The sequence below is a fragment of the Sphingomonas montanisoli genome (genome assembly GCF_008274695.1).
Classification (GTDB): domain Bacteria; phylum Pseudomonadota; class Alphaproteobacteria; order Sphingomonadales; family Sphingomonadaceae; genus Rhizorhabdus; species Rhizorhabdus montanisoli.
This window is the reverse complement of sequence record NZ_VTOU01000005.1, coordinates 1-56,031: the sequence shown is the minus strand read 5'-3', so window position 1 is coordinate 56,031 and position 56,031 is coordinate 1. Positions and strand designations below refer to the sequence as shown.

The 56,031-nt window shown below is 63.7% G+C and carries 53 protein-coding genes, 1 tRNA gene and 1 pseudogene (1 of these 55 only partly in view); 29 read left to right on the top strand and 26 right to left on the bottom strand.

Annotated features, from left to right (window positions below):
- The 7 genes from FYJ91_RS18565 to FYJ91_RS18535 form a co-directional block, all read left to right on the top strand.
- On the top strand, positions 1-155 hold the end of the coding sequence (locus FYJ91_RS18565; RefSeq protein WP_149523827.1) for a thioredoxin domain-containing protein. Its footprint begins 598 nt before the window's first position; only the last 155 of its 753 coding nucleotides appear in the window; its start codon lies off the left edge, out of view; the stop codon is at positions 153-155.
- A gap of 21 nt (positions 156-176) precedes the next feature.
- Complete coding sequence (smc, locus tag FYJ91_RS18560; protein ID WP_149523826.1) at positions 177-3,599, top strand: chromosome segregation protein SMC; 3,423 nt, start codon at positions 177-179, stop codon at positions 3,597-3,599.
- Between the two features lie 136 nt (positions 3,600-3,735).
- Positions 3,736-4,563 carry a GDSL-type esterase/lipase family protein gene (locus tag FYJ91_RS18555; protein WP_246152735.1) on the top strand — a complete coding sequence of 276 codons (828 nt, stop codon included), beginning with the start codon at positions 3,736-3,738 and terminating at the stop codon, positions 4,561-4,563.
- A gap of 57 nt (positions 4,564-4,620) precedes the next feature.
- On the top strand, positions 4,621-5,361 hold the full coding sequence (locus FYJ91_RS18550; protein WP_149523825.1) for an SDR family NAD(P)-dependent oxidoreductase: 741 nt from the start codon (positions 4,621-4,623) through the stop codon (positions 5,359-5,361).
- Between the two features lie 48 nt (positions 5,362-5,409).
- The gene (gene fsa, locus FYJ91_RS18545; RefSeq protein WP_149523824.1) at positions 5,410-6,063 is read left to right on the top strand and encodes a fructose-6-phosphate aldolase; all 654 of its coding nucleotides are present in this window, start codon (positions 5,410-5,412) and stop codon (positions 6,061-6,063) included.
- 298 nt (positions 6,064-6,361) lie between these two features.
- Positions 6,362-6,922, top strand: coding sequence for a DUF484 family protein (locus tag FYJ91_RS18540; protein WP_127743825.1), 561 nt, complete (start codon positions 6,362-6,364; stop codon positions 6,920-6,922).
- Positions 6,923-6,962: 40 nt separating this feature from the next.
- Positions 6,963-7,892: a tyrosine recombinase XerC gene (locus FYJ91_RS18535; RefSeq protein ID WP_246152734.1), complete on the top strand. Its 930-nt coding sequence runs from the start codon at positions 6,963-6,965 to the stop codon at positions 7,890-7,892.
- Here FYJ91_RS18535 and FYJ91_RS18530 read toward each other — a convergent pair whose 3' ends face one another.
- The 11 genes from FYJ91_RS18530 to FYJ91_RS18480 all read right to left on the bottom strand — a co-directional run bounded on the left by FYJ91_RS18530 (position 7,893) and on the right by FYJ91_RS18480 (position 27,412).
- A complete protein-coding gene (locus FYJ91_RS18530) occupies positions 7,893-8,405 on the bottom strand; it encodes a hypothetical protein (RefSeq protein ID WP_149523823.1) in 513 nt (170 codons plus the stop codon).
- Between the two features lie 29 nt (positions 8,406-8,434).
- A complete protein-coding gene (locus FYJ91_RS18525; protein WP_149523822.1) occupies positions 8,435-12,646 on the bottom strand; it encodes a multiheme c-type cytochrome in 4,212 nt (1,403 codons plus the stop codon).
- 8 nt (positions 12,647-12,654) lie between these two features.
- Positions 12,655-14,526: a hypothetical protein gene (locus tag FYJ91_RS18520; RefSeq protein ID WP_425474074.1), complete on the bottom strand. Its 1,872-nt coding sequence runs from the start codon at positions 14,524-14,526 to the stop codon at positions 12,655-12,657.
- Between the two features lie 9 nt (positions 14,527-14,535).
- Positions 14,536-16,641 carry a heme-binding protein gene (locus tag FYJ91_RS18515; RefSeq protein WP_149523820.1) on the bottom strand — a complete coding sequence of 702 codons (2,106 nt, stop codon included), beginning with the start codon at positions 16,639-16,641 and terminating at the stop codon, positions 14,536-14,538.
- A complete protein-coding gene (locus tag FYJ91_RS18510) occupies positions 16,638-18,032 on the bottom strand; it encodes a cytochrome c family protein (RefSeq protein ID WP_246152733.1) in 1,395 nt (464 codons plus the stop codon). The genes FYJ91_RS18515 and FYJ91_RS18510 overlap by 4 nt, the downstream gene beginning before the upstream one ends.
- Positions 18,033-18,155: 123 nt before the next feature.
- Positions 18,156-19,592: an aldehyde dehydrogenase family protein gene (locus FYJ91_RS18505; RefSeq protein WP_181008585.1), complete on the bottom strand. Its 1,437-nt coding sequence runs from the start codon at positions 19,590-19,592 to the stop codon at positions 18,156-18,158.
- 171 nt (positions 19,593-19,763) lie between these two features.
- Positions 19,764-21,419, bottom strand: a complete 1,656-nt coding sequence (locus FYJ91_RS18500) for an acetolactate synthase large subunit (protein WP_149523817.1) — start codon at positions 21,417-21,419, stop codon at positions 19,764-19,766.
- A 230-nt stretch (positions 21,420-21,649) separates the two neighbouring features.
- Positions 21,650-23,176, bottom strand: a complete 1,527-nt coding sequence (gene cysS, locus FYJ91_RS18495) for a cysteine--tRNA ligase (RefSeq protein ID WP_149523945.1) — start codon at positions 23,174-23,176, stop codon at positions 21,650-21,652.
- 90 nt (positions 23,177-23,266) lie between these two features.
- Positions 23,267-24,424, bottom strand: coding sequence for an amidohydrolase family protein (locus FYJ91_RS18490; RefSeq protein ID WP_181008584.1), 1,158 nt, complete (start codon positions 24,422-24,424; stop codon positions 23,267-23,269).
- Between the two features lie 206 nt (positions 24,425-24,630).
- Positions 24,631-25,371, bottom strand: coding sequence for a hypothetical protein (locus tag FYJ91_RS18485; RefSeq protein WP_149523815.1), 741 nt, complete (start codon positions 25,369-25,371; stop codon positions 24,631-24,633).
- Positions 25,355-27,412: an adenylate/guanylate cyclase domain-containing protein gene (locus FYJ91_RS18480; protein ID WP_149523814.1), complete on the bottom strand. Its 2,058-nt coding sequence runs from the start codon at positions 27,410-27,412 to the stop codon at positions 25,355-25,357. The genes FYJ91_RS18485 and FYJ91_RS18480 overlap by 17 nt, the downstream gene beginning before the upstream one ends.
- Positions 27,413-27,571: 159 nt before the next feature.
- Between FYJ91_RS18480 and FYJ91_RS18475 the strand changes: the two genes are divergently transcribed.
- The 4 genes from FYJ91_RS18475 (at position 27,572) to FYJ91_RS18460 (ending at position 31,503) form a co-directional block, all read left to right on the top strand.
- A complete protein-coding gene (locus FYJ91_RS18475; protein ID WP_149523813.1) occupies positions 27,572-28,981 on the top strand; it encodes a DNA recombination protein RmuC in 1,410 nt (469 codons plus the stop codon).
- Between the two features lie 43 nt (positions 28,982-29,024).
- Entirely contained in the window at positions 29,025-29,570 is a 546-nt protein-coding gene (locus tag FYJ91_RS18470) for a cysteine hydrolase family protein (RefSeq protein WP_149523812.1), read from the top strand.
- A gap of 272 nt (positions 29,571-29,842) precedes the next feature.
- The gene (locus FYJ91_RS18465) at positions 29,843-31,060 is read left to right on the top strand and encodes an FAD-dependent oxidoreductase (protein WP_219822619.1); all 1,218 of its coding nucleotides are present in this window, start codon (positions 29,843-29,845) and stop codon (positions 31,058-31,060) included.
- A 2-nt stretch (positions 31,061-31,062) separates the two neighbouring features.
- On the top strand, positions 31,063-31,503 hold the full coding sequence (locus tag FYJ91_RS18460; protein WP_181008583.1) for a c-type cytochrome: 441 nt from the start codon (positions 31,063-31,065) through the stop codon (positions 31,501-31,503).
- On the opposite strand, the gene FYJ91_RS18455 is transcribed toward FYJ91_RS18460, so the two are convergent.
- Complete coding sequence (locus tag FYJ91_RS18455) at positions 31,500-32,258, bottom strand: SDR family oxidoreductase (protein ID WP_219822618.1); 759 nt, start codon at positions 32,256-32,258, stop codon at positions 31,500-31,502. The genes FYJ91_RS18460 and FYJ91_RS18455 overlap by 4 nt on opposite strands.
- Before the next feature lie 92 nt (positions 32,259-32,350).
- On the opposite strand from FYJ91_RS18455, the gene FYJ91_RS18450 reads away from it, so the two are divergent.
- Positions 32,351-32,842, top strand: coding sequence for a methylated-DNA--[protein]-cysteine S-methyltransferase (locus tag FYJ91_RS18450; RefSeq protein WP_149523808.1), 492 nt, complete (start codon positions 32,351-32,353; stop codon positions 32,840-32,842).
- 1 nt (position 32,843) lies between these two features.
- On the opposite strand, the gene FYJ91_RS18445 is transcribed toward FYJ91_RS18450, so the two are convergent.
- Positions 32,844-33,041, bottom strand: a complete 198-nt coding sequence (locus FYJ91_RS18445; protein WP_149523807.1) for a hypothetical protein — start codon at positions 33,039-33,041, stop codon at positions 32,844-32,846.
- Positions 33,042-33,139: 98 nt separating this feature from the next.
- Here FYJ91_RS18445 and FYJ91_RS18440 point away from each other — a divergent pair, with 98 nt between their 5' ends.
- Complete coding sequence (locus FYJ91_RS18440; protein WP_149523806.1) at positions 33,140-34,369, top strand: amidohydrolase family protein; 1,230 nt, start codon at positions 33,140-33,142, stop codon at positions 34,367-34,369.
- 39 nt (positions 34,370-34,408) lie between these two features.
- Here FYJ91_RS18440 and FYJ91_RS18435 read toward each other — a convergent pair whose 3' ends face one another.
- Together FYJ91_RS18435 and FYJ91_RS18430 are read right to left on the bottom strand one after the other, a co-directional pair.
- Positions 34,409-36,589 carry a tetratricopeptide repeat protein gene (locus tag FYJ91_RS18435; RefSeq protein ID WP_149523805.1) on the bottom strand — a complete coding sequence of 727 codons (2,181 nt, stop codon included), beginning with the start codon at positions 36,587-36,589 and terminating at the stop codon, positions 34,409-34,411.
- A gap of 22 nt (positions 36,590-36,611) precedes the next feature.
- On the bottom strand, positions 36,612-37,979 hold the full coding sequence (locus FYJ91_RS18430) for a glycosyltransferase (protein WP_149523804.1): 1,368 nt from the start codon (positions 37,977-37,979) through the stop codon (positions 36,612-36,614).
- A 246-nt stretch (positions 37,980-38,225) separates the two neighbouring features.
- On the opposite strand from FYJ91_RS18430, the gene FYJ91_RS21040 reads away from it, so the two are divergent.
- Positions 38,226-38,360 carry a hypothetical protein gene (locus FYJ91_RS21040; RefSeq protein ID WP_281290632.1) on the top strand — a complete coding sequence of 45 codons (135 nt, stop codon included), beginning with the start codon at positions 38,226-38,228 and terminating at the stop codon, positions 38,358-38,360.
- Positions 38,361-38,415: 55 nt separating this feature from the next.
- Here the strand turns inward: FYJ91_RS21040 and FYJ91_RS18425 are convergent, their stop codons facing one another.
- From FYJ91_RS18425 to FYJ91_RS18415, 3 genes are all read right to left on the bottom strand, one after another.
- Positions 38,416-38,793, bottom strand: coding sequence for an Hpt domain-containing protein (locus tag FYJ91_RS18425; RefSeq protein WP_149523803.1), 378 nt, complete (start codon positions 38,791-38,793; stop codon positions 38,416-38,418).
- Positions 38,780-39,187, bottom strand: a complete 408-nt coding sequence (locus FYJ91_RS18420) for a hypothetical protein (protein ID WP_149523802.1) — start codon at positions 39,185-39,187, stop codon at positions 38,780-38,782. Before FYJ91_RS18420 ends, FYJ91_RS18425 begins: the two co-directional genes overlap by 14 nt.
- Positions 39,188-39,299: 112 nt before the next feature.
- Positions 39,300-39,638 (bottom strand): hypothetical protein, encoded by a 339-nt coding sequence (locus FYJ91_RS18415; protein WP_149523801.1) that lies wholly within the window; start codon positions 39,636-39,638, stop codon positions 39,300-39,302.
- 107 nt (positions 39,639-39,745) lie between these two features.
- Between FYJ91_RS18415 and FYJ91_RS18410 the strand changes: the two genes are divergently transcribed.
- The 6 genes and pseudogenes from FYJ91_RS18410 (at position 39,746) to FYJ91_RS20730 (ending at position 42,080) form a co-directional block, all read left to right on the top strand.
- The gene (locus FYJ91_RS18410) at positions 39,746-40,105 is read left to right on the top strand and encodes a hypothetical protein (protein WP_149523800.1); all 360 of its coding nucleotides are present in this window, start codon (positions 39,746-39,748) and stop codon (positions 40,103-40,105) included.
- A 40-nt stretch (positions 40,106-40,145) separates the two neighbouring features.
- The gene (locus FYJ91_RS18405) at positions 40,146-40,466 is read left to right on the top strand and encodes a hypothetical protein (protein ID WP_149523799.1); all 321 of its coding nucleotides are present in this window, start codon (positions 40,146-40,148) and stop codon (positions 40,464-40,466) included.
- A gap of 172 nt (positions 40,467-40,638) precedes the next feature.
- Entirely contained in the window at positions 40,639-40,794 is a 156-nt protein-coding gene (locus FYJ91_RS20735) for a hypothetical protein (protein WP_181008582.1), read from the top strand.
- A 184-nt stretch (positions 40,795-40,978) separates the two neighbouring features.
- Positions 40,979-41,525: pseudogene (locus FYJ91_RS18400) on the top strand (IS5 family transposase); the annotation flags it as partial.
- A gap of 79 nt (positions 41,526-41,604) precedes the next feature.
- A complete protein-coding gene (locus tag FYJ91_RS18395; protein ID WP_149523798.1) occupies positions 41,605-41,817 on the top strand; it encodes a hypothetical protein in 213 nt (70 codons plus the stop codon).
- A gap of 125 nt (positions 41,818-41,942) precedes the next feature.
- Positions 41,943-42,080: a hypothetical protein gene (locus FYJ91_RS20730; protein ID WP_181008581.1), complete on the top strand. Its 138-nt coding sequence runs from the start codon at positions 41,943-41,945 to the stop codon at positions 42,078-42,080.
- Positions 42,081-42,320: 240 nt separating this feature from the next.
- Here the strand turns inward: FYJ91_RS20730 and FYJ91_RS18390 are convergent.
- The 3 genes from FYJ91_RS18390 to FYJ91_RS20725 all read right to left on the bottom strand — a co-directional run bounded on the left by FYJ91_RS18390 (position 42,321) and on the right by FYJ91_RS20725 (position 45,488).
- Positions 42,321-42,396: transfer RNA gene (locus tag FYJ91_RS18390), tRNA-Glu, on the bottom strand.
- 59 nt (positions 42,397-42,455) lie between these two features.
- Positions 42,456-45,212, bottom strand: coding sequence for a DNA gyrase subunit A (gyrA, locus tag FYJ91_RS18385; protein ID WP_149523797.1), 2,757 nt, complete (start codon positions 45,210-45,212; stop codon positions 42,456-42,458).
- A 105-nt stretch (positions 45,213-45,317) separates the two neighbouring features.
- Positions 45,318-45,488: a hypothetical protein gene (locus FYJ91_RS20725; protein WP_181008580.1), complete on the bottom strand. Its 171-nt coding sequence runs from the start codon at positions 45,486-45,488 to the stop codon at positions 45,318-45,320.
- Between the two features lie 136 nt (positions 45,489-45,624).
- Between FYJ91_RS20725 and FYJ91_RS18380 the strand changes: the two genes are divergently transcribed.
- Both FYJ91_RS18380 and FYJ91_RS18375 read left to right on the top strand, forming a co-directional pair.
- Positions 45,625-46,683, top strand: coding sequence for an AI-2E family transporter (locus FYJ91_RS18380; RefSeq protein WP_149523796.1), 1,059 nt, complete (start codon positions 45,625-45,627; stop codon positions 46,681-46,683).
- Between the two features lie 10 nt (positions 46,684-46,693).
- Positions 46,694-47,551: an alpha/beta fold hydrolase gene (locus FYJ91_RS18375; protein WP_149523795.1), complete on the top strand. Its 858-nt coding sequence runs from the start codon at positions 46,694-46,696 to the stop codon at positions 47,549-47,551.
- A 4-nt stretch (positions 47,552-47,555) separates the two neighbouring features.
- On the opposite strand, the gene yaaA is transcribed toward FYJ91_RS18375, so the two are convergent.
- A complete protein-coding gene (gene yaaA, locus FYJ91_RS18370; RefSeq protein WP_149523794.1) occupies positions 47,556-48,314 on the bottom strand; it encodes a peroxide stress protein YaaA in 759 nt (252 codons plus the stop codon).
- A 187-nt stretch (positions 48,315-48,501) separates the two neighbouring features.
- Between yaaA and FYJ91_RS18365 the strand changes: the two genes are divergently transcribed.
- Complete coding sequence (locus tag FYJ91_RS18365) at positions 48,502-49,752, top strand: tetratricopeptide repeat protein (RefSeq protein ID WP_149523793.1); 1,251 nt, start codon at positions 48,502-48,504, stop codon at positions 49,750-49,752.
- 78 nt (positions 49,753-49,830) lie between these two features.
- Here FYJ91_RS18365 and FYJ91_RS18360 read toward each other — a convergent pair whose 3' ends face one another.
- Positions 49,831-50,310 carry an Lrp/AsnC family transcriptional regulator gene (locus FYJ91_RS18360; protein ID WP_149523792.1) on the bottom strand — a complete coding sequence of 160 codons (480 nt, stop codon included), beginning with the start codon at positions 50,308-50,310 and terminating at the stop codon, positions 49,831-49,833.
- 170 nt (positions 50,311-50,480) lie between these two features.
- Here FYJ91_RS18360 and FYJ91_RS18355 point away from each other — a divergent pair, with 170 nt between their 5' ends.
- Complete coding sequence (locus FYJ91_RS18355; RefSeq protein WP_246152732.1) at positions 50,481-52,256, top strand: sensor histidine kinase; 1,776 nt, start codon at positions 50,481-50,483, stop codon at positions 52,254-52,256.
- Positions 52,257-52,471: 215 nt separating this feature from the next.
- On the opposite strand, the gene FYJ91_RS18350 is transcribed toward FYJ91_RS18355, so the two are convergent.
- The gene (locus tag FYJ91_RS18350) at positions 52,472-53,245 is read right to left on the bottom strand and encodes a Crp/Fnr family transcriptional regulator (protein WP_181008579.1); all 774 of its coding nucleotides are present in this window, start codon (positions 53,243-53,245) and stop codon (positions 52,472-52,474) included.
- A gap of 121 nt (positions 53,246-53,366) precedes the next feature.
- Here FYJ91_RS18350 and FYJ91_RS21125 point away from each other — a divergent pair, with 121 nt between their 5' ends.
- On the top strand, positions 53,367-53,609 hold the full coding sequence (locus tag FYJ91_RS21125; RefSeq protein ID WP_425474073.1) for a DUF6894 family protein: 243 nt from the start codon (positions 53,367-53,369) through the stop codon (positions 53,607-53,609).
- A 15-nt stretch (positions 53,610-53,624) separates the two neighbouring features.
- Here FYJ91_RS21125 and FYJ91_RS18345 read toward each other — a convergent pair whose 3' ends face one another.
- Positions 53,625-54,023 (bottom strand): HIRAN domain-containing protein, encoded by a 399-nt coding sequence (locus FYJ91_RS18345; RefSeq protein ID WP_149523789.1) that lies wholly within the window; start codon positions 54,021-54,023, stop codon positions 53,625-53,627.
- A 77-nt stretch (positions 54,024-54,100) separates the two neighbouring features.
- Here FYJ91_RS18345 and FYJ91_RS18340 point away from each other — a divergent pair, with 77 nt between their 5' ends.
- From FYJ91_RS18340 to FYJ91_RS18320, 4 genes are all read left to right on the top strand, one after another.
- Complete coding sequence (locus FYJ91_RS18340; RefSeq protein WP_149523788.1) at positions 54,101-54,322, top strand: hypothetical protein; 222 nt, start codon at positions 54,101-54,103, stop codon at positions 54,320-54,322.
- A 250-nt stretch (positions 54,323-54,572) separates the two neighbouring features.
- Positions 54,573-54,770: a hypothetical protein gene (locus FYJ91_RS18330; protein WP_149523787.1), complete on the top strand. Its 198-nt coding sequence runs from the start codon at positions 54,573-54,575 to the stop codon at positions 54,768-54,770.
- Positions 54,763-55,002, top strand: a complete 240-nt coding sequence (locus FYJ91_RS18325; RefSeq protein ID WP_149523786.1) for a hypothetical protein — start codon at positions 54,763-54,765, stop codon at positions 55,000-55,002. Before FYJ91_RS18330 ends, FYJ91_RS18325 begins: the two co-directional genes overlap by 8 nt.
- 5 nt (positions 55,003-55,007) lie before the next feature.
- Positions 55,008-55,241: a hypothetical protein gene (locus FYJ91_RS18320; protein ID WP_149523785.1), complete on the top strand. Its 234-nt coding sequence runs from the start codon at positions 55,008-55,010 to the stop codon at positions 55,239-55,241.
- A 115-nt stretch (positions 55,242-55,356) separates the two neighbouring features.
- Here FYJ91_RS18320 and FYJ91_RS20720 read toward each other — a convergent pair.
- On the bottom strand, positions 55,357-56,031 hold a 675-nt coding region (locus FYJ91_RS20720; RefSeq protein ID WP_181008578.1), incomplete at its 5' end, for a hypothetical protein.

The window sequence follows — 56,031 nt, the reverse complement described above, 5'->3', positions numbered from 1 at the left end:
AGAAGGCGCTCGATGAACTGCTCAAGATCCGCGATTATGGCGTGAACACCGACAAGGTCGATGGCACGCCCAGCTTCTTCATCAACGGGGTGAAGCAGGACCAGGTCTATGACTGGCCCGGCCTTGAACCCAAGCTGCGCGCAGCGGCCCGCTAAGGAGACGCCAGACCGGCCGCGATGAGGATCAGGAAGCTTCGCCTTTCGGGTTTCAAGAGCTTCGTCGAGCCGGCCGAGCTGATCATCGAACGCGGGCTGACGGGTATCGTCGGCCCCAATGGCTGCGGCAAATCCAACCTGCTCGAAGCCATTCGGTGGGTGATGGGGGAGGCGAGCCCCAAGTCGCTGCGCGGCGGCGGCATGGAAGATGTGATCTTCGCGGGCACGGCGACCCGCCCGTCGCGCGATTTTGCCGAAGTCACGATCTTCACAGAACGCCCCGACGCGACCGACGACCAGGATCGCGAGGTCGAGGTCACCCGCCGGATCGAGCGTGGCGCGGGTTCCGCCTATCGCATGAACGGGCGCGACGTGCGCGCGAAGGATGTCGGCCTGATGTTCGCCGACGCCGCGACCGGCGCGCATTCGCCAGCTCTCGTCAGTCAGGGGCGCATTGCCGCCGTCATCGCCGCCAAGCCGCATGAGCGGCGCCAGATGCTTGAGGAGGCGGCAGGCATCGCCGGCCTTCACGTCCGCCGCAAGGATGCCGAGCAGAAATTGCGCGCGACCGAGACGAACCTCGCGCGGCTCGACGAAATATTGTCCGACATGGAGGCGCGGACGTCCACCCTGCGGCGGCAGGCGCGGCAGGCGGAACGCTATCGCGCGTTGAGTGAGCAAATCCGGCTCGCCGAAGGGCGGCTCATCTTCTCGCGGTGGCGCGACGCGGCGGCGGCGGCTGAGGCGGCGAAGAAGGAAGCGCAGGCAGCCGAGGCCAAAGTCACCGAGGCTGCGGAGGCCCAGCGCGATACTGCCGCAAAGCAGGCGTTGGCCGTGACCGCAGTTGCCGATGCGCGGGCGGCGGCACAGGCGGCGCGCGATCGGTCGACCGAACTCGCGCATCGGCTCGCTTCACTGTCAGGCGAGCGCGACGGCGTGGTGCGGCGGATCGCCGAGATCGGGCAGCAGCGCGAAACGCTGGCGCGCGATCGGGCGCGTGAGGACCGGCTCGCGATCGATGCGGCCGCCGCGCTCTCGGCGCTCGCCGAGGAGGACAAGACGCTGACCCAGCGGCTCGCCGAATCGCACGCGCGGCAGGCATCGGTCGATGCGCAGGTCCGTGATGCCGAGGCGATGGCGCGTGAGGCCGAGCTCGCGGTCGCCAAGGCGCAGGCCGCGCACGCCGCCGAACAGGCCGATCTGCGCGTCGCCCAGGCAAATGTCGCCGCGATGCGCGCGCGTCACGATCGCGCGCAGGCCGAACTGAACCGGGTGTTGCGTGAGATCGAAGGGCTTGGTGGCGAAGCGCCGCTCATCGCGCGCCGTGACGCCGCGATCGAAGCGCGCCAGTCGTCCGAACGCGCCATCGCTGCCGCCCTCGCGGCCGTGGCACAGGGCGAGGAAGCCCGCGCCACGGCCGCTGCCGAGCGCGATACAGCCGAGGAAGTTGGCGGCGCCGCGCGAGCGGGCCTCGCAACGCTCGAATCCGAAGCGCGCTCTTTGGAGAAAGCATTGGGTTCGGGCGGCGGCGGGCATCGCGTTCTCGATCGCCTGCGCGTTGATCCGGGCTACGAACATGCGCTCGCGGCCGCGCTGGGCGACGACCTCGAAGCACCTGTCGGGGGGGAAGGGGCTTTGCGCTGGATCGGTGCAGATGCTGCCGATGATCCGGCGCTGCCTGCCGGTGTCGATCCGCTTGCCACGCACGTTGCGGCACCGGCCGAACTGGCGCGCCGGCTCTCGCAGATCGGCGTCGTCGATACAGATGACGGCGCGATGTCTCTCGCGACCGGCCAGCGGCTCGTCACGCGCGACGGGAAGATGCGCCGATGGGACGGTTTTGTCGCGCTGGAGGCGGGCGCGGCGGCGGCCGAGAGGCTGCTGCGGATCAACCGTCTCGATGAACTCAACGCCGCGCTTCCGGCCGCGCGCGAGGCGCTGGAATCCGCGCAGGCTGCGCTGGCTGCGGCGGGCGGGAAGATCGGCGCAGCAAAGACCGCAATCGATGCAGGCCGCGCCGATCTGTCGCGCGCCGAAAATGCCCAGCGCGGTGCGATCCGTGACGAGGATCAGGCGACGGCCGCGATCGAGCGCCTCGCCGCCCAACGTTCGGCGCTTGGTGACCGAGAGGGGCGTGCGAAGGCGGAAGCCAGCGAGGCAGGGCAGGCGGTCGAGGCCGCGATGGCCGCGATGCTGGCGCTGCCGGACGGCGAAAAGTCGCGCGCCGAGGCGGAGCGTTTGCGTGCCGGTGCGGAGGCTGCGCGGTCGACTCTGTTCGAAGCGCGGGGCGCATCGATGACGATCGCGCAGGCGGCGTCGGCCGACGCCCAGCGCCAGCAGGCGGCGCGCGCCGAGGCGAAAAGCTGGAAGGCGCGCGCGGGCGATGCCGCCGGCCGGATTGCCGAAATGGACGCCCGCGCCACCGCGATCGAGACCGAGAGCAGGAGCCTGGAAGGACGACCCGAAGCGTTGAACGGCCTGATCGAAAAGCTTCGATCGGATTCGAGCAACGCCGAGCAAGCCTATAAAAATACTGCCGAAGCGGAGCGTGCGGCGGATGCGCAGCTGCGCACGTCCGAAGCCGCGGCCGCGCAGGCGGGCGAACGCCTTGCCGAAGCGCGCGAACAGCGCGCGGGCGCGCAGGCACGCGCCGAAAATCAGGAGCTGCGCCGGGTCGAGATGGGCCGCATTTCGGGCGAGCGCTTCGAATGCCCCGCGCCTGTCCTCCCCGAAAAGCTGGGCTTTGCGAGCTCCGATGTCGCCGACGGCCCAACCGAATCCGCGCGACTCGACCGGCTGACGCTCGACCGCGAGCGGATCGGCCCGGTCAATCTCGTCGCCGAAACCGAACTCGCCGAACTCGAAGCCACTCAGGCCACGAGCGCGGTCGAGCGCGACGAATTGCAGGAAGCCATCCATCGCCTGCGCGGATCGATTGGCAGCCTCAACCGCGAGGGCCGCACCCGCCTGCTTGCCGCGTTCGAAGCGGTCGACCAGCATTTTCGTCGCCTGTTCACGACTCTGTTCGCGGGCGGCGAGGCGCATCTGGCTTTGATCGACAGCGATGATCCACTTGAGGCCGGCCTCGAGATCATGGCGCAGCCGCCAGGCAAGAAGCTCGGCTCGCTGACCTTGCTGTCGGGCGGTGAGCAGGCGCTGACCGCGGTTGCCTTGATCTTCGCCCTGTTCCTCACCAATCCCGCGCCGATCTGCGTCCTTGACGAGGTCGATGCGCCGCTCGACGACGCCAATATTGAGCGCTTCTGTGACCTGCTGATCGCGATGACGCAGGAAACCGACACCCGCTACCTGATCGTCACCCACAATGCGGTGACGATGAGCCGCATGCACCGCCTGTTCGGGGTGACGATGGTCGAACGCGGGGTTAGTCGCCTCGTGTCGGTCGATTTGGGCGGCGCCGAGCAACTGCTGGCGGCGGAGTAGCCACGCAATCCTCCCCCGCCAGGGGAGGTGTCAGCTTTAGCTGACGGAGGGGGAGGGCGAAGACCAACTAGCGTTTCGTGTCCTCCCCCTCCGTCGCCTTCGGCGCCACCTCCTCTGGCCGGGGGAGGATTGAGGGTTGGGAAGTGTTCACGACGATACTGTTTCAACCTTCGAAACCCGCTATAAGCCCAACATCCAACAGGGTGAGGCGATGATCGAGCGGCTTCTTGCAGGGCTGGCGATTGCAGGACTGATGACGGTGGCTGCGCAGGCCGCCGCTCCCGATGTGCCGCCCGCGCCTGGCATCACGATTTCGCCGCCTGCCGATCCCTTCGCGCGTTTTGCGACCGAGATCAAAGCGTTCGAGCGCGCCGATGCCCAGTTCGATGCGATGGCCGACGAGACGATGTTCGTCGGTAGTTCGAGCATCCGCCTGTGGGATATCTCGCACAGCTTCCCCAGCCATACCGCGCTCAACCGCGGCTTCGGCGGCGCGACGACGCCCGACGTACTCCATTATTACGAACAGGTGGTGGGGGATCACGATCCGGCCACCGTCGTCGTTTATGTCGGTGAGAATGACATCGCCGCCGGCGCCGAACCCGTGCAGGTCATCCGTGATGTCAGCAAGCTGCTGGCCCGTATTCGCGCGGACGAGCCCAATGCTCGCATCGTCTATCTGTCGATGAAGCCCAGCCCGAGCCGCTGGGAGCTTTGGGACGAGATGGTCGAGGTCAACCGCGCGATGGCCGCGCGGGCAGGGCAGGCCGCGGGCTTCGACTATCTTGATGTCGCGAGCGCGATGCTGACCAAGGAAGGCAAGCCTGACGCGGGCCTGTTCGGCCTCGACGGCCTCCACATGAACGCGCGTGGTTATGCCGTCTGGACCGGCGCCGTCGAGGCGTGGCTCAAGGCGCCGCGAAACGCCCGCCCGATCGAAAGCGCGACGCGCACCACCTCCTGATCTTGCCGTTCGGCAGAAAAACGATGATGTCTCGGTTATAAAGGCCGAGGAGGGGTGATGCGATATTCGGGCAAGACCGTGATGATCACGGGTGGCGCGCAGGGCATTGGCGAGGCGGCGGCGCGCGGCTTCGTTCAGGAAGGGGCGGCGGCGGTGATCGCCGATCTCGATATCGACCGGGCGACGGCGCTGGCCGCCGATCTGGGGCGTGCGATCGCGGTGCGGGTGGACGTGCGCGATCGTGAGGCGATCGATGCGTGCGTCGCGGCGGCGGATGCGGCGTTCGGCGGGGTCGATGTCCTGATCAACTGCGCGGCGCTCCACAATTTTACTTATGGGCAGCCGACGCTGAAGCTCGATATCGCGAAGTGGCGCGACATGCTCGACGTCAATGTCGTCGGCATCGTCAATGCGGTCGCGGCGGCGCAACCGTCCATGCAGCGGCGGGGCGGGGGCGTGGTCGTCAATCTCGCCAGCATCAATGCCTATATCGGGCTGAGCGCCTATGGCGTGTCGAAACTGGCGGTGCGTGGCCTGACTTCGGCGATGGCGGGGGAACTGGCGCCCGACAATATCCGCGTCGTCGGCATCGCACCGGGCATGGTGGATTCGGAATCTGTGATGGCCGAACTGCCCCAGCATCATCGCGACGCGCTGATCAACCAGATGCAGCTGATCAAGCGGCAGGGGCGGCGCGAGGATATCGTCAACGCCTTCCTGTTCTTCTGCTCCGATCAGGCGAGCTTCATCACCGGGGAGACGATCATCATCGGCGGCGGCTACCCCGCTTTGCCGTAAGGCCGTGCTGCCCTATAGCGCGCGCAGATTCGCATCCTGGAGGCATATATGAAGTTCTTCGTCGACACGGCCGACACCACAGACATCGCCGAAATGGCAGCCACCGGGCTGCTTGATGGCGTGACCACCAATCCTTCGCTGATCGCCAAGTCGGGCCGCAAGTTCGTCGAAGTCATTGCCGAGATCTGCGATCTCACCGACGGGCCCGTTTCGGCCGAGGTGGTCGCGCTCGATCACGCGACGATGATGAAGGAAGCCGAAGTTCTCCGGAAGATCGCCGACAATGTCTGCATCAAGGTGCCGCTGACGATCGACGGGCTCAAGACCTGCAAGGCGCTGTCGGATGACGGCACGATGGTCAACGTCACGCTCTGCTTCTCGGCGAACCAGGCGCTGCTGGCCGGCAAGGCGGGCGCGGCCTTCATCTCGCCCTTCGTCGGTCGTCACGATGATATCGGTTTCGACGGCATGGATCTGATCGCCGACATCCGCCAGATCTACGATAATTACGATTTCGGCACCGAAATCCTGGTCGCGAGCGTCCGCCACCCCGTTCATATCCTGCAGGCGGCCAAGATCGGCGCCGACGTGATGACCGCGCCGCCCTCCGTCATCAAGGCGCTGTTCAACCATCCGCTGACCGAGAAGGGCATTGCCGGCTTCATGGCCGATTGGGCCAAGACCGGTCAGTCGATTCTTTGATTTAGCCCTCAGACGCCGGGCGGCGGGCATCCGCCCGCCTTGGCTTCGCGCCAATAAGGCGCGGCGGCCGTTCGGCCTTGCGGAGCCTGCGGCTCCGTTGGTTCTCTTCGTCATTGCGAGGAGCCGGAGGCGACGCGGCAATCCATTCCGCAGTTCGGAGTGGATTGCTTCGCTACGCTACGCTCGCAATGACGAAGGGTGTAGCGAGCGTTGCACCTTCGCCACGCGATCCCCCCTATCAATCGACGTCACCGTTAAGCCATTGCCTGTTAACCATTCCGGCGTAGAATCCGCCCTCATGGGAAGCGTGATCGATTTCGAGGGCGGGGCGGTGGCCTCGATGCGGCGCAGGGTCGCGGAGGTGGAGGAGGCGAATCAGGATCTGATCGCCTTTGCGCGCGGCCATTCGGGTGCGGTCTCGTCTATCCATCAGGCGGTGATCGCCGCGACCGACGCCAACGGCCTCGATCATCTCATCCACATCGTGACGCAGTTGTGGCCCGACATTCTCGGACTCGATGCCGTGTCGGTCGCTTTGTTCGCTGGCGACAAGGGGCTGCGCGCCGATGCTTCGGGGATGCAGTTCGTCGAACGTCGCATCGTCGAGAAGTCGGTGGCCGATATCGAAGGCGTGGTGATGCGCGGAGTCGAGCGCGGTCATCCGTTGTTCGGCCCGGCTTCCGAACTGATCCGCGCCGAGGCTTTGATCCGCCTGACCGCCGAAGCGCCGCTGCCCGGTGGCGTCCTCGCGCTCGGCCAGCGTCGTCCGCAGGGTTTCGATACGCGCGCGGGTTCCGAATTGCTGGGCTTCCTCGGCGCGATGCTTTCGCGCATGATCGGGCGGTGGCTGCTTCCCTGAAGCATTTTCCTCGGAAAATGCGACCAACAAAGGACAAGGCATGATGGGCGATTTGAAAAAATCGTCCAGAGGGCCGACATTAGACGTTCATCCGGCGCGCCTCGTGGCCGCCGAATGGGCCGATCATTTGCGCCGCGACCGGCGGCGTTCCGAACACACCGTCCGCGCTTATGCGGCGACCGCGCATCGGCTGATCGCATTCCTCGGCCGGCATCGTGGACAGATCATCGATGGCGATCTGATCGCGGGGCTCGATAAGGGCGATCTGCGTGCCTTCCTGGCCGAGCGGCGTGGGGAGGGGCTTGCGAACGTCTCCGCCGCGCGGGAGCTTTCCGCCGTGCGCGCCTTCCTCGACTTTGCGGGCGGCAAGGCGCGCGTGAAGGGACCGCGCATCAAGAAGGGCGTGCCGCGCCCCGTCACCCCCGCGGATATCGCCGCGATCGCCGAGGATGCGGCCGAAAGCGCCGCCGAACCTTGGATCGCCGCACGCGATGAGGCGGTGCTGCTGCTGCTCTACGGCGCGGGCCTGCGCATCGGCGAGGCGGTGGGCCTGACCGGCGACGCGCTGCCGCTGGGCGATCGTCTGTCGGTGACGGGCAAGCGCGGCAAGACGCGGATCGTGCCTTTGCTCCCGCCGGTGCGCGAGGCGGTCGAGCGTTATGCCGCGCTCTGCCCCTATGGCTATGCCGATAACGAAATCCTGTTCCGCGGCGCCAAGGGCGGCCCGCTCGCCCCCGACCTCATCCGCCGTGCCGTCCGCGCCGCGCGTGTTCGGTTAGGTCTGGACGGCCGCACCACCCCCCACGCTCTCCGCCACAGCTTCGCGACGCACCTGTTGGGGCGGGGGGCTGATCTGCGTTCGCTCCAGGAACTGCTCGGCCATGCGAGCCTGTCCTCGACGCAGGTCTATACGGGCGTCGATGCGGCGCATCTGATGGACGTGTATCGCAACGCGCACCCGCGGGCGTGATTACGACGCCGCGCTAGGATCGATCGCCGCGCTGACAAAGTTGTCATCGAGATTGTCGCTTGGGTGTGTTTCCAGCCGAGCTTCGCCGCCGAACTCGAAGATAACGATACCTGCTCGACTTGTAACAATACGCTGACCAGCGCAGCCAGAGCAGGCCAACTTGTAAGACGCCGGCGGAGCGAGACGTATGCCGATCTTCGCTACGGCGCTTAAGGGTATGGTTGCCAAGACATAGGTATCGATCTTTGTCGGCGACTGGATCACCGCAACTACCCGCGCGCTCTGCTCGCGGGCATTCACCAGGATGCGGGCTTCGTCGATAACGCCGTCAACGTTGAAATCTGCCGACACCTGCAAGAAACCGCCGGGATCGAGCCGCCTGCTTTCGAAGTTAGGTGTACCTTCTAGAGTATCGATCGATACTTCAGAATAGCCCATCGCTGTGAACGCAATGGGAGGAAACGGGCCTGCCAACGCGCCATTACCGGCAATACAGGCCCATGCGACGGCCATACATCGGGCTATCATCGCCAGCGACTTCGTCACCGCCGCCGCGCGGTCGCCGATCCGCTAGCCTTCGCCGGGAGCCAGTCCGCGAAGGTCGGCGTGTCGCTGACCTTCCACGGGACGCCGCGGCTGTCGAGGAACAGCTTTTCCATCTCGCTGCGGTGGAACGGGCGTGAACCCAAGCGGCCGAAGATCGCGATCTGGTTGCCGCTTTCGTCGACGCCGCGATCGCGATCGAGACCCTTCGACAAAGCGAGTGCGGGGGAGGTGGTCTTGACCCAGGCGATCAGTTCGGGCTTGGGCGCGGGCGAGAAGCCGTAGAAATTGGGCTGGCTGTCCGGGCTGGTCAGCTGGATCACCTTCAGGCCGTTCCGCCCGTCCGCGACATAAGCGAAGAGCGAGGCGTTGGTGGTGCCGACGATCACGTCCTCGGCATCGTTCAGCTTACCGTCGAAGCCGACCTTCATGTACAGCTGCGGCGCCAGCGGCTTGCGGATGTCGACGATGACGAGGCCGTCATTCTTCGCCGCGACATAGGCATAGGTGCGCGCCAGATAGACGCGGCGCGCATCGGCCAGCGGGAAGACCGCCGGGGTCAGCACCGGCTTGTCGAGATGCGTCACGTCGATGAGTTGCAGCCCCTCGGCGGTCGTCACCCACAGATAGCGGAACTGGAGCGCCGAGGCGCGGGCGTCGCGCAGCGGCACCGTCGCGGCCAGCTTCGGCCGGATCGGATCGCTGATGTCGACCACGACCATGCCCGCATCCGCCGCGATATAGGCATAGTTGCCGCCGATCGTGATGTGGCGCGCACCCTTGAGCACGTTGCCATCGTTCCAGGTCGCCGAACGCTTCAGGAAGTTGTTGCGCGGATCGCCATCGGCCAGCGTTTCGACATTGACGACGATCAGCCCTTCTTCCGAGTCCGTGACGAAGGCGTAGCGATACAGCTCCGCCATCTTCTGTTCCTGGTTCTCGGGGTAGAACTTCGTGATCTGATCGTTGCGCTGGGTGCTGATCGCCTGGCCGGTGGGCAGCGCCATGCAGGTCGCGTTCTTCGACTTGACCGTGGTGTTGTGGCCGAGCGGGGAGAAGGGCGCGGTCAGGATGCGCTGCGACGTGCCCTTGTTGGCGATCGACGCGACGTCATAGACCTCGAACCCGCCACGCCCCTGCGCGGTGAAGATATATTCGCCGCGCAGCTGCAGGCAGCGTGCTGCATCGGGGGTCGGATGCGTGGTGTTGGCGAACTCCTCGATCGAGTCATCCTCGCCCGAGAATTTGTCGCCGAAGCGGGTGCCGCGCTTCCACTCGATCAGCTCGCGATTATGGTCCTGATGCGCCTTATACCAGTCGGGATAGGCGTACTTATGCAGGTAGCTGCCGATCACGGCCTGCGGCTCGCTCCATTCGGTCACGCGCACCGCCTCGATGCCATGTTCCAGCCCGGTCCAGGCGTTCATGCCGACGAAGTTCACGAAGTTGGTGCCCAGCACCATCAGCTGCGCCATGACGGCATTGTTGTCGTCATTCGCGCTGAGATGGCAGTCGGTGCAGGTCTTCGTCTCGGTCTTGCGCACGGTATGCGGGAAGTGCGGGGCGAAGGCCTGGCTCGAATAGCCCGCCGACGAGATGGGCGGCTGCTGGATATAGATGCGCTCGCGGTTGATGTTGGTCGACGAGAGGACCAGCGCCGAGGTGGAGCGGATCGGGGCGACGATATTGCCCTTCGTGGTCTGATGCCGGCCGATCTGGAACATCTCATCGCGCGCGACCTGCGGGTTGTAGGTCGCGAAGTTGCGGCTTTCGATGCCGTCATATTTGTGGCCGGTCGTCTTCCAGTTCGCCTCGATCGGCAGGTGGCAGCCGCCGCACGACGTGGTCCACGACAGGTGGCAGGTGAAGCAGGCCATATTGTCTTCGGTATGCGCGCGCTCCGACTTGGGAACGCCCGGACCCCAATCGAATTTGCCGGTCTGCGCGCCGAGCTTCGACACCAGCTTGGCGCGGGCGGCGAGCGGATTGAAGTGGCTGCTGCCGCGATCGACCGACTGGGCGACCAGCGAAACCTTCCACTCGATCTTGGGATCGACCAGCGAACGCTGGATCAGGGTGCGTTCGCCACCCGCCTCGGTCACCCACTCGAAGCGGCGCTTGCCGTCGGGGTTGCGCAGGAGGGCGAGGTTGGTGCCGCCCGGACGCGCAGCCGGACCCGAGGTCAGCAGGGTGGGCAACGCGTCGGCGGTGCCGTGGCAGTCCTTACACCCGATCTCGATCGCGTTGGCGACTTCGCCATACATGAAGCCGCTTCCGTGGCTGTCCTGCGCGAAGTGGCAATCGGCGCACTGCATGCCCTTTTCGGCATGGATGTCCATCATGTGGACCGCCTTGCCCTTCTGCTCGCCGACGGGGGCGAATTCGCCCATGCCGTGCTTGCGGAATTTCTCCGGATCGTTCGGATCAATGATGTGGGCCGTCTCGGTCCCGTTCGTCGACATCTTGCCCCAGGCATCGAGCAGATTGCCATCGCGATCGCGCTTGTAGATCGCGCGGAAGTTCCAGCCGTGGCCGTGATAGTCGGCGAACTGCGTATCCTTGGCCTTCGGATTCACGTCGTCATAGACGCGGCGCAGGAAATCGACGTCGGACCATTTGCCGATCGCGGCCGCGGCCTCCGGGTTGCGATCGATCACCGCGAAACGCTCGGCCGCGGTCGGATATTTCTGCTTGGCCGGCCACATCAACGGCGCGTCGGACTCATAGTCCCACATCGTGTAGCCGAGATAGCTGTTCAGGAAGATGTTGGGCTGGTGCATGTGGCAATTCATGCACTGCGCGGTTGGGATGGCGCGCGTGAAGGCGTGCTGGATCGGGTGACCCTTCTCCTTCACCGCGCCGACCGGGTGTGCGGGCGTCGCGTGATCGCCGTGCGCCGTGACGTTGCCGTGGCCCTTCTCGGCCGGCTCATGGCCTTTGGCCGACGCATGGGCATCGTCTTCATGACCACCTTTGGCGCCATGCTCGGCAGCGCCGCCATGGCCACCGCCCTCGTGATGATCGAGTTCGGGGCGCTCGACGAGGTCGCGGATCGTCGGATCGACCGTCGCGGTCTGTCCGTCGCGGCCATATTTGGCGTAGATCAGGCTGTGGGTCGGCTCGCGATCGTTCGCATAGACGACGTGGCAGCCCGCGCAGCCCGAATGGCGATAATCGCCGGGCTGGTCGTTGGTGCCCAAGAACCACATGAACGGATCGTTGAGACGCGTCTTGTGGATGTTGAGCACGGGGATTGCAGTGCGCAGGCCGGTGCCGGGGCCGCGGTTCGACTGTTTCAGGTCGGGCCGGCCGGGCTCCTCGAGGCGCTGGATGCTGCCCGACGGATTGGGCAGGCCGATTTCGGAGAACTGGCTGCTGATCACGCGGCCGCCGCGTTCGAACACCCGGAAGATGTCGGCCGGCGGAATGACGTGCCAGGTCGGCAGCGGATAGAAGATGGGCAGGGCGCCGCGCGCCTTCTGTTCGGGCGTGACGGTTCCGATCGCGGTGCCGACGCCCGGCGACTTCAGGATCGCGGGTTCGCCACGCGCGGTGTACGCCTCACCGAAGCTGTAATTCTTATACGGCAAAATACCGTTATTATAGGCCGCACCGCCCCACAGCATCGCGCCTGTCGCCATTAGCGATCGTTCGGCTGCCGTGATGATCTCCATATGGCACGCGCCGCACGCATCGCGCGCCACCCGATAGTCGGACGGGTTCACGAAGCGGATATATTCAGCCGATTCCTTGTTCAGCAGCGTGTAGCTGCGTTTCGGATTGGCCGACGAGGGCCAGCGCCACGCGATCGGATAACGCGGCAGGACGTGCGCCTGATCGCGCGCGGCGACGTAGGTGGGGTCGTTCGGCCCCTTGCTGGGATCGCCCGAAATCTTGTTGTTGCCGCCATGGCAGTCGGTGCAGCTCAGCACCACCGCCTGGCTGTCGTGCATGGTCTTGCGGTCGCTCTGCGTGTGGCAGGACATGCAGCCGGCATTCTTGGCGTCGGCGCCCTGAACGCCGTCATGATCTTCCCAGAACTGGGTGCGGGGGGCAGGCCCGACGCGGACCAGGCTGTAATCGCGCGCGACGGGCTTCTCGCCCTCGTTCGCGGTCAGCGGTGCGGTTGCGAACAAAGTCAGGCACGCCGACAGCGCGACCACGCATCGCGCCGCCCAAGCTACCAGTCCCTGTCGCCCCAAAGTTCGCATCTAACCCCTCAAAACGTCAGGATCGCATTGAAAAGCACAGAATAATAACGCTTCTGGCCCTTCGAGTTGGTGAAGAGATCCTTGAAACCCTTGCCCGGATCGAGCACCGCGCCCGACAGGCGGAACACCGCATTCTGCACCATTGCGGGCCGGTAAACGATCGCGGTCGACAGATCCCAGCCGATAGACTTGGGAATGCTGTCCTCGACGCGCAGCGCCTTCAGCGTCTCGGTGGTCGCGAACCACAGCCGATTGAGTTGCGGCGAGATGCGCAGCTGCGGCAGCACATCGAGATCCGCGCCGACGCCGGCCAGGATCGTGCCCGGATTGTTGAAGTTCGACTGGCCCTGATCCTTCGACGATCGCAGATCGTTGAGCAGGCCGTTGCGCTGGCTGACGTTCACCACGCGCCCACCGCCCGCAAAAGGGATCGACTGGCGGATCCAGTAGCTGGTGTCGGCGCCTGCGAAGACCGGGTTCTCGAAGATCGCGTCGAAACCGGTTTCGGTGTTGTTATACGGCTTCTTGTCGCCGCTGGCGTAGAGGCCCGACAGCTTGAAGCGCATCCAATCGATGTCGTAGCTCAATTCCGCCGCGCCGAAGAAGCCGCGCACCTTCGATTCCCGCGCCGTGAACAGATTGTGGCTGTCACGGCCGAGCAGGCCATAGACGCTGGCCGACAGGTTGAACCGGTTCAGCCGGCCATCGACCGAATAGCCGAGATAATAGGCTTCGTACTTGCGTGGCTTCAGATCGCCCAGCAGCACGGGGACGATCGGGAAGCCGTTGTCGTCGACCTTGATGTCGTTCTCGCGATTGATGTTCGCGGTTGCCGAGACGAGCGAGGTCATGCCCGCGATCGGGAAATCCTGCAGGAACATGTTGCCGAACAGGACGAAATCGTCGCGCGGCATCGTCGTGACGTCGTTCAGGCCGCTGTTCGTGTCCTTCTCGAGCCGCCAGATCGCCGCCAGATTATATTGGAAGCGGTTGTTGTCGCGGTTGCCGAACAGGCGGATGCCCAACTGGTTGTCGTTGAACAGGAAGCCGCGGAAATCCGCCTGGAAGGGCTGGATGCCGATGCGCAGCGAATCGAAATCGTAATGATCCGACTTGTTGCCGAGGTGCTTGTCGATGAAGAGTTCCTGCACACCAACGAACTGGTCGGTGCGGTGGGTCTTCTTCGACGGCTCGACATTCAGGACGCGACGTTCCTGCACGTTCACGTAGTTGACGTTGAAGGCCAGTGTCAGGCGATACTCGATATCTGGCGGCTTATACGCGGTCGATCCTTTGATGAGCGCGACCGATCCGATGAAGGTCTGGGCCGCGACCAGGCTTTCGCCGCGCCCGAACACGCCATTCTGTTGCGGGCGCTCGACGATCTGCCGGCTCGCCGGGGTCGGGAAGTTGCGCGGCTCGACGATCGTGTCGGAGATTCCCGACAGGATGAAGAACCAGTCGTCGCCGTGGATCGGCAGCCAGGACGGGATCTTGTCCTTGGCAATCGGGCGATCGCCCTTCAGGAAATTCTGGTGATAGGGATCCCAGCGCGAATGGCAGACATTCTGGATGCCGATGAAGCCCTTGTCCGGGCACAGCGCCTTGGCCAGACGCCAGCGATCGGGCACCGGAAATTCGTCGCTGTTAAACGCCTCGGGCGGGGGCGGGGCTACCGCCCCGACATTATTCTGGATGATCGGCGCGGGCAGTTCGGCCTGCGCGCCGGGCCGGCGGCGGCCGTCGATCGACTGACCCTGCGCGGGCAGTTCGACGGCTTCCGGAGCGGGAGCAGCCTCGGGCGCCGGCGCCTGCGCGGACGCAACCTCATCCGGCGCGCCGGCGATCAGCGCCACCGCCTGCATCAGGGAGGGGAGCATGTTCGCCATCTACTTGCCCGAACAGATGTCCAGGGTGGCCGAGCTTCCGGCGAACTCCTGCACCGGACACTGCACATAAGGCAGCTTGCCGCCATTGGCCTGCGGGAAGGCGATCTGGCTCGCCCGCATCGCGAGCGGCGCGAGGCCGACGGTCAGCGGACGCTGGCTGCCATTAAAGGTGCCTAGGAACGAGATCATGTCGTCCTGGTCGATGCCGTCGCCGGAAATGCCGATCGCGCCCACCAGCACGTTGCCGCGGAAGATCGGCGTGCCGCCCGGGAAGATCTGGATACCGTTCTGGAGCCGGTTCTGGCTTGTGCCCGAGATCGCCGGCGTGGTGGTGCAACGCTGCGGCGTATCGGTCGCCCCGCCCAGGATGAAGCCGACATGCTGGAGGATGTTCGGGGTGACGAGCGTGCTCTGCAGGCCGACCGAGAAGGGGCTCCACGCCGCGAAGGGGCGCGAAAGGGGGCCGTTCGGCTTGCCGACTTCACCGTCCGGGAAATAGGGGCGGGCGAGCAGGCCCAGCACGCGGGCCGAGACGCCATAGCCACCGGTCAGGATGTTGTTCTGGCCCGTGAAGCTCTGCATCGCCGCAGCATAGCTGGCGACCGACGGGCTGCCTGATACACCCGGATTGGGATTGCCGGTCAGGTCGGCGGAGGCGCGGGGGTTGGAGAAGAACGCCGCCGTCCGGGCTTTCTCGATCGCCACGTCGATGCCGAAGATCGGGGCATCGGGCGACCGTACGACCGCGAGGATCGATCCACGCGTGTCGACGATCGACAACGAGACCTGCGCGCGGCTGTCGTCGGGTTTGCGGATCGCGGCGCGCGCCTTCGCCATCACGAGGAAGGCTTCCTCCTGAATGGCGCGCACTTCGGCGGCGGTCAGCGGCTGTGCGACTTCGGCGGCATCGGTGCCGGCCCGGATCGGGAAGCGATTATTGCCCGATCCGTCGGTCAGGATGAAGGCGTCTGGGTTGGTGACGACGGTACCGGCGCTCCGTTCGGCAGCTGTCGCGGGGCGTATGCCTGAGGCTTCGGTGCCGTAGGTCTGGCCGTCGAGCAAAGCGGCGGCGCCCGTCTGCGCATAATAACCGCGGACCGGAGTCAGACTGCCCAACGTGCCGTTGATCGCGGCGAAGGCGCGCGCGTTGCCCGGATTGCTCCGCAGGCCGTCGGTCGTCGCTTCGCTATAGGCGAGCAGCGTGCCGTCGATCGAAATGCGGTTCGCACGGATCGCGTCGGGCGCTTCGAACCCTGCCGAGCCCGCCAGCGCGATGAACTCGTCGGGATCATTGTCGGCCGCGACCGAATTGCCGTCATAGCTGTACAGCCCGTCGGACATCACGCCGAGTCCGCCGACGACGACACCGTTCTTGTACAGCGGAATGCCGCCCGGATCGGCCGACAGGCCCAGCGGTGAACGCTTCGGGCCGATATTGGCGGCAACCATGCGCTGCAACTGGGTGACGGCGTCCATCAGGAAGCTGCCGCCGGGCGTATAATGCGTGTTCAGGTCCGAACAGGGGGTCGAGCTGAACTGCACGCCGAACAGCGGGCCACTTTCAAGCCCGATCGTGTTGGGCGCCTTGGGGAAATGTTCCTGGACGATGTAGCTCGCCGTACGGGTCGAGAAGGCGTTGCCCGACGAGGAGAGATAGGCACCGGTAACCGCCTTGGCGATGGCGCCGGCGACGAGAACGCTCGCATCGGGCGCGGCGGCGGGCGGACCCTGCACCAGACCTTCAAGGTCACCGCGAGTGACGGTGCGCTCACTCGCCTGGGTGCCGACGGTCAGGATTTTCGGCGCGCCGTTCATTGTGAAAACGCCCAGCACGTTGCCGACACGGTCGGTCACCGCGATCACCGCCGGCTTGCCACGTGCGGCAGCTTCCTCGGTGGACTGCGCGATAATCTTGCCAACGTCGGCGCTCGTCAGGTTCTGCGCGGAAGGTGCGGTGAAGACGCTGCTCGTGATCGTGATGTCGGGCGTTGCCGTCGACGGCGGGGTGCCGCCGTTCGAACTGGACGAACCACCCCCTCCGCCGCCGCAAGAGGCGAGGACGAAGGAAAGCGACGTTACGAACGCGGTAAGCCGGGATACTTTCATCGAAGCGCCCTGATCGAGGCAGCAGCCTGGGAAAGAGCCGAGCGGAATTCCGCCGGCTTATAGTCGTTTGAGTCGTTCACGGCGCGATAGGCGCGATCGATCGATCCGCGCACGCCCTTCGCGCGATCGGCGGTGACATAGCCGTTGTGCACCATCGCATTCAGCAGCGTATCGAGCGCCATCACCGCCTGCACCGATCCTTCATAGTCGGTGAAGCGCGGCGCCGTGACCGGGCCGGCGATCGTATCGACGATCTGGATGATGTCGCCCCGGCCGAAGCTGGCCCGTCCGAAGGCGTCGGCCAGCGACTGCGCGGTCGCGCCCAGCTTCAGGCCCGCCTGCACCGCCGAGGAGCGATCCTTGGCGAGCGCAGCGTGGAACGCCTTGCTGTCGGCATCGAACTTTGCCGCAAGGCCCGGCGCTGCGACCTTCGCCGCCGCCGAGAGCATGATCATGTTCTCGTCGTTGAAGGCGGGCATGCCGGCGGGGATCGGGCGACCGGGGTTCGCGACCCAGCTGACCTTGCCGCCCTTCGGCCCGTCCTGGAACTCGCGGTGGCAGGTCTGGCAGTCGAAGAAGTAAATTTCGGGGAAGACGCCCTGCGTGCCGAGCTTGGCATTCGCATAGAGCGTCACCGCGCGGTTCACCGCGGTCGCCTGGCCGATCGCCCACATCTGCACATTCGAGACGCGGCCCTTGCGGCGGATATAGTCGGCGTCCTCGTCCCAATGCTGCTGGAGCGCGGAGAAGAGGTCGACTTCGAAGGCGACGCGCGGATGGCCCGCCGCCATGATCCGGTGCGACACGAACTGACCGGGCTTGTCGCTGCCGAAGTGGCAGTCGAGGCAGCGTTCGGCGCGAGCGCGCGGCTGATCGAGCGGATAGAGGCCACGCGAGACGTTGGCCGCATGCGTGCCGTTCACGGCATAATGCGAGGAAAGCCACTGGCCTGCACCACCATGGCAGGCTTCGCAGCCGACGCCGTCCGATGTCTGGAAGCTGGCCGCCTTGCCCGTATAGGCCGGATCGGCGTGGCAGCCGAGGCATTCGGGCGCGCTGGTCGCGGGGCCGATGCCCAGCTTGGCGGCGATCGCCTGGCCGCGCGGTTCCGCCAGGACGGCGAAGGCGCGGCTATGGCTACCTGCGGGGCTAGACGGTTCCTGCCAGCGGAGAAGTTCGTCCTGGCGCACGACCTTGCCGGTCGGCTCGCTACGGCCGTGACAGGTCGAACCGGCACATGAAGCGACGCCAACATGCAAAGCGCGCGATGCGGGGGAGGAGGCCGAAGCCTGGGCGCGGTCCGTCCATCCGCCGACCACCGCGAGCGAAATCAACGCGGTCGCGAGAAGTGCACATAGTCCCGCATAGACCAGTGACAGCTTGCCTGACACTCTGCCCCCCAATTCGGCGCTCCCTGTAAAGCTCCGTGCCGGCGCGTAACGATTGACCACCCCTGGTTATCGTTACGCTATTTCCTGACGTTCTTATTGCCAGATACGCAATTGATCAACGTCTTATACTTGCTTGCGTCGTATCACGAGGTTGCGGATTTCGGTCATATCCTCCATCGCGAACCGAACGCCTTCGCGTCCGAGCCCGGAATCCTTGACGCCGCCATAGGGCATGTTGTCGACACGATAGCTGGGAACGTCGTTCACCACGACTCCGCCGACGTCGAGTTCATCCCAAGCATCGAGCACTTTGAAGATGTCGCGCGTGAATACACCGGCCTGAAGCCCGAACTTCGAGTCGTTTACGATATCGAGCGCTTCCTTCCATTCGCGGAAGCGGATCAGGAAGGCGACGGGACCGAATGCCTCTTCACGATTGATCTTGGTCGCCGGATCGACGTCTTCGAGCAGAGTCGCCTCCAGCATCGCGCCGTCGCGCTTGCCGCCGCACAGCAGGGTCGCGCCCTTGGCGGTCGCCTCCTGAATCCAGTTGTCGAGGCGGGTCGCCTCCTTAACGTCGATCATCGGGCCGACGAAGGTCTTTTCGTCATGCGGATTGCCGGCGATCAGCGTCTTCGTCTTCGCGACCAGCTTCGCCTTGAACGCATCATAGACCGCGTCGTGGACGATGATGCGCTGCACGCCGATGCACGACTGGCCCGACTGATAGAAGGCGCCGAACACGGTACGGTCGACCGCGTCGTCCAGATCGGCGTCGGCATCGATGATCACCGCGGCATTGCCGCCGAGTTCGAGCACGACCTTCTTCTTGCCCGCCCGCGCCTTCAGATCCCAACCCACATCGGGCGAGCCCGTGAAGGAGAGGAGCTTGAGCCGATCGTCGGTGGTGAACAGATCCGCGCCGTCGCGCGCCGCGGGCAGGATCGAGAAGGCGCCCTTGGGCAGATTCGTCTCGGCCAGCACCTCGCCCATGATGATCGCGCCCAGCGGGGTGCGGCTTGCCGGCTTCATCACGAAGGGGCAGCCTACCGCGATGGCGGGCGCGACCTTGTGCGCGGCGAGGTTGAGCGGAAAGTTGAAGGGCGAGATGAACGAGCACGCGCCGATCGGCACGCGCTTCCAGATGCCCTGATATCCCTTGGCACGCGGTGAAATATCGAGCGGCTGCACCTCGCCCAGCATCCGCACCGATTCTTCGGCGGCAATGCGGAAGGTATCGATCAGGCGGCCGACCTCCCCGCGCGAATCGTTGATTGGCTTGCCGGCCTCGATGCACAACGCATAAGCCAGCTCGTCCTTGCGCTCTGTAAAGCGATCGACGCAGTGCTGCAGCACCGCCTGCCGCTCATAGCTCGCCATCTTGCGCATCGGCTCCTCGGCCGCATGCGCCGCCGCGATGCCCGCCGCGATCGTCTCGGCGTCGGCCAGCGCGACGCGGGTCGCGACTTCGCCGGTGAACTTGTCGGTCACCGCCAGATCGGTGTTCGGCTGCTGCGCCTCGTTGGCGAGGTAGAGCGGGTAGGTGTCCTTGAGCTTCATTGCGTCCAACCTTTGCACCCCTCCCTGCAAGGGAGGGGAAGGGGGTGGGTGGCGAAGCCGGAGGCTCGAAGCCTCCGGCGTAGCTTTGTGCGATGAGCGGCGATGCTCGCGACTTCGTCGCTCGCACCCACTCCTCAATCCCCTCCCTAATAGGGAGGGGAAGCAGGAGTTTTAACCCTCGACCGCTTTGCTCAGCGTCTTGATGTCCTTGTTCAGGATCTGGTCGTTCTCGCTATAGTCGACCGGGCAGTCGATCAGATGGACGCCCGGCGTGTCGAGGCATTCCTTGAGCAGCTTCGGCAGATGCTCGGCGCTTTCGACGCGGTGGCCCTTGGCGCCATAGGCTTCGGCATACTTTACGAAGTCGGGATTGCCATAGGTCAGGCCCCAATCCTCGAAGCCCATATTCGCCTGCTTCCAGCGGATCATGCCGTAACTGTTGTCGTTGAGGATCAGCACGGTGATGTTGAGGCCAAGGCGAACCGCGGTCTCCATTTCCTGGCTGTTCATCATGAAGCCGCCGTCGCCGCAGATCGCCATGACCTTACGATCGGGATAAACCATCGCGGAGGCCATCGCCGACGGCAGGCCCGCGCCCATCGTGGCGAGCGCATTGTCGAGCAGCACCGTGTTCTGCTGGCGCGCCTGATAATTGCGGGCGAACCAGATCTTATAGACGCCGTTGTCGAGGCAGATGATGCCATCCGAAGGCATCGCCTCGCGGACCTTGCGGACCAGGAAGGGCGGGAAGATCGGAAAGCGATCGTCGCCGTCCAGGCTCTTGGTATGCTCGATCTCGGCGGCGCGCGCCTTGAAGCAGAAGTCGAAGTCCCATTTGCCCGAAGGCACGATGTCTTCCTTCATCTGCCAGATCGCGTTCGCGATATCGCCGATAACCTCGACGTTCGGGAAATAGACCGGATCGACCTCAGCCGATTTGGTGCTGACGTGGATCACCGGGCAGCCGCCATTCTTCATGAAGAAGGGGGGCTTTTCGATCACGTCGTGGCCGATGTTCACGATCAGGTCGGCATGCTCGATCGAGCGGTGAACGAAATCGCTCGCCGACAGCGCCGCGCAGCCGAGGAACTTCGGGTGCATCTCGTCGATCACGCCCTTGCCCAGCTGGGTGGTGACGAAGGGGATGCCCGTCTTCTCGACGAACTGGAGCAGCATGCGACCGGTCAGCTTGCGGTTCGCACCCGCGCCGATGACGAGGATCGGCGACTTGGCCTGCTCGATCATTTTCACGGCGGCGCGCACGCCCTTCGATTCGGCGAGCGGGCGGCGGATCAGCGAGGGCTTGAGCGGGGTCGAATCGGTATGCTCGTCGGCAACGTCTTCCGGAAACTCGATATGGGTCGCGCCGGGCTTTTCCTCTTCGGCGAGGCGATAGGCTTCGCGCACGCGGCTCGGAATATTGTCGGCCGAGGCGAGCTGGTGCGTGAACTTGGTGATCGGGCGCATCATGTCGACGACGTCGAGGATCTGGAAGCGGCCCTGCTTGGACTTCTTGATCGGCTTCTGGCCGGTCACCATCAGGATCGGCATGCCGCCGAGCTGGGCATAGGCCGCCGCGGTGACGAAGTTGGTCGCGCCCGGCCCCAGCGTTGCCATGCAGACGCCGGTGCGGCCGGTGTGGCGGCCATAAGTCGCGGCCATGAATCCGGCGCCCTGTTCGTGGCGCGTCAGGATCAGCTTGATCTTCTTCGACCGCGAAAGGCTGTCGAGCATGTCGAGATTTTCTTCGCCGGGAACGCCGAAGATATATTCGCAGCCCTCTTCCTCCAGACACTGGACGAACAGATCGGATGCCTTCGTCGCCATGAACTCGTCTCCCCCTGAAGCCGCCGCTGCCCCGCGGCGAACTCTATGGGATGGAGTGCTAAGTCATTTCAGGCGAGGCGAATAGAGGCTTTGTTGTCGTCATATGCGCGACATGGAAAGTTCATGTCACCAACTGTCGCCACCGCGACGGAGGCCGGAGCCGCCACGAACATTACATGATAATTCATCGTGCAATATTCTGGTGGCCCCGGCCTGCGCCGGATCGATGGTCAGAGCGACAATAGCCAATCCCAGCGCATGTCCCCGGCGCCGTCCATCACCTGCACGCCCTTGACGGCCAGGTCATCGCGAAGCCGATCGGACTCGGCAAAATCCTTCGCCGCGCGCGCGGCCTGCCGCTCCGCGATCACCGCCTCGATCTCGTCCTCGGATATGACCGCGTCGTCGGGACGCTGCCGCAGATCGATCCGCCGCGTGCCGAGCAGGTTGAGGCCGAGCGCAAGGTCCATCGTCGCGACCAGGCGCAACCGCTCGTCTGCCGGTATCGCCTTGGCGGTCGCCGCCTGCTCGATCAGCGGAAGCGCCTGCGGCACCATCAGGTCGGCGGACAGCGCTTCGTCGAATTGAGCGATCAGCTTGACGGCCGGCGCGGACAGGCCCGCTTCGATTACGCTGCGCTGATAAGCGAAGGCCGCGCCCTTGCTCTTCTCGCTTTCGGCCACCAGCGGCAACCAGTCCGGATCGCCGATCTGCGCGCGAAGCTGCTCCACCGCCAGCACGAGCCGGCCGAGCCGCGTCAACGCCGCCGCCAGCGCCTCGGGCGAGAATTCCAACTCGCTGCGATAATGGGCCGAGAGGCAGAGCAGGCGATAGGCGAGGGGGTGGACGCCCTTTGCGATCACGCTCGCCAAGGTCGCGAAGCCGCCCTTCGACTTCGACATCTTCCCGCCGCGATCGACCAGGAAATTGTTGTGCATCCAGAAGTTTGCGCCCGACTTTTCCGAGCCGGTGAACGCCTGGTTCTGCGCGATCTCGTTGCAATGGTGGATCTCGCGATGATCGATCCCGCCCGTGTGGATATCGAACTGTGCGCCGAGATATTTCATGCTCATCACCGAGCATTCGAGGTGCCAGCCCGGCGCGCCCGGCCCCCAGGGCGAGAGCCATTCCATCTGGCGCTGCTCACCGTCGGCCGAACGGCGCCATAGCGCGAAGTCGGCCGGATTGCGCTTGCCCTCGACCTCGGCGATGCGGCCGACGACCTCGTCGCCTCTGGCACCCGCCAGGCGCCCATAATCGGGCACCTTCGACGTGTCGAAATAGAGGCCGCTGTCCAGTTCGTAGGACGCGCCATGCACCTCGATCTCGCGCGCGAAGGCGATCATGTCCTGAATATGATCGGTCGCCACGCTCCAGATTGTCGGCGTGCGGATGTTGAGGGCCGCCAGATCGGTCTTGAAGGCATCGGTATAGAAGGCGGCGATGTCCCAGATCGTCCGGTTCTGCCGCGCGGCGGCGGCCTCCATCTTGTCGTCGCCCGCATCGGCATCCGACGTCAGATGGCCGACATCGGTGATGTTGATGACGTGATTGACCGGCCACCCTTTCCAGTTGAGCACCCGGCGCAGCGTATCGGTGAACACATATGCGCGCAGATTGCCCAGATGGGCGAAGTCATAGACCGTCGGCCCGCAGCTATAGACCCGCGCCATATCCGGATCGATCGGCGCGAACGTGCGCGTCGATCGGGTGAGGCTGTCGAACAGCATCAGGGGGGCGCCGCTGGGCTGGGTCATCATGCTTCCCGTTGGTTGAACGGGCGGGCTTTAGGGGAGAGTGAGCCGAGTGTCACGATGGACCACGGCTCACCCTTGCAACCTTATCTCTCAGGCGTTTTCGAGCCGGTAGAACTCGACCGCATTGTCGCAGACGATCTTGCGGGTGGTTTCGGCGGGAAGATGCGCGAACTGATCCTCGATGATCGCGCTGCTGTCGGGCCATACCCCGTCGCCGTGCGGGAAGTCCGAACCCCACATCAGAGTCTCGACGCCGATCAGGTCGACCAGTTTCGCGCCGATCTTTTCATACTGGAACGAGAAGCGGCACTGGCGGAGCAGATATTCGCTGGGCTTCATCTTGAGCCGCTGGCCCATCGCGCCGAACTTGAACTGGTCGTCCCATTCGAAGTCCATGCGGTCCATTGCATAAGGCAGCCAGCCGATGCCGGATTCGCCGAAGGCGACGCGCAGGTTGGGATAACGCTCCAGCGCGCCGCTGGAGATGATGCCGGCGACGATCGGGAACAGATTGACCTGAAACGTCGACACCATCGTGAACAAGCGCGCTGGGCGATGTTCGGGGTCAAATGCCGGAATGCCGGTCGGCACCGACGGGAAGGTGTGGAAGTGCATCGGCAGATCGACGTCGGAGATCGCCTGCCAGATCGGCTCCCACTGCGGATGCCACAACGGCACCATGTCCGGGCTGTGCGGCAGCTCGATGCCGGCAAGGCCGAGTTCGGCGACGCGGTGGATTTCCTTCACCGCATAGTCGATGTCGTTCAGAGGCACGCAGCCAAGACCAAGCTGGCGATCGGGGAAAGGCTTGCAGAAATCCTGCGCCAGCCAGGTGTTGTAGATATAGAGACTCTCGCGGATCAGCGCGGGATCGCGCATCTGGAGCATCAGCGACAGCGGGCCGAAGATCACTTCGGCATCGACGCCATCCATCTCCATTTCCTTGAGGCGCAGATAGGGATCGCTCACGCGGCGAATGCCCTTCTTGCCATCGTCATACAGACCGGTTTCGGCCATGCGATCGATGCGGTGGTGCGCGCCGGGAACATAAGGCGCGCCGCCCCCCGAACAGCCGTTGACCAGGCCGTAACCGATCCCGTCGCCATCGAACCAGCGTCGGCCGTCCTCGGCATCGACGACGTGCGGTACGCGCGCCTTGAAGGCTTCGGATGCTTCCGAGACGAACAGGTCAGGCGGCAGATTGCACAGGTCCATATGGCAATCGGCCGAGATGCGGTTGTACTTCATGCAGACATCTTCCCAGTTTTTATCCGTCCGTAGCGACGGTGAATCTTGCGGGATTTCTGCCGGATCGGACGGCCGTTCGCAAATCATGAGCGGGCAGATGGCGCCTTTGCTGTCCTTATGGCGCGTTCGCGCTTCACAAACAGAAAGGCCGGCGAGGATCGCTCCCCGCCGGCCAGGCTGCTGCTATGCGAATATGGTGCCGAAGATCAGCCCTTGGGCGTCGGCTTCGCCTCGGCGGTCTGCGTCACCTGGTTGAGCTGCGCGTCGCAGCCCGCCTTCTTGAAGGTGGTGACCATGACCTGCGGATCGTTCGAGGGCGGCGCGATCACCGAGAATTTCAGGTTGGTCGGTGCCTTGGCGCCGTCCCAGCTGATCTTATAGGCGCCGCCATCGGTGATCGGCACTGCCGTCGGCCAGGCGGCCTTGGCCTGGCCCGGGCCGAACTTGATCGGGCTCGACGCGCCGTTTGCGGCGGTGACGGTCACGAGCGCCTCGGCGGTAGCATCCTTGCGCCAGATGGTGACGTTGGCCGGGTCGATCACACACATGCTCGAGCTGCGGTTCATGTCGACATACCACACGCTCGGGTTCTTCGTGCCGTCATCGCCCTTGACCGAACGGACCGCACCGATGCGGGCCCGCTTCTCGCCGCCGCCCGCCATCAGCGCGCCCAGCGTGCTGCCGGCTGCCGCCGTCTTGGTTTCGACCGCGTTGAAGGTGCCGGGGCCCGAAAGCGTGCGCGTGCTCTTGCCGTCGAGCAGGACGACCGTGTCGCCCGCCTTCAGCACGATCTTGTCACCGGCGACGGCCTTGCCGACCGGATAGCTCTTGGCCGAAGGGCCGGCGGAGCGGACCACGAGCGGCGCGGCGATCGCCGCGCTCGACAAAGTGGCCGCGAGTACTGCCGCAACATACGCCTGCGGCCGACGCTTACTTGTCCAATGCACTGTAGCCTCCTGGTCCCACTTCGCGAAGCCGCTCGACCAGATTGGCGAGCGCCTTGTCATCCTCATCCGCCGCGACCATCGCTTCCAGCTCGGCCAAGGCATTGACGTCCTTATCGTCGAATCGACGCAGTAATTCAGTGAGCTTCGTCACATGCTCGGCGCCCATGTGCGGCACCGGCTCAAACACCGGCATCGGTGTCGAGCGTCCGGATACCGCAATGCGGCCCATCGGTCGGAAGAAGCCCAGAGTCGACGTCTCTTCCACAGTATCACTGACGAGCGTTTTCGTCTTGAGATATTTGTTCGCACCTTCGAGCCGCGACGCCGTATTCATGCTGTCACCCAGCGCGGTGTACTGGATGCGCCCTTCGCCGCCGAAATTGCCGACGATCGCTTCGCCCATGTGAACGCCGACGCGGGTCACGCCGATCGGCGGGCAGCCTTCGGGCGCATCGCGGCGGAACTGTTCGCCCGCCTCGTACATCGCGATCGCGCACCGGACTGCACGGTCGGCGTCGTCGGGGCGGCTGATCGGTGCGCCCCAGAAGGCTACGATAGCGTCGCCCACGAACTTGTCGATCGTGCCCCCGTGCGCCAGCACGGTTTCCGAAAGAACGTCGAGATAGCGGTTGAGCAGGAAGGCGACCATTTCCGGCTCGATCTGGTGGCTGAGCTTGGTGAAGCCCTCCAGATCGCTGAACAAAGCATAGATTTCGCGCTTTTCTCCGCCCAGCGACAGACGCTCCGGGTTTTTCAGGATGTCGGCGGCGATGTCGCGGGGTAGATATTTGCCCAGCGCGCCCTGCGCGAAGTTGCGCTGTTCCGAACCGATCCCGCGCGCGGCGGTGCCGACAGCCGAATAAGCGAAGATCCAGCCGAGGATCCATCCGAACACCGGCAGGTCCTGCGTGTCCATGCCGTTGAACTGCAACGCGAAGGGCGCCGCGAACACGATCGCCGCTTGCACCAGCAGCGCCAGCGCCAGCCACCACCAGCGCATGTTGGCGGTCGAGGTGAGCGCGCCCATCGCGACGATCGCGATCGCGATCAGCCACAATCCCCAGGTCGGGATGCGCGGCGGCATGATATTGTCCAGCATCTGCGCGAGCAAATGGGCGTGGATTTCCAGCCCGATCGTGGTTTCGCCGACAAGGCCCGTGGTCGGGCTTTTCATTCGCGACATAGGGGTCGTGAACTGGTCGACATCGGGGATGTTGCCGCCGATCAGGACGTAGCGACCCTCGATCTGCGGCTTCATCGCCTCCAGCACTTCGGGCATCGCGATCAGTTCGACCGGCAGCTTGTCGAAGACCGGCCGCTCTTTATCCAGCGGAAGGCGATATCGGATCGATCCGTCATAGTCGCGGAACTGCGGGTAACCCTGCGTCAGCGAGTTGGCCATCAGCGGCGGCAGGTCGCGCGGCTGATTGGGCCAGCTCCGCATCACGCCGTCATTGTCGGCCTGCAGGCGGATACTGGTGAAGTGGACGTTGCCGGGCGCGGTCTGCTTCATGAAGTCGCGCAGGAAATTTTCCTGGTCGAGCGTCATGAAGTTCGGGTTCGACTTGTTGGTCGCAAGGCCCAGATAGGTCGGCGTCTTCATGCCCTTGAAGGCATCGATCAGAATCTGGTCCTCGGGCGTAGGCTGATCGATCAGAATATCGATGCCGATCGCCTTCGCGCCCATCTGATCGAGTTGGGTCAGCGCCTTGGCGAGCATCGATCGGTCAAGCGGGGATCGGCGACCGGTCAGCCGCAGCGTCTCCTCGTTGAACGTAACCATCGTGAGGCGCTGGTCGGTTTCGGCCTGCGGCGCGGCGAGAACCTGTCGCACGTCATAGAGCGCGCGCTCGGCATCCTGCGCCAGCGGCACGTGCCAGCTCCACCGTGCGAGCAGCAAACCAATGATGAGGAACATCGCGGTCGCGATCAGGCGTGACAGACCGATTTGCTTGACCGCCTTGCGGCCACGCGTTGCAAGACCCGCCGAAGCGCGGCCCGCACGGGCACTGCTGCTCGATTGACCGGCAACTGTCGCCATCTGCACTATTCCCCCGAAGGACACGCCTTATCTGAACGCGCCCTAAGCCCCGCCGTGTTAATAGACTTTTGCGTTCGAAAAGAAAGGGGCGTCAGCGACTTGCCATCGACCGTAACGACCGGCTAGGTTCCCGGTTCGTTCCTTGAAGGCGAAGATGTGATGACGGTCGAGATTTTGGCGCTTTTCGTGGCGATGCTGATAATCGGTGCTGCGATCGGTTGGGCGGTGAAGGGCCGGGGACTGGCCGTGGTGGCGCGCGAGCGGGACAACTGGCGTGATCAGTTCAATCGCGCCGTTGTCGATCTGGCCGCGACTTCGGAGACCGCCAGGCAGGCCGAATCGTTACGGGGCGAGCTTGCGAGTGCCCGTGACGAGCTCCGCCGTCTCGATTCCGATCGCGCGGGTCTGCTCGCCGATCGCGATGCGCGCACCGAGGCTTTCGAGGCGCAACTGGCGCAGCTGCGCGAGGCCAAGGAACAGCTCTCGGCGCAATTCTCCGAAGTCGGTGCCAAGCTGCTCGATCAGGCACAGCGCCAGTTTCTCCAGCGCGCTGACGAGCGCTTCCATCAGCAGGGCGAAAAGAGCGAGGCGCAGTTGAAGGCGCTGCTCAACCCGGTGGAAACGACGCTCAAGCGCTATGAGGAAGGGCTGCAGCGCGTCGAAAAGGATCGCATCGACAGCTATGCGGGCCTTCGTGAAGCAGTCGATCAGGTGCGCGTAGGGCAGGGGCAGGTGCGCGACGAGGCCGCCAAGCTGGTCAACGCATTGCGTGCCAATCCCAAGGCGCGCGGCCGCTGGGGTGAACAGTCGCTCCGCAATGTTCTCGAACAGGCAGGCTTGTCACCTTATGCCGATTTCGCGACCGAGGTCTCGGTCGACACCGATGATGGCCGCCTGCGGCCCGACGTGGTCGTGCGCCTGCCCGGCGGACGCCGTCTGATCATCGACGCCAAATGCTCGTTCAACGCCTATATGGATGCGAGCGAAGAGGTCGATGAAACCGCGCGCACGACGTTCCTCAAGGCGCATGCCGCCGCGCTGCGCACCCACGCCTCGCAACTCGGCCAGAAAAGCTACTGGGATCGCTTCGGTGAGGCGGCCGACTATGTCGTCATGTACATTCCCGGCGAACATTTTCTGTCGGCGGCGATGGAGCAGGATCCGCAGCTTTGGGACTGGGCGCATGAACGCCGCGTCCTGATCGCCACTCCGATCAATCTTGTCGCGCTCGCCCGCACCGTCGCGAGCTTCTGGCGCCAGGAAAAGCTGGCCGAGGAGGCACGTTCGATCGGCCAGCTCGGCAAGGAGATGTTCGAACGTCTCTCGGTCGCCGCGACCCACCTCAAGCGCGTCGGCGGCGGGCTCAACAGCGCGGTCGACAATTACAACAAGTTCGTCTCCTCGTTCGAAGGCCGCGTGCTGGTGACGGGCCGCAAGTTCCGCGAACTCAACATCGAGACCGGCGGCAAGGAGATCGAGGAGGTCCCCGCCATCGAGGCACTGGCACGCGAACCAGCCGCGCCGGAGCCGATGGCGCTGCCGGACAAGGTTTCGGTCAACGATGCCTGACCTTCTTAATCCTCCTCCGCCAAGGGGAGGATTGGGGGCAACTATGCCCGACCCCGCCGTCCTCCTCCTGATCGATCTTCAGCGCGCGATCGATCATCCCGACTGGGGCGTCCGCAACAACCCTAAGGCCGAGGCCAACGTCTCGGCGCTCCTTGCACATTGGCGCGGCAAAGGCTGGCCGGTCTGGCACGTTCGTCACGATTCCACCCAAGCCGGCTCGCACTACCGTCCCGGCCAGCCCGGTCACGACTTCCGTGCCGGGCAGGAGCCGCTGCCCGATGAGCCGGTCTTCGCCAAGCAGGTCAACAGCGCCTTCATCGGCACCGATCTCGAAGCCAGCCTGCGCGCCGCCGGCCACGATCGTCTCGTCATCGCGGGCGTCATCACCAACAATTCTGTCGAAGCCAGCGTCCGCCATGCCGGTAATCTGGATTTCGATGTGCTGCTGGTCGAGGACGCCTGCTTCACATTCGGCAAAGCTGACTGGTCGGGCGCGCCGCGCTCCGCCGACGAGGTCCACGCCATGTCGCTCGCCAATCTCGATGGCGAATATTGCCGCGTCGTGCGGACGGCAGACCTGATCGGCTGATCCTGTCCTACACCGGACAACGGCGATAAGGTCGCCGGATGAACGCCACTTTCCATCATCGGGATCGCAAAGCTGCAGGTGGCGTGTTGGGAGCGATTCCGGCGCTGACGTAGTCACAACTTCCACAACTTCCGAGGCGTCCTGACACTACGCAGTCGCTAAAAATCGTTGCGCATCAAGAAACATAGTTGCCAACCGCGATCCGGCTTTCTAGCAATTGTGCATTGCAGCGGAGACTTGGAATGATCGGGGTGGGGTTCGGGCGACGGGATATGTTGAAGGCGTCGGCGGCGCTCGGTGGGCTGGCGGGATTGTCCGCCTGCGCGACGGTGCCGGCTGCCAGGCCCACGGTGTTCGGTCGCAGGGCGTCAGGCAAGCCTTACCTCCCGCCGATGCGGATGAATGTGGACGAGATCGTCGACGTCAAATGTTGCATCCGGCCTTTTCGGCCTCAGGGGCCGCGCCTCGATGCGGAGCCGCTGGGCGACACGCTCGTCATCCACAATTACGGCCATGGCGGCAGTGGCTGGTCGCTCAGCTGGGGCTCGGCCGAGATCGCGGTGACCAAGGCGTTGTCGGTCCTGCCAAGGGAGGTCGCGGTGGTCGGCTGCGGCATCATCGGGCTGACCACAGCTGTTGCGGCGCAGCGCGCGGGCCTGAAGGTTACGATCTACGCCCGCGAATTGTTCAACCGCACCCGTTCGGTCCGCGCGAATGGCAGCTGGACCCCGGATTCACGCATCGCGCTCACCGATCCCGCCGGGCCGGGCTTCGGCGACGTATGGGAACAGATGGCCCGCATCTCATGGAAGGCGTTCCGATCCTATCTCGGCCTGCCGGGCGCCCCGGTCGATTTCAGCGACCAGTATAGCCTGTCCAACGAACCGATCGTGCGGCGCGAGCATCCCTCCGACGCCACGATCGCCGACAGCTATGCCACCAAGGGCCTGCCCCAGCAGGAAAGCGAGTTCGGTCATTATGCCGATCGCATCAAGGATATCATTCCCCAGGCCCGCAATCTCGAGGAAGGCGAAAATCCCTTCCCGACCAAGTTCGCGCGCACCGCGTCGCAGATGCACTTCAACTTCGGCAGCTATGGTCATCTGCTGATGCAGGAATTCTACGCCGGGGGCGGGCATTACGAGATGCGCGATTTCCATTCGCCCGCCGATTTCAAGACGCTGCGCGAGAAGGTCGTCATCAACTGCACCGGCTATGCAGCACGTGAACTGGTCCGCGACAATACGATCATCCCGGTGCGCGGACAGACCGGATGGCTGATCCCCCAGCCCGAGGCGCATTACGGCTTCCGCTATAATGACGTCTCGGTCCTGTCGAAGAGCGACGGGGTGATGATCATGAACTTCCCGCCCAATGCGGGTGAGATGTACGGGGTGAATGACAGCACCGAAATCCCCGATCGATCCGATATCGAGGAGGGGATCAGGAAGGTCGCCCCGCTCTTCGCCGATCCGATGTGGAGGGCATGAGGATGACCATCGCTCGCTTCCTCATCGCCGCCGGGTGCGCCGGTGGCATCGCCGCATCGCTTTCGGCCGCCGATCCGGTCAAGACCAGCGCTCAGGGCATCTACACCGATGCGCAGGCTGCCGAGGGCGCCGAACTCTACCAGGCGAGCTGTGCCGCCTGCCACGGTGCGGCGCTGGGCGGATCGATGGAAACTCCGCCGCTCAACGGCAAGTGGGTCGCCAACTGGTCGGGCAAGCCGATGAGCCAGGTGGTCGATTATATCAGCCACGCCATGCCGCTCTACGCGCCGGGTTCGCTCTCGCCTGAGGACAATGCGAAGATCGTCGCTTATCTGCTCAAGGCCAACGGCATGCCCGCTGGCGCCGCCATGTTGCCGAGTGATCCGGCCGCGCTGGCGAAGCTCCGCTTCGATGTCGCCAGACGCTACGAACCAAAGCCCTAGAAGCAGTTCGAAACACCGCCGTCGACCGTCACGGTCGACGCGGTGACGAACGAAGCGGCGGGGCTGCACAGGAAGATCGCGGCCCCGGCAATCTCATCCGGATCGCCGCTGCGCCCCAGAACACCGCCTGCGCCGCGCGTGCTGTTGGCGTTGCTTTCTGTCTGGAAGCGACCTGGGATCAATGCGTTACATGTGATTCCGAACGATCCATATTCGGCTGCGAGCGCGCGGGTCAACGCGGTGACCCCACCCTTGGCGGCGGTATAGGCGGCATCGCCCTTGGCTCCGCGCACGGCGGCGGCCGAACTCAACATCACGATCCGGCCCCATCCGCCTGGCTTCATGCTCTCCGCCGCTGCACGCGCCAGGCGAAAGGGGGCGGCGACGTGCGCGTCCATCATCATGGCGAACCCGTCGGCGTCGATGTCATCGATCGATCTTCGTAACCTCGGCCCGGCATTGTTGATCAGGATGTCGAGCCTGCCATCGGTCGCAACGATCTTGTCGACTGCAGCCACACCGGCATCGCGATCGAGCACGTCGAAGGGCGCGATCCCGACGGCAAGTCCTTCTCCCGCCAGCCTGTCGCGCACCTCCGCCAACCGGCTCGCATCGCGCCCGTTGAGATGGACCTTCGCCCCGCACCGCGCGAGCGAGCGGGCCATGACGAGGCCCAGTCCCTGCGCGCTGCCCGTCACGAGCGCGATCCGGCCGTCGAGCGAGAAGAGCCGCTCGATCTCGGTGCCTATTGCCATCGCCATCTCCCTTATACTTTGCCCTTCGATAGCAAGTTTCGGGATGCGCGCCATGTTGGGCATGACTAGCTTGGGTTATAAGGAGAGACCTTATGATCCTGGCTACCAAGACAGTCCCATCACCGGTAGGCGAACTCACGCTTGCCGCGAGCGGGGAGGGGCTCGTCGCGATCCTGTGGGAGAATGACGATCCCGATCGCGTGCGGCTCGGCGATCGTGTCGAGCAGCCAGACCATCCCGTCCTGATCGCAGCCGGGCGGCAGTTGGGCGAGTATTTCGACGGTCAGCGAACCACCTTCGATCTGCCGCTCGATTTCCGCGGCAGCGATTTCCAGAAGTCGGTCTGGGCCGCGTTGCTGACGATTCCGTTCGGTGAGACGCGCAGCTATGCCGATATCGCCCGCGCGATCGGCCGGCCGAACGCCTGTCGGGCGGTGGGCGCCGCGAATGGCCGCAACCCAATCTCGATCGTGGCGCCGTGCCATCGGGTGGTCGGCACGAGCGGCAGCCTCACCGGCTTTGCGGGCGGCCTCGATGCCAAACGGCGCCTGCTCGCGATCGAGGGCGCCCCGCTCCTGATCTGACTTAGTGGTCGTCCTCGTCGTCCTCGGGCGGGCCGACGAGGAGCGTCCACGCCTCGAAAAGCGCGGCGCGGGCGCGCTGCATGGATCGCGCGGCGTCCGGGCTTGCGTCGAGAACCTCGACGGTGAGGCTAAGCACTTCGTCCTTGAGGTGCAGTATCTTCTGGCGGAGCTCGACGAAAGCCTCCGGGTCGATGCTCATAGGTGATGCTCCATAGCTGCACCTCCCTTGATTAGATCGGCCGATTGCGTCAATATATGAGACACGCAATTCGCTATTTGGACGAGGGTTGGGATAACATGAACGACGTTACCGAGCTTAGCCGCACGCCGCAGGCTGCGCCCGCACCGGATCAGAGCCAGCCTCTCGATTATAAGATCGTCGACGCCGACGCGCATGTTAATCCGCCCCACGAATTCTGGGTCGATTACCTGCCCGCGAAGTTCAAGGACATGGCGCCGAAGGTCGAACATGCCGAGGACGCGGACTATATCGTGTTCGAAGGCAGCCGCCGGAAGATGAACCTGCTCGGCAGCAGCGGCAGCGCGGGTTCGAAGGCGTACAAGGCCGAGGGCCGTCGTTCGTCGATGATGGCGGGTGGTTGGCTGCCTGCGCAGCGCATCGCCGACATGGACAGCGATGGCATGGATGCGTCGGTTCTGTTCGGCGGCGGTCCGCTGGGTTCGAAGAATGTCGATCTCTATATCGAAAGCTTCGCGGCCTATAATCGCTGGCTGTCGGACTTCTGCTCCTATGATCGCCGCCGCCTGATCGGCGTGGGGTATATCCCGCTTCGCGACACGCAGGAATCGATCAAAATGATGAAGGAAGCCAAGGCGCTTGGCTTCAACGCGGTCAACATCCCGGCCTTCCCGCAGTCGAAAGACGCCAACAAGACGAGTGGCGATACCGGCGCGATCGCATCGATGGGCGCGCAGGCCGCGGCGCTGACGGGCGATCCGTTCGGCGGACGCACGATTGCGGATCCCGAGTTCGAGGATTTCTGGGCGGCGGCTGTCGATCTGGACATGACGCTGACCATCCACCTGGGCGGCCGCATCCCGCGCTTCGGAGACAAGCAGCACATGCTGCCTGACATGGTCATGTCGAAGTATGCGATGGCCGAGCCGGTCGCGATCATGATCTTCGGCGGCGTCTTCATGCGCCATCCCAAGCTGCGTTATTCGGTGATCGAGAGCGGCGTGGGCTGGTTCGCGCACATGGCCGAATATATGGACCGGACCTGGGAAAAGCAGCGTTATTGGACCGAGAGCAAGTTGGAGGAGCGCCCGAGCTTCTACATGGACCAGAATGTCTATGGATCGTTCATCAACGACCGTGCGGGCATCCTGATGCGTGATCTGCCGGGTGCCGGCAACATCATGTGGTCGTCGGACTATCCGCACTCGGAAACGACCTATCCGAACTCGGCGGCGGTGATCGAGCGCGACTTTGCGGGTATTCCCGAAGACGCGAAATATGAGATCATCTGCGGCCGCGCCAAGAAGCTCTTTAAGGTCGGCGAGTAAGAAGGTTCAGGGCCGCCTGTGAGGGCGGCCCTGCTTGGTTCAGCGAACGGCGATCCGTTCGTAAAGCGCCTCGATATCGCGCGTGTAGCGCGGCGCATCGAACAAGGGCGCGGTCGCCCGGTTGGCGGCGAGCTTCTGCTTGAGAGCAGCCGCCAGCGCAGGGTTTGTCGCGATCCCCAGTGCTCGTTGTTCGTAGTCAGCAGGCGATTCCGTCACCAGTTCGGGCAAGCCGACTGCGTGGAGCAGGCTGCCCGCGACGCGCGCGACGAAGCTGCGGCCCAACTTGGTGAGGACTGGCAGGCCCGCCCAGAGCGCGTCGCTGGCGGTCGTGTGCGCATTGACCATGAAGGTGTCGAGGAACAGATCGGCGTGCACATGGCGCGCGAGATGATCGGCCGGATGCATGCGATCGGCGAAGACCAGCCGGTCGGCCGAAATACCGCGCGCGACGATCTCACGGCGCAGATTGTCCGCCGCCCATTCATTGTCCTTGAGAAGCCACAAGACGCTGCCCTCGACCTGTCGTAGCAGGCGCGCCCAGATGTCGTACTCGGCGGCGGTGATCTTATAGTTGTTGTTGAAGCAGGCGAACACGAAGCCGTCGTCGGGCAGGCCGAGTTCGGCGCGGGTGAAGGCCCGATCCGAAATCTCGCGGCGATCGTCGTTCGGCTGATAACTGTTCGGCAGATAGGCGATCTCTTCCGAATAGAAGCGCCGATATTCGGCAGGCACGATCACCTCGTCGGCGATCAGATAGTCGATGAAGTCGGTGCCGAGCGTGCCGGGATAGCCCAGATACGTCACCTGCACCGGCGCCGCGCGATGGGCGAAGATGCCGAGGCGCGATCCGTGGGTATGGCCCTTCAGATCGATCGCGATGTCGATGCCCTTGTCGCGGGCGAGCTTGGCGATCGCCGCATCCCCGGCGCTGTTGACCTGGTGGAAGGCATCGACATTGGCGACGAGGCGCTGGCGCATCTCGTCCTGCTGGTCGGGACCGTAGGAGAAGGCGTGGATTTCGAACCGATCGCGATCGTGCAGTTCGAACAGGCGCGCGATCAGCATCATCGTCGCGTGGTTATGGAAATCGGCGGAGAAATAGCCGAGCCGGATCTTATTCGTCGCCGGGCGCTTGGGGAAGGCAACTGCGCGGCCAGCGCCATATTCTTTGGCGGTCCAGTTGCGCGAGCAGAGCAACTGGCGCTGCGGGCTGTCTTCGAACGCCAGCATGTAGAAGGCGGGGAAGGCTTCCTCGCCGCTGCCGATCTGGGTCATGCCCGCGTCAAACGCGTCGTTGCTCCACACGCACATATGCGCTTGCAGATTGCGCGCTTCGGCGGCGGCTAGCGCCGAACCGGAGGAGTATTTGGCCGCGCGCTTGTGACTTTCCAATGCTTCGTCGAGCCGCTTGAGACGGCGCAGCACGCCCCCGCGATTGTTATGCGCGTGGGCGTGAATCGGATCGATCGCGATCGCGGCATCGAAACTTTCGAGCGCTTCTTCAAGCCGCGTCATCAGCATCAGCGCATTGCCGCGATTGACGAGCGCCTGCGCGAAATTGGGGCGCAGCGCGATCGCCTGATCGAAATCGACCAGCGCCGCATCGAGGCGGCCGATCGCGATCAGCGCGTTGCCGCGATTGTTATAGGCTTCGGCGCAGGCCGGGTTGAGCTTGATTGCGCGGGTGCCAGCGGCCAGCGCGTCTTCGAAACGCTTCGCACGGCGCAGCGCGATGCCGCGGTTCATATGCGCTTCGGCATAATCGGGATTGAGCTTGATCGCCTGGTCGAAGCTGGCGATCGCTTCGTCAATACGCTGATGATCGTTCAGCGCGTTGCCGCGATTGTTGAGCGCTTCGAAATAATCGGGGGCCAGATCGATCGCGCGATCGTAATGGCGGATCGCCTGCTCGAAGCGGCCAAGGCCGGCGGAGATGGCGCCGGCGATGTTGTTCAGGATCTCGCAGTTCGGGAAGCGCGTCAGCAGATCGGCGGCCGCGTCGAGCGCGATCGTCAGGCGACCCTGTTGATAGAGCGAGACGACCTTTTCGAGTTCGTCGGCGGGCGCGCTCACGATCTTCGGGCGCGCGGAATCCTGCGCGGCCTCACGAAGCCGCTTGTTGGCGGGGAAGCGCGCCAGCATTTCGGCATAGAGCGCCTGGGCTTCCTGATCCGAAAGGCTGCGTGCCTTGCGGAGCGCCTGATCGACGGACATCTTCATATCAGCACTCTCTCCGAAGGGATCAGGCGGCCATCGCCAGCGCGGGCTTGCTCAGCAGCGCAAGGATCGAGATGCGGTTGAAGAACCACATCTGTTCGATCTGGAGATCGCTATATTTCCGGATCGTGTTGGCGAAGGTGTAGGGCGTGTACCAGACGTTGTGGTCCGGATGGACGACCTCCACGAAGGTCTGCGCGCCGTCGATATAATCGAAATGACCGCCGCGGCACTGGAAGGCGTCGGGCACCGAGATGAAGAAGGTCGATGCGTCGACCCGCTCGAGCGACTTCAGGAAATCGTCGACGTTCGGGACGTGCTCCAGCACCTCGGGGACGAGGACGACGTCATAGCTGTCGGTCACGTCGTCGAGGCTGCCGAACAGGCGGCCGCTGACATAGGGTTCGAGCTGGGCGAGCGCCTCGACATGCGGATCGACGCCGTCGAGTTGCGCGCACACCGCTTCGAGCGCGAGGTGGAGCGATGTCGCGGGATCGGTGATCGGCCAGTCGGCGCAACCGACGTGCAGCACGCGCTTGCCGCGGCAGATGTTCAGGAACAGTTCGAGCCGGTTGACTGTAGCGATCTCGGTGCTGATCTCGACCTTCTGGACGAAATAGGGATCGTGGATCGTCTCCAGGCGCGAACCCGTCACCTGCGGCGCGGCGGCCATGGGAGCCGGGGCAGGTGCTGCGACAGGCTCAGGCGCGATTGGCGCGATGGCTTCGACGACGCCGAAATCGCCCTGTACCGCGTCGACATCGACCTGACGGATCTCGTCATAGGATGCGCGGGTCGATCCCCACAGCTGGTGCGCATAGACCGGGTCGCTGCCGTCATAGGCGACGCCGCTGAAGTGCTTCGGGATGAAATAGTGGCTCGGGTAGATGCGCAGCTTCGAATAGCCGTAGATGCGATAGCTTTCGGTCAGGCGCAGCGGGCCGACCGTCTTCCACGCGGTATCGTGCGTCACCGAAGGTTCGGCGGCGATATCGTCGATGATCTGCTTGACGAAGGGGTTGCCCGCGACCGACCCGAAATAGCCGGCAGCAATCAGGCCGGGGCGAACGATCTCATTTTCCCAGCAGGCGAAGGCTTCGCAGTCGAGCAGATGGTCGTCGAGCGGGCGCAGCGCGATACTGTCTGCGTCGACGACGATGCCGCCATGCGCGTGCAGGATTTCCCAGCGCATCATGTCGGCGACGCCGTTCAGCTCGCGATCATACATCGCGGTCATATGCTTGGCGTTGATCCAGTCGAGCCCGTTCAGCTCGGCATTGCCCCACAGCCGGAACTCCCAGTCCGGATTGAGCGCATGCCAGCTCTCCATGCAGTTATCCGGGCGTTTGGCTTCATTGCCGACCCAGATGAAGTGGATGAGCTTCGGGATCATATCGACATCCTTGCCGCGGAAAGTTCATGCCGCCCGAGCGATCACGGGCGGCTCGTGCGCAGTCCTAGGCAAATATGGTTAATGGATCCTTGTGGCGCGGAGCGCGCGCTCAGGTGGGCACCAGACGGATGCGATCGCGACCGCCGTCACTCTAGATGCGCCACAGCTAAACGCGCATTCGCCGTGCACAACCGCCGGCTCTCCGCCTTTACGGCTTCGAAACATCCGCAGCTTATGCTCGACGGCATGACAACCGAACGAGACCCTATCGGCGGGCCGCGCCATGGCCACACGCTGCGCCACATCCTGTTCGCCATACCGGCAACAATCTGCCTGACGGTGGTCAGCACCGGGCTGATATTGCTCGTTTCTTCGATCTAGCTGAGCTCCGCGCGTAGCGCGCGTGAACGACCGAAGTCGCTGGTGAGAGTGCGCGCTACAGCGATGCCTGTTCAAACTGCTGAACGGTATTGGCTAGCAGCGGGCGAAGCTTGGACGTGGCTCGGCGGAGGGCCGTCGTCGGCGACCGATCGTCGAGACCACGACGTGCCATGCGTTCGATCGCCTCGGCGGTTGCGCCAAGCGCGAGCGCCCCGAACTGAAAAGCGTCGCCCTGCAGCGTGTGTGCTGCCCGAATGAGCTCGCCAGCGTCAGATGCACCGACGGCTTGTTCGATCGTGGCGATCCACATCAGGGCATCGCGCTTGAACAGAGCCTGCAGGCGAGGAAATTCCGCTTCAAGCAGATCGTGCAGAGCATCGTGTCGTTTCCAATCAACGATGCTGTCAGGCTGCGCCCTATTATTGGCCATCATAGGCCATCAGCCACGTCGTCGCACTCTGCTCGGAAACGAAGAACTGGATGATCTCGCCAAAGCTGTGGGTACGCCGCATCTGCATTTTGACGAGGCTTGAAGCGACCATGATCGCGACACGGTCGCCGGGCCGGTAGATCCGTTCAAACGACCGCATCACGAACGCTTGGTTTACAGGCGTATGCGGCTGAAGATTGTTCGCGTCGATCAGCACGCGGATCGGTTTGCCCCGCGCGCGCCATCTGCTCACGAATTCGGCATTGTCATCGAAATGGCGGGCAAGCGTTTCGGCATCGTAGAAGCCCTCGACCATCATGCAGACGATGCCTGGTATATGGTCTTCGTCGATCGTGTACGTGGGGGGCATGGCCGCAGGAAGAAGTGCATTGATCATCCACGCCGAATAAAATCAGCTGGTTAACCACCGTTGGATGATATTCATCATCACCGGCATTTATATCTCACTTGCCTTCGACGAAGGTCGAACGGAGCCGGGGTGCGGCTGATCAGCGCTGCTTCTTCGCGATGGTCGCCGTGAAATCCGGATCCTTGTTCGCCACCCAATCCACGAACTTACGGACGTTCGGATTGTCCAGGAGGCCCGCTACCTCCATCCCGTGGCGCTGGAGTTCGGAATTCGTGAAGTTGGCGATCAATGTCTGCTGACAGATCGAATGCATCGGCACGACATCGCGGCCTCCGCGGCTCTTGGGCACGGGATGATGCCAGACGATGGTCTTTCCGGTCGGTCGGCTACAGAGCCAGCAGAGCACGGGCGGCGCCGCAGTCTCGTCTTCCTTGGGAAGGTGATCATAGGGATCGTATTTCGAACTTTTGCGGGCCATATGTCGATCTGACTGTGTTGGTTTCACTCGGCCTATAACGGTGTGAGCGCCGGCATCACACGACTAAATCACTAAGCCGGCCCGTTGCCGCTTATTGGGACAGAGCAATGACCGGACCCTCGAAACCTTGGGATGGCGCGCAGGTCCGCACATGGCTCGCGCGGCGCTTCGAGGCGTCGCGGCTCGATCAGGCGGCGGCGGATCGGCGCGGTTACGAGGCGCGGGACGACTATGACAAGGCTGCCGCTGAGGAGTGGGCCTGCCGCGCGCTCAAAGACGCCGCATGTACGGACGACCAGACCGCGTTCGCCAAGCGCCTCAAGGAGCTTGTTGGCCAGGACGAATATCGGGCGACCGGTATCTATGACGATGTGCGGTTCGAGCGGCACGTTCGCGCGCATCTGCGGAAAATAGCCAAGATGACGAAGACGAACGAGGGATTCGAGAAAACTTTGCGATACCAGTGAATTGGGTGAAGTGCGGTTATTTGCATGCTAATGGCATCGCATGCTTCATCCGCGCGGCCTTGGTGGCACTGTCGAAATCGACGGATTCAAATATGATTGGGAGCTTCAGGGCGAGGCGCAATTGTCCTCTGGCGATGGCTGGAAGGGCATGACGGTATCGTTGCGCCAGAGAGATATGCCACGGGAAGCCGTGATCGAATTTCCCACGCCGAAGCGCCTTCTAAGGGGATTGCCGAAAGGGCGTCCCCACATCAACGACGCGATCGCCGCAAGAGGTGTGCGCGCAGCATTATTGGCAGGATGGGATCCAGCGTCACGGGGCAAGACCATGATCTTCATGGTCGATGCCAACGGCGACTAGGGCGGCCATCGGCCAACGATTCTGCATCTCCCGTGGGTCAGTTGCTCGCGGATGCCTGATCCATCGCTCCGTGTTGAGAGGTGGCGCAGGATCGGCAAGGAGGTTAAGGGCAACGTAGGTGCCGTACCGGCTCGCCGCGCGCGAATGCAGAAGGTCGGCGAAAGGACAATCGATGGCTGATCTATATCTCAAGGCACTGGAATCCGAGCGTAAAAGGCTGTGGGCCGAATGCCGCTTGAAGGGGCTTGCCAAGGGAACCCCGGAACGAGTCCGTATCGAGGAACTCGACGGTCTGCTGGCGGAGCACAAAGCGAAAAGCGCCAAGTGAGCGAGTTTGACGCCTGAGTGTGGCAGGAGAGGGCGCGCGCTTCGCGCAAGTCAAATGCTGCCAGATTTAGCAGCTGCATTTCGGCAGGCTTGGGGTCAGGACCCATTGCCGTGAGAGGCATGATTCGTCGGTCAGCCAGTACAGGTCGCTCACATTCGGTCTCCTTACGGAGCCTGAATCAGCGGGCGTGTTCGCCCGGATGATGGAAGGGCTGTCCTGCGCAGGCGCCGATCGCAAGACGGTGATGATCGACGCGACCTATCTGAAGGCGCACCGCACGGCATCGAGCCTGGCGGTAAAAAGGGGGATCTCGGGCGCCTGATCGGCCGCACCAAAGGCGGCATGAACACCAAGCTCCATGCTGTTACCGATGCGAACGGTCGCCCTTTGAGCTTCTTCATGACGGCCGGGCAGATCAGCGTTATATCGGCGCAGCTGCCCTGCTCGACGAACTGTCCAAGGCGCAATGGCTCTTGGCTGACCGAGGCTATGATGCTGACTGGTTCAGGGATGCCCTGGAGGACAAGGGCATCAAACCGTGCATCCCGGGCCGCAAATCGCGCAACGAGCCCATCAAATACGACAAACGCCGCTACAGGCGCCGCAACCGGATCGAGATCATGTTCGGCCGTCTGAAGGACTGGCGCCGCGTCGCGACGCGCTACGGTCGATGCCCGACCGCCTTCTTCTCCGCCATCGCGCTCGCGGCCACCGTCATCTTCTGGCTATGACCAATGAGTCCTGACCCTAGATCGTGGAACATTCCACCACCCAAATAGTCTTCGCCCTCGACGATGAGAGGGTGCGATCATGACGAAATATGCGGCGAGGTTTCCGTTGCTGTGTCTGGCCACAATAGGCGCGCACGGTCCGGCCTATGCGCAAGCCAGCCTCGGCGCCGATTTGCAGATGATCAACGTATCCTTCGTCTGTCCCGAGAAGATGAGCAGCGACGCGCTGCGCAAGGATGCGATGGATGACATAGGACGTCGCTTGGCCTCGCACCGGCTGAGCTATGAGTAGGCGCAGAAGGTGATCCACACGATATACGGCCTGCATGGTTGTGGCGTTGGGTCGTCGAGTGTTGCTGTCGCTTCAGCCGCTTCGACGGCCGTTGCGCCGTAAAATTCACGACATAGGAGCTCGCCATGTACCCCGGCACCAAGGACGAAAAACCATCGGACACGCCGCTTACTGATACGGTCGATGACGAGTTTCCTGAGACCGACGACGTTGCCGAAGAGATTAAAGAGACGGGCGAACCGGGAGGCGGTAATTTCGCTTAGGCCGGCCACCTGTTCGTCTTCTTCGTATCGCTGCTGCCTCGACAGGCCTTCGATCGTGGTGGCGTTCACCATCGGCGTACAAGGTAGTACGGCTCGCCGGCTTCTGACATAGCCGTAACTGGCGGCAATGTCCCCGGACGTGCCCGTCCGATCCACGCTGTTTCAGCCTGTTTAGAACCGATCTATTACCGACAGTCTGACCCAACCCCTTCGATCAAGCATCTAAGTGCTTGAAATCGCTGGTGACCCCTACGGGACTCGAACCCGTGTTTTCGCCGTGAGAGGGCGACGTCCTAGACCGCTAGACGAAGGGGCCATTGCTGGCGGAGCGGCGTCCTTATGGGGCCGCCTTGCGCAAGTCAAGCATGTGGAATGTTATTCCTCGGTCGCATCCGCTTCGCCACCGTCGGCGAGGTCGTCACCCGTATCGGCGTCGTCCGAGGGGGCGATATTGGCGGTGCCGTCGGACAGGTCCGTCTCGGCCTCGTCCTCGCTCTCCTCGATCCGCGCGGCGCCTACGACATGCTCGTCATCGGCGACGTGGAACAGGCGGACGCCGGCCGAATTGCGGCCGATCACGCGGGTGTCGCCCACCGACATGCGGATCATCTTCGCCTGATCGGTGACGAGGATCAGCTGCTCGCCATTATGGGCGGGGAAGCTGGCGACGACGGGCCCGTTGCGTTCCAGATTGTCGATATTGCCGATGCCCTGGCCACCCCGGCCAGTGCGACGATATTCGAACGCCGAAGAGCGCTTGCCATAGCCGTTGGCGCAGACGGTGAGGATGAACTCCTCCGCCGCCTGGAACGCGGCCATGCGATCTGGTTCAAGCGCGGTTTCACGCTCGCCTTCCTTCCACGGCGCGGCCTTGAGATAGGCGTCGCGTTCCTCGGTCGTCGCGGTGAAGCCCTTGAGAATCGACAGCGAGATGACCTCGTCGCCATCCTTCAGGCTGATGCCGCGAACGCCGGTGGAGGTGCGGCTCTGGAACTCGCGGACCTCCGTTGCGGCGAAACGGATCGCCTTGCCGCCACGGGTCGCGAGCAGGACGTCGTCCTCTTCGGTGAGGACGGCCACGCCGATCAGGCGATCGGTGGCATCCTCTTCGAAACGCATCGCGAACTTGCCGTTGGTGGGGACGTTCGCGAAGGCGTCCATCGAGTTGCGGCGGACGTTGCCGTGCGCGGTCGCGAACACGACGTGGAGCGAACCCCAGCTCGCCTCATCTTCGGGGAGAGGGAGGACGGTCGTGATCTTCTCGCCCGGGGCGAGCGGCAGCAGGTTGATCATCGGCCGGCCGCGCGCCTGGGGTGCGCCTTCGGGCAGGCGCCACACCTTCTTGCGATAGACCTTGCCGTGATCGGAGAAGAACAGGACCGGCGTGTGCGTGCTGGTCACGAACAGCTCGATGACCGCATCCTCATCCTTCGTGCCCATCGCCGAGCGGCCCTTGCCGCCGCGCTTCTGCGCACGGAAGGTGTCGAGCGAGGTGCGCTTGATATAGCCGCCGAGGGTCACGGTGACGACCATGTCCTCGCGCTCGATCAGGTCCTCGTCGTCGATCGTGTCGCCCGCCGGCGCGATCGTAGTCTTACGCGGGGTCGCGAACTCGGTGAGGATCGCGTCGAATTCCTCGAGCATCACCTCATAGAGGCGCTCGCGGTTCGACAGGATGTGGAGCAGTTCGGCGATCGAGGTGGCGAGCTTGGCGAGTTCGTCGCCGATCTCGTCACGGCCGAGCGCGGTAAGGCGGTGGAGGCGCAAATCGAGAATCGCGCGGACCTGAACATCGCTGAGCGTATAGGTTTCGGCGCTTTCGATCGTTTCGACCGCCTCGACCAGTTTGATATACGATTCGATCTCGTTGCGTGGCCATTCGCGCGAAAGGAGTGCGGCGCGGGCTTCGGCCGGGCTGGCCGAGGCGCGGATGATACGCACCACTTCGTCGAGGTTGGTGACCGCGATGACGAGGCCGAGCAGGATGTGGGCGCGGTCGCGGGCCTTCGCCAGTTCGAACTTCGAACGGCGGGTGATCACCTCTTCGCGGAACTTCACGAAGCTTTCGACGATGTCGCGGAGGTTGAGCGTTTCGGGGCGGCCGCCGCGGATCGCGAGCATGTTCGCCGGGAAGCTCGTCTGCGCCTGCGTGTGACGCCACAACTGGTTGAGAACGACTTCAGGAGTCGCATCGCGCTTCAGGTCGATGACGATGCGGACGCCGAAGCGGCTCGATTCGTCGCGAATGTCGCTGACGCCTTCGATTCGCTTGTCCTTGGCGGCTTCGGCGATGCCCTCGACGAGCCCCGACTTGCCGACCTGAAAAGGAATCTCGGTGAGTACGATCGAACGGCGATCGCCGCGGCCTTCCTCGATATCATGGCGCGAACGCATGATGATCGAGCCCTTGCCGGTGTGGTAGGCGTTGCGCGCGCCACCCTTGCCGAGGATCAGTGCGCCGGTCGGGAAATCCGGCCCGGGAATGATTTCGTGCAACTCGTCGATGGTGATGGCGCCGTTGGCGATGTACGCCTTGCAGGCAGCGATCACCTCACCGAGATTGTGGGGCGGAATGTTGGTCGCCATGCCGACAGCAATGCCGCCGGCGCCGTTGACGAGCAGATTGGGGAAGCGCGCGGGTAGAACCTGCGGTTCCTGCAGGGAACCGTCATAATTGGGCTGGAAATCGACGGTATCCTTGTCGAAGTCCTGCAACAGCGCCATCGCAGCCTTGCTGAGGCGCGCTTCGGTGTAACGCATCGATGCGGGAAGATCGGGATCCATCGACCCGAAATTGCCTTGGCCGTCGATCAGCGTGACCCGCATCGACCAGTCCTGCGCCATGCGCGCGAGGGCCATGTAGATCGCGCTGTCGCCGTGCGGGTGATAATTACCCATCACGTCGCCGACGATCTTCGCCGACTTTCGATACGGTCGGCCGGGAACGAAGCCGCCTTCCTGGCTCGCATAAAGAATGCGCCGATGAACCGGCTTCAACCCGTCGCGAACGTCAGGCAAAGCGCGAGCGACGATCACCGACATTGCGTAGTCGAGATAACTCGACTTCATCTCGTCGACGATCGAGATCGGGGAAATGTCGCTGTTTTCGATGGGCGGCGGTGCGCTGGCCAAAGTGGGTAAGTCCGTATCGTTGAAGCTGTGTCACGCGCCATGACAGGCGGGTGACATGCTCCTAGCCAATGCGGACCGCGAAGGCAAAGCCTCGCTGAAGAGTGATCAGATCATGTGCGTGGCAAGCAGGATGATGAAGGCGAGAATGACGAGGCCAAGACCCCAGCTAAGGATGTAGCGGGTCATATGCGGCGTGGCGCCGGAACGCGCTTCCTCGGTCGTCAGTTCGACGCCATTGCCCTTGTCCTGATCGGTCGGATGCACACGGCTGTTCATGACAAAAACTCCCAAAATCCAATGCCACCAACGGGTAGCGTTGGCGGTTGTTCCAGTGTGCTGGCCGGGGCGGTTGCGTCGGCGGCGAAGTTGCTGATAGGCCGATGGGCCGCGAACGGATCGCGAGAGGAGAGTTATGCGCGCGCTTGAGGAGAAGAGTTTCCTGCTGCTCGTGCTGGCAGTGTCGCTGGTCCTGATCTGGATCATCTCGCCCTTTTTCGGCGCGATCCTGTGGGCGGTGGTCGTCGCGATATTGTTCGATCCGATGCAGCAGAAACTGCTGCGGCGCTGGCCCGAAAAGTCGACCCGGGCGGCCTTGGTGACATTGCTGACGGTGTTGGCGGTCGTTGTGATCCCGCTGATATTGCTGACGATGTTCGTTCTGCAGGAGGTGGTGAGCGTCTATACGCTGATCCAATCGGGTCAGATCGATTTCAACCACTATTTCGAACAGTTCCAGTCGGTTCTTCCGCAATGGGCATCGAACCTGCTTGATCGCTTCGGCCTGTCGAACCTGCCCGCCGTGCGCGATAAGCTGTCGGCGGGTATCACCAGCCGCTTCCAGACATTGGCTGCACAGGCTTTCACGATCGGTCAGCAGGCATTCGGCTTCACGCTGGCGCTGGGCGTGATGCTCTATCTTACCTTCTTTCTGCTGCGCGACGGGCGGCCATTGGCCGACAAGTTCGATCGAGCGATCCCGTTGAAGACCGAGCATCGCCGCGCGCTGTTCCACCAGTTCGTCACCGTCGTCCGTGCGACGATCAAGGGCAGTCTGGTCGTCGCGATCGTCCAGGGCCTGATCGGCGGCGTCACCTTCTGGGCGCTGGGCATCCACGCGGCAGTGTTGTGGGGCGTCGCGATGGGGCTGTTCTCGCTACTGCCCGCCATCGGCACCGGCCTCGTCTGGGTGCCGGTGGCTGCCTATCTGCTGATCAGCGGCGAACTTGTCCACGGCCTGATCCTGATATTCTGCGGCGTGTTCATTATCGGCATGGTCGACAATGTCCTGCGCCCGATATTGGTAGGCCGCGACACAAGCATGCCCGACTACGTCGTGTTGATCTCCACGCTGGGCGGTATCGAGATCTTCGGGTTCAGTGGCTTCGTGATCGGCCCGGTGATGGCGGCCTTGTTCATGGCGGTCTGGAACATCTTCGCCCGCATCCGCATGGAAGAACGAGAACCAGTATAAGGGACGGGGGATGTTCGATCGGTTCACGCTGGACGAGATTGCAGTGCCCGAAGGGGTGATGCGCGTGCGCCATGGCGGGGAGGGGCCGCCGCTGCTCCTGATCCATGGATGCCCGCAGACCAGCATGATGTGGGGGCCGATCGCCGATGATCTGGCAGAGCATTTCCACGTCGTGGCACCCGATCTGCGGGGTTATGGCGGCGGGCCTATGCCGGAAACGACGCCGGATCACGAACCTTATTCCAAACGCGCGATGAACCGCGATCAGATCGCTCTGATGCGCCATTTCGGGCATGATCGCTTCATGGTCGCCGGGCATGATCGCGGCGCGCGCTGCGCCTATCGCCTGGCGATGGACAATCCGGAGATCGTGACAAAGCTGGCGGTGCTGGACATCATTCCCACCGCCGAAGTTTATCGATCTACCGACTTCACGCTGGCGAGCGCCTACTGGCACTGGTTCTTCCTGCCGCGTGCGGCGCCGGGGCCGGAGCGGATGCTCGCCGCGACGCCCGACATCCCATTCCTCGGCGCGCTTGCGGCATCGATGCCCGCCGAATCGGTGGCGGAATACGAACGTTTCTACCATCGGCCGCAGAACATCCACGGCATGTGCGAGGATTATCGCGCCGGGATGGGGATCGACCGTATGCAGGACGAGGAAGACATCGCAGCGGGCCGCAAGATTCAGGCGCCAACCCTTGTCCTGTGGGGCGAGAGGGGACTGGTCGGGCGGCGCGATCCGATGTCGGTGTGGCGTCGATGGTGCGTCGAAGTGGAAGGGCAGGGCATCGACTGCGGGCATTTCCTGCCGGAGGAGAAACCCGCCGAAACGCTGGCCGCGCTGAAGGCGTTCTTCCTGCGCTGATCGATCAGGCGGGCGTCTTCACGAAGCGCCACACATCGTCCTCGGCACCGTCGAAACGATAGCCGTCGCTGTCGAAGCCCTTCAGTCCCTCGGGATCGGTGACGTGATGCTCGCACATCCAGCGTGCCATCATGCCGCGCGCACGCTTCGCGCCGAAGCTGTTGAAGACGAGGCCGGTCGGGCGTTCCTCGCGGAAGTCGACGGTGATGATGCGGACCCCCTTGGGTGGAGCCTGCTCGACCGCGTGCCAATATTCCTTGCTGGCAAGATTGACGATCACGTTCGATCCATCCTCGAGCAGATCGGCGGCGATCGCATCCGAGATGCGGTTGCCCCACATCTGATACAGCGTCTTCTTGCGGCCGGGCGCCCAGCGCGTCCCCATTTCAAGCCGATAAGGACGGATCAGGTCGAGTGGGCGCAGCAGGCCGTAAAGGCCCGAGAGAATGCGAACATGATCTTGTGCGAAGCGGATCGCGTGCGCATCGAGCGTCTTGGCTTCGAAGCCGATATAGACATCGCCCGAGAAGGCATAGAGCGCGGGCCGTTGCTCCTGCTCGGCAAAGCCTTTGTAGCGATCGGCGTTGAGCTGGGCGAGCTTGTCCGAGATGCTCATCAGCTTGGACAGCTTCTTGGGGCCGAGCTTGGCCGCCGCCGCTGCGGTTTCCAGCGCCTCTTCGGCGAAGCGCGGCGTGCTGGGCGTCAATGACGGTAACGGGCTCTTATAGTCGAGCGATTTGGCCGGGGAGATGAGTGCGATCATGGAACGATTGCTACGGCTTCGTGCTTGAAGGGGCAATGGGCCGATCAGCTTCCGTTCAGCGAGCGAGCATTAGCAGCAGGCGTAACAAAGCGCCGATACCGCCGCTTGTGCCGGCCCGCGGGAGCCATTAGTCCACGCACGTGTTCTTGGAAGCGGCCGGCCCCTTGGCCGCTATGAGGAGGCTTGAATGATGAAATCCCGGATCGCGCTTGCAATCGCGCTCGGCGTCAGCGCTGCGGCGCTTTCGGCGGTAAACCCTGCCGTTGCGGCAAAGAAGGAAGCCGCCCCCACGATCAAGCTCGGCGATGCCGTCCGCAAGGAACTGGCGCCCGCGCAGGAAGCGATGAAGGCGAACGACTTCGCCAAGGCCCAGACTCACGTCGACGCAGCGCGTGCCGCCGCGACGACGGAGGACGAGAAGTACATCGTCGGCCAGATTCAGCTCAACATCGGTATCGTTTCGCAGAACAATGCCAAGGTCTGCCAGGGCGTCGACGAGATGCTGGCGACCAGCAAGACCGACGCGGAGAGCAAGCCCAAGCTCGCTTCGCAGCAGGGCCATTGCGCCTATGAGGCGAAGAACTACGCGAAGGCCGAGCAGGCTTATAACAACGCGATCGCATCGGGTCCGGTGGCGGACGATGTCTATGCGCGCCTGGCCGATGCCCAATTCCGCGGCGGCAAGACCGCCGAAGCGGTCGCGACGCTTCAGAAGGTCATCAACGCCCAAGCGGCCGCCGGAAAGTCCGTTCCGACCGATTGGTATGCCCGTGGTGCCGACATGGCGTCGCGCGCCAAGGCGGCTCCGCAGTTCGTGGACATCACCTCGGCATGGCTCACGGCCTACCCGGTCAAGCAGAACTGGCATGATTCGCTCATGATCTATCGCCAGCTCGCGAATCCGAGCGGCGATGCCGATCTCGATCTGCTGCGGCTGCTGCGCGCCTCGGGCGCGATGCCGCTCGCGGCGGCCTCGGCCTATTCCGATTATGCGATCGCGGTCTACCTGAAGTACCCGAACGAAGCCGTTTCGGTGCTCAAGGAAGGCATTGCAGCGGGCAAGCTGAATCCGACCACCAGCCAGAACACCCGCGAAATCCTGGCGATCTCCGAGCCCAAGGTCGCAGCCGACCGTACCGCCGTGAAGGGCGCGCTCGCCGCTTCGCAGGGTGCAAAGGCGACCTACCAGTCCGTTCTGAGCAACGCCGATCTCTCTTATGGCTTCGGCGATTATAAGCAGGCGGCGGAACTCTACGCGCTCGCCGGCGCGAAGGCGGGCGCCAATGCCGACCTCGTCAATCTGCGCGCTGGTGCGTCGCTGATCCAGGCAGGCGACAAGGAAGGCGGCAAGGCTGCTCTCGCCAAGGTGCAGGGCGGTACCCAGAAGGTACTCGCGCGCTACTGGACCGTCCTCGCCGATCATCCGGCAGCGAGCTGATCATCGTCTAGCCCGTGACCGCGGGCAAAGCGAAGCGCCCCATTTCGATATGGAATGGGGCGCTTCGTCGTTTTGGGATCAGGCGGGGTCGACGGGGATGCCGGGCACGTCCTTCGACGTCCGGATCGTAAGCGACGTCTTGACGCTCGCGACATTGGGTGCGGTCGTCAGCTTCGACGTCAGGAATTGCTGAAAGCCCTGCAGATCGTGCGCGACGATCTTCAAAATGAAGTCGATCTCGCCGTTGAGCATGTGGCACTCGCGGACTTCGGCCAATTCGGCGACATGCTGTTCGAACAGGCGCAGATCGTCTTCGGCCTGGCTGCGCAGCGAAACCAGCGCGAACACGGTGATACCGTAACCGAGCGCGCCCGAATTGAGTTTGGCATGATAGCCCTCGATCACGCCCGCTTCCTCGAGTGCGCGAACGCGGCGCAAGCAGGGCGGAGCAGTCAATCCGGCGCGGCGCGCCAGTTCCACATTTGTCATGCGTCCATCATCCTGGAGATCGCGCAGGATGTTGCGATCGATAGCGTCTAGCGCGACGTCATTTGGCATGTTCGATTCCTGAAGCTGTACAGGCGATATTTATAATATTGTTTCGGTGATCTGCAACAAAATGCTGCTGCCAATAAGTGCGTTAGGCTCTTTTCCGGCCGCGCCGCTGCATCTATCATCGCGCCATGCGTGCTTTCGACCAGCGCGCGATTGGGGCCGGAGATTCTTCGTTGCGATTTGACGACATGCTCGCGACTTTGCTTTCGCAGCCGTTGCCGACGGCGGAGACACGCGCGATGATGTGGCGGCAGGTCGTCGATGTCCTTGCCCAAGGCCGCGGGCATCATGTCGACGATCCACTGGCCGACGCCCCGCGCGCGCTCGATGCCTATAATTTCCTCCGCTCGGTGCGTCCCGAAGTTCCGACAAGCGTGCGTCTCGCCGCTGGTCGCGGGCTGGCCGGACGGCGTACGCCGGCCGAGCTGGTGCTGATGTTCGCCGAGGATCTGCCACACATTGCCGCGCCGATGCTGAGCAATGTCGTGCTTCACGAGCATGAGTGGCTTGCTTTGCTGCCGCGCCTTTCGCCCAGCGTGCGCACCCTGTTGCGCAATCGTCGCGATTTGAGCGCTGCCGTCGCGCAGGCGCTGGAAGGCTTCGGGTCGAGCGATCTGTTAATCACCGGTCCGGAAGGGGCGAGCGAAATCGACGTCGCGCCGCTCGTTGCCGATCCGGTGGTCGTTCCGGTTGTCGATGAGCCGATCGCCCGCCCTTTGGCCGAAGCGACGGTTCGTCGCGCGTCGGAAGCGGGCGAGCACCAGATTCGCGAACTCCTGTCGCGCATCGAATCCTTTCGCACCCGCGCCGGGGGCAATACGCCATCGCCGCCGTCGGCTCCGATCGAAGCGTCGCGGTTGTTCGATGAGGAGCTGGAAGAAGATGAGGCGCGGATCGACACGTTTCGTTTCGAAACGGGGATCGACGGCGTCATCTGTTGGGTCGAAGGTGCGCCTCGCGAGCCATTGATCGGTGAGACGATCGCGGTTGCCGCGCGCCAGACCGATCATGGCGTCGACGGTCATGCCGCCGGCGCCTATCGCAGCCGCACGCCCTTTCGCGATGCGCGCCTGACGATTGCGGGTGGCGGGGCGGCGGCTGGCGAGTGGCGCATTTCCGCCGTACCGTTCTTCGATACGCGCGACGGACGCTTCTGCGGCTATCGCGGTACTGCGCGGAGGCCGCGCGCCGACGAGATCGCAAAGGCGGTCGCCACCGAAGTTCAGCAGGGTGCCGATCCGCTTGCGGCCGAATCGTTGCGCCACCTCGCGCACGAACTGCGCACGCCGCTGAATGCGATCATCGGCTTTTCGGAGATGATCGAAAACCAGGTCCAGGGACCGGCCTCATCCTCCTATCGCGCGCGCGCGCAAGATATCCTCGATCAGGGCCGCAAACTGCTCGCGGCCGTCGACGATCTGAGCCTCGTCGCCGCGGCACGCGAGGGCAAGGGCGTGTCCGAAGACGCTTCGGTCGATGCCGCCGCGATCCTGATGCGCCTGCATAGTGAGTTCGAAGAAGCCGCGTCCGAACGGGCGAGTGAGCTCGCTTTCCGCATCGATCCCGAATTGCCGCCCGTCGCCGCCGATAGTGCGACCGTCGAGCGGATGCTGTCGCGCCTCTTGGCCGCCACCATTTCGATGGCGATGGCGGGGGAAAAGGTGATGGTCGATCTGCAGCGCGATCCGCGTAAGGCGAACCGGCTGCTGATGGTGATCGTGCGACCCCGCGCACTGGCCGGCCGTAACGAGAAGATGCTGCTGGACCCGGGCTATAATCCCGACGGCAACTGGCCCGAGGCGCCGGTGCTGGGGCTCGGCTTCGCGCTTCGCCTCGTCCGCAATCTGGCGATTGCGTGCGGCGGTATGCTCGATATCGATTCGCAGCGTTTCTATCTGAGCCTGCCGTTGCGCAGACCCGGTATCCAGGCGGGCAACGGCAGCCGTTGATAGAATGGCTGGGCTGGTGGGCCCGGCATCTACCGGAACGGCTAGCTAATTGCCCCGAAATGCGGGCATCGGATGGCGGGGCGGTTGGATCGATGCCCCCGCCGATGCCCCCACCGCCTTTACCTTGCATTTAAATCGAAGAGGCTGCCCTGATCGCCCCCAACGGCGTCGACATAACTCGTCCTGCAACTGGTGCCGTCGTCATTCTGATAGCGTCACTCTGCACTTGCACCGTGGAGCCGTTCCAGTCCCTCGGCCGCTCCAAGCTCGTCGCTTACGCCGAAGGGCGTCGGATCAAACTCAGCGAGATGAGAAAGGCCGGTCCAATTGAGGATCCTCACGCTCCTGCCTGTCGTATCGATGAGTCCGTTCATGCGCAAAGCTTGCATAACTCGGTTGACGTGGACTGAGGTGGAGCCGGTGGCATCGCCGATGTCGCTTTGCGTCATCAGCAGCCCGAACTGGTTCTCCGACGCCTGTCCCGCCACCCGGTATCTCACGGCAAGCTCACACAGGAGGTGGGCGACACGGGCGATCGCTGGGATACGGCGACTATTGCCGAGCAGGCGCGCTAAGCTGGCCGCATCAAATGCGCAGTCGTAATAAAGCGCCTGGGCAATGTGTGGGCGTTGGCGACTCAACGTCCGGACAGCTTCGAGGGGGACTTGAAGAATGGTGACGTCGCTTAGAGCGACCAAGCCTGTCGGGTTCCACCCCAAAGCCGTGGCGGCGGGTTCGGCGGTGTCGCCGACAATCCGCAACGCAGTCAGTTGCCTCTGGCCAGACCGGCCTTGGCGAAAGTTCGCCGCGAGCCCCTGTGCGACGATCTGATAGCTATCTGCATTGGAGTTCGGATCGTAAATAGTCGTGCCTTGCCCCGCCACGAGGCTCGCGAAAGGTAGAACACCCATCGCGCTTATGTCGTCGTCGCCAAGTGGCACCCGCAATCGCAGGCGCTGGGCAAAACGATGCAGCGGTCCAGTCATCATGTCTCCCGAAAGTCGAGACCTTTTCATATCGTTTCGCTTGACGCCTATAATCTGGATTAGGTTCCATCCAGGTTAGTTTCATATGAAGGAACAATAACGCCGAGTGAGAAGCTTAGTTGGAATGCCTCGCTTTTTCCTGAACCTTTACGATGACAAAGATACCTTTGACGATGAGGGATGCATATTTCTTGACGCAGATGCCGCTAAAGTAAGCGCGATCGCGGGCGCGCGTAGCATAATCGCAGAGAGCGTAATGGAGGGCAGGGCGATCAATCTCAGTTTCCGCATCGAAATTTCTGACACCAGCGGCCAAGTCTTGGCGGTCATACCATTCAGCGACACCGTCACATTTCGCCTGTCGTGACGTATCACAGAATAATTAGGCGGCGAGGCTGCGAACGACCTGCTCGGCCCACGCCCGATGCTCCGCTCCGGCTAGCTCAGGCTCGTCGCCGTCCATATTGATGACGAGCACGACGTCTAGCTCGGCACCTGAGAAGTTGAGCCCTCGCACCTTCCCCACGATCGCTCGGACATCGTACCCGCGGTCGATCTTCGATCCGATCCAGCCGTTATAGTTGCGCGAGATATAGCCGACGCATACGCCGCGCGCTGAGACGACGGCGACGGCGCGCTCGTCATGCGGGTTGTCAGGCTCGCGGAAGAGGTCGATCGGCTCGCCCGGCTGGCAGCGGCGCAACTCGTCTTGGCGGCTGGTGCCGTCGTCATTCTGATAGCGGCATCCCACCACTGGCAGCTTGAAGTCGTTCCAGCCCATGGGCCGCTCCACTTGTAGAACAAAAGCGGAACACGATATGAAGCGGCAGGCCCGAGTCGGGCAAGGAGGATTCGACAATGGACGGAAATCACGAGCGCCAGCCCTTTGCATCGTGGCTGCTGCAGCAGCAGAATAAGGGTGGTTTCATCGGCTCACTGGCGAAGGGCATGAAGGACGCTCGCGGCTTTCCCAGGCAGGGATCGGTCGACGACGTGCGCAAGTTCCTGTCGACGATCCGAGCGGAAGGCGACGCCTTCGAAGCGCTCGACGATGCCGAGAACGACTGGCTATGCCACTAAGCGCGCGCGACCCAGCGACCGGTCGGTTCGCAAAGCCCGCTCCGCCACCCGAGCCGGCTAAGCGCCAGCCGCTGTATCGCGTGGCTGTCTTTGGGCGGCCTCGCGCGCCATGGCGAGAGAAATGGGAGCACGCCATGGAGGATGCGATCGCGATGGAGCTGACGTCCTATGACGCCAGCCGGCGCGAATATTATCTCGCGGTGCCGACATCGATCGAAGCCTTTACGGGCTTCGCGCCACCGGATGCCCCATGAACGACCGCTGTCGCATATGCACGACAAACGACCTCGACAGGCTGGCGGCCGAGATCGCTGAGAAGATGTGGGCGTATGCGGCCAAGGGCACCGGCGACGACGCGCCCTTTGAGAAGGCGGGCGCTCACTGGGAAATCACGTTCCGCCAATATGCGCGAGCCTTCATCGACGTCGTCAGATCCAGCCATGGATGACGCGGTCGCGGTGCTGCAAGCGGCCGTCGATCGATGCAAACAAGGGAAGCAGCGCGGAGCCGATGTGCGCCTGGCGCTGCGCGTCCTTCGCTTCGCAGGCATACCCGGAGCGGATCTTCGCTATTTCTGGGAATCCTGCCTCACCGACAACGAGATAGGGCGTTCTCAGAACATGTCGGCCGCGCTAAATCGGATTAAGCTGCAACTGCCCGGGCTCGGTGGAAGGAAATGACGATAGTGAGCCAGTCCGAGGCTGATCAGGAATGGAAGATCGAGCCAGCGCTTGGGAAGCGCGACTGGTGGGCCGCAGGATACATCTACCGCGGCATCCCGGGCACGCATCAGGGCCAGTTCGTCCCCGTCTATCATGCGCCTAATGTCGGCGGGGCGGGCGCCTATGTGGACGCGATGAAAGAAGGCTGTTCACGCGCCGACGCCAAGGCCCGCGCGGCGGAATGGACCCGGCCCTAGCTGACAGCGTGACACGCTGCGCGGCGCGCTCTACGGCAGGCGCGCCTTGCAGGGTGGGCCTGCAAGGTAAGGGGACGGCGCTTCACACGAGGCGCCGTCCCCGATCGCCGCCCAGCTATGCCGCCAGCGACCGGCCTCCGTTGTCGTTCGCCGCCCCCGGCCAGGTCGGCAAGTCGAGGCCATAGGACAAAGACGCCCCGTAAAGCGTATCAAGCCGCGCCTTGATCGCCTCGGCCGCGATTGTCACGCCCCGGTCGCTCTGGTGGATCGTGTCCCATGTCCAGATCAGCGCGCCCTGCGGATGCGCTGCCGGAGTGCTGCCGTTGGCGCCGCGGACCCCCAGCGTGACGTTCGCGCCGCTGCGCGTCGTCGGCGTCAGGATTTCAGTGCCGATCATCACCGTAGCCGAACCGGGATTGGGGTAGGCGCTCCAATTCGTCTGCGTGGCGTCCATCGCCGCAGTGAGCGCGCCTTGATATAGCCAGTACCGGGTCGAGCTGACCGGCACGTCGAGCGCCGCGTCAGCCGCGTCACGCGCATTGCCGGGGATGCCTGACGCTACCAGCGTGCCGCGCAGGTTGAGGAATTTCGTTCCGTAAAGCGCGGCGGCCTGGTTGTTGAAGTCGGTGATGATCGACCAGTTGGCGCCGCCCGACTGCCCGCTCGCATCCGAATAGTTCAGCGCCGCGACGATCAGGTAGCGCCCGTTCTTCACCAGCGAGACCATCGTGGCGAGATCGGCCATCATCGCGTTGGCGCTGGCGCCGACATTTGTGCCCAGCCAGATGAC

What these genes read in the sequence shown, in the direction of transcription:
- FYJ91_RS20735 (WP_181008582.1), top strand. Translation starts at nt 40,639, where the DNA reads ATGGCTGATCTATATCTCAAGGCACTGGAATCCGAGCGTAAAAGGCTG.
- smc (WP_149523826.1), top strand. Translation starts at nt 177, where the DNA reads ATGAGGATCAGGAAGCTTCGCCTTTCGGGTTTCAAGAGCTTCGTCGAG.
- FYJ91_RS18450 (WP_149523808.1), top strand. Translation starts at nt 32,351, where the DNA reads ATGATCCTGGCTACCAAGACAGTCCCATCACCGGTAGGCGAACTCACG.
- FYJ91_RS18490 (WP_181008584.1), bottom strand. Translation starts at nt 24,424, where the DNA reads ATGAAGTACAACCGCATCTCGGCCGATTGCCATATGGACCTGTGCAAT.
- FYJ91_RS18435 (WP_149523805.1), bottom strand. Translation starts at nt 36,589, where the DNA reads ATGAAGATGTCCGTCGATCAGGCGCTCCGCAAGGCACGCAGCCTTTCG.
- FYJ91_RS18540 (WP_127743825.1), top strand. Translation starts at nt 6,362, where the DNA reads ATGGGAAGCGTGATCGATTTCGAGGGCGGGGCGGTGGCCTCGATGCGG.
- FYJ91_RS18360 (WP_149523792.1), bottom strand. Translation starts at nt 50,310, where the DNA reads ATGCCAAATGACGTCGCGCTAGACGCTATCGATCGCAACATCCTGCGC.
- FYJ91_RS18470 (WP_149523812.1), top strand. Translation starts at nt 29,025, where the DNA reads ATGCCCGACCCCGCCGTCCTCCTCCTGATCGATCTTCAGCGCGCGATC.
- FYJ91_RS18550 (WP_149523825.1), top strand. Translation starts at nt 4,621, where the DNA reads ATGCGATATTCGGGCAAGACCGTGATGATCACGGGTGGCGCGCAGGGC.
- FYJ91_RS18505 (WP_181008585.1), bottom strand. Translation starts at nt 19,592, where the DNA reads ATGAAGCTCAAGGACACCTACCCGCTCTACCTCGCCAACGAGGCGCAG.
- FYJ91_RS18405 (WP_149523799.1), top strand. Translation starts at nt 40,146, where the DNA reads ATGCTTCATCCGCGCGGCCTTGGTGGCACTGTCGAAATCGACGGATTC.
- FYJ91_RS18455 (WP_219822618.1), bottom strand. Translation starts at nt 32,258, where the DNA reads ATGGCAATAGGCACCGAGATCGAGCGGCTCTTCTCGCTCGACGGCCGG.
- FYJ91_RS18325 (WP_149523786.1), top strand. Translation starts at nt 54,763, where the DNA reads ATGGATGACGCGGTCGCGGTGCTGCAAGCGGCCGTCGATCGATGCAAA.
- FYJ91_RS18380 (WP_149523796.1), top strand. Translation starts at nt 45,625, where the DNA reads ATGCGCGCGCTTGAGGAGAAGAGTTTCCTGCTGCTCGTGCTGGCAGTG.
- FYJ91_RS18530 (WP_149523823.1), bottom strand. Translation starts at nt 8,405, where the DNA reads ATGGCCGTCGCATGGGCCTGTATTGCCGGTAATGGCGCGTTGGCAGGC.
- FYJ91_RS21040 (WP_281290632.1), top strand. Translation starts at nt 38,226, where the DNA reads ATGACAACCGAACGAGACCCTATCGGCGGGCCGCGCCATGGCCACACG.
- FYJ91_RS18475 (WP_149523813.1), top strand. Translation starts at nt 27,572, where the DNA reads ATGACGGTCGAGATTTTGGCGCTTTTCGTGGCGATGCTGATAATCGGT.
- FYJ91_RS18420 (WP_149523802.1), bottom strand. Translation starts at nt 39,187, where the DNA reads ATGATCAATGCACTTCTTCCTGCGGCCATGCCCCCCACGTACACGATC.
- FYJ91_RS18465 (WP_219822619.1), top strand. Translation starts at nt 29,843, where the DNA reads ATGTTGAAGGCGTCGGCGGCGCTCGGTGGGCTGGCGGGATTGTCCGCC.
- yaaA (WP_149523794.1), bottom strand. Translation starts at nt 48,314, where the DNA reads ATGATCGCACTCATCTCCCCGGCCAAATCGCTCGACTATAAGAGCCCG.
- FYJ91_RS18460 (WP_181008583.1), top strand. Translation starts at nt 31,063, where the DNA reads ATGACCATCGCTCGCTTCCTCATCGCCGCCGGGTGCGCCGGTGGCATC.
- FYJ91_RS18515 (WP_149523820.1), bottom strand. Translation starts at nt 16,641, where the DNA reads ATGAAAGTATCCCGGCTTACCGCGTTCGTAACGTCGCTTTCCTTCGTC.
- FYJ91_RS18445 (WP_149523807.1), bottom strand. Translation starts at nt 33,041, where the DNA reads ATGAGCATCGACCCGGAGGCTTTCGTCGAGCTCCGCCAGAAGATACTG.
- FYJ91_RS18415 (WP_149523801.1), bottom strand. Translation starts at nt 39,638, where the DNA reads ATGGCCCGCAAAAGTTCGAAATACGATCCCTATGATCACCTTCCCAAG.
- FYJ91_RS18375 (WP_149523795.1), top strand. Translation starts at nt 46,694, where the DNA reads ATGTTCGATCGGTTCACGCTGGACGAGATTGCAGTGCCCGAAGGGGTG.
- FYJ91_RS18340 (WP_149523788.1), top strand. Translation starts at nt 54,101, where the DNA reads ATGGACGGAAATCACGAGCGCCAGCCCTTTGCATCGTGGCTGCTGCAG.
- FYJ91_RS18330 (WP_149523787.1), top strand. Translation starts at nt 54,573, where the DNA reads ATGAACGACCGCTGTCGCATATGCACGACAAACGACCTCGACAGGCTG.
- FYJ91_RS18480 (WP_149523814.1), bottom strand. Translation starts at nt 27,412, where the DNA reads ATGGCGACAGTTGCCGGTCAATCGAGCAGCAGTGCCCGTGCGGGCCGC.
- FYJ91_RS20725 (WP_181008580.1), bottom strand. Translation starts at nt 45,488, where the DNA reads ATGAACAGCCGTGTGCATCCGACCGATCAGGACAAGGGCAATGGCGTC.
- FYJ91_RS18535 (WP_246152734.1), top strand. Translation starts at nt 6,963, where the DNA reads ATGATGGGCGATTTGAAAAAATCGTCCAGAGGGCCGACATTAGACGTT.
- FYJ91_RS21125 (WP_425474073.1), top strand. Translation starts at nt 53,367, where the DNA reads ATGCCTCGCTTTTTCCTGAACCTTTACGATGACAAAGATACCTTTGAC.
- FYJ91_RS18410 (WP_149523800.1), top strand. Translation starts at nt 39,746, where the DNA reads ATGACCGGACCCTCGAAACCTTGGGATGGCGCGCAGGTCCGCACATGG.
- fsa (WP_149523824.1), top strand. Translation starts at nt 5,410, where the DNA reads ATGAAGTTCTTCGTCGACACGGCCGACACCACAGACATCGCCGAAATG.
- FYJ91_RS18395 (WP_149523798.1), top strand. Translation starts at nt 41,605, where the DNA reads ATGACGAAATATGCGGCGAGGTTTCCGTTGCTGTGTCTGGCCACAATA.
- FYJ91_RS18350 (WP_181008579.1), bottom strand. Translation starts at nt 53,245, where the DNA reads ATGATGACTGGACCGCTGCATCGTTTTGCCCAGCGCCTGCGATTGCGG.
- FYJ91_RS18525 (WP_149523822.1), bottom strand. Translation starts at nt 12,646, where the DNA reads ATGCGAACTTTGGGGCGACAGGGACTGGTAGCTTGGGCGGCGCGATGC.
- FYJ91_RS20730 (WP_181008581.1), top strand. Translation starts at nt 41,943, where the DNA reads ATGTACCCCGGCACCAAGGACGAAAAACCATCGGACACGCCGCTTACT.
- FYJ91_RS18365 (WP_149523793.1), top strand. Translation starts at nt 48,502, where the DNA reads ATGATGAAATCCCGGATCGCGCTTGCAATCGCGCTCGGCGTCAGCGCT.
- FYJ91_RS18440 (WP_149523806.1), top strand. Translation starts at nt 33,140, where the DNA reads ATGAACGACGTTACCGAGCTTAGCCGCACGCCGCAGGCTGCGCCCGCA.
- FYJ91_RS18425 (WP_149523803.1), bottom strand. Translation starts at nt 38,793, where the DNA reads ATGATGGCCAATAATAGGGCGCAGCCTGACAGCATCGTTGATTGGAAA.
- cysS (WP_149523945.1), bottom strand. Translation starts at nt 23,176, where the DNA reads ATGACCCAGCCCAGCGGCGCCCCCCTGATGCTGTTCGACAGCCTCACC.
- FYJ91_RS18520 (WP_425474074.1), bottom strand. Translation starts at nt 14,526, where the DNA reads ATGCTCCCCTCCCTGATGCAGGCGGTGGCGCTGATCGCCGGCGCGCCG.
- FYJ91_RS18345 (WP_149523789.1), bottom strand. Translation starts at nt 54,023, where the DNA reads ATGGGCTGGAACGACTTCAAGCTGCCAGTGGTGGGATGCCGCTATCAG.
- FYJ91_RS18500 (WP_149523817.1), bottom strand. Translation starts at nt 21,419, where the DNA reads ATGGCGACGAAGGCATCCGATCTGTTCGTCCAGTGTCTGGAGGAAGAG.
- FYJ91_RS18430 (WP_149523804.1), bottom strand. Translation starts at nt 37,979, where the DNA reads ATGATCCCGAAGCTCATCCACTTCATCTGGGTCGGCAATGAAGCCAAA.